Annotated in this window: 59 protein-coding genes and 1 pseudogene; 38 read left to right on the forward strand and 22 right to left on the reverse strand. The window is 67.7% G+C overall.

Translation table 11 applies throughout. The annotated features are described in order from the left end of the window. Positions 1-27 precede the first annotated feature (27 nt). Entirely contained in the window at positions 28-711 is a 684-nt protein-coding gene (gene nucS, locus NS1_RS35755) for an endonuclease NucS (protein ID WP_062991768.1), read from the forward strand. A gap of 12 nt (positions 712-723) precedes the next feature. Next, positions 724-1,014: an Rv1322 family protein gene (locus NS1_RS35760; RefSeq protein WP_056817850.1), complete on the forward strand. Its 291-nt coding sequence runs from the start codon at positions 724-726 to the stop codon at positions 1,012-1,014. Positions 1,015-1,115: 101 nt separating this feature from the next. Here the strand turns inward: NS1_RS35760 and NS1_RS35765 are convergent, their stop codons facing one another. Both NS1_RS35765 and mce read right to left on the reverse strand, forming a co-directional pair. After that, positions 1,116-2,117 carry a coiled-coil domain-containing protein gene (locus NS1_RS35765; protein ID WP_082844347.1) on the reverse strand — a complete coding sequence of 334 codons (1,002 nt, stop codon included), beginning with the start codon at positions 2,115-2,117 and terminating at the stop codon, positions 1,116-1,118. Between the two features lie 86 nt (positions 2,118-2,203). Further along, positions 2,204-2,665 carry a methylmalonyl-CoA epimerase gene (mce, locus tag NS1_RS35770; RefSeq protein WP_056817848.1) on the reverse strand — a complete coding sequence of 154 codons (462 nt, stop codon included), beginning with the start codon at positions 2,663-2,665 and terminating at the stop codon, positions 2,204-2,206. A gap of 131 nt (positions 2,666-2,796) precedes the next feature. On the opposite strand from mce, the gene NS1_RS35775 reads away from it, so the two are divergent. The 4 genes from NS1_RS35775 to NS1_RS35790 all read left to right on the forward strand — a co-directional run bounded on the left by NS1_RS35775 (position 2,797) and on the right by NS1_RS35790 (position 5,874). After that, entirely contained in the window at positions 2,797-3,981 is a 1,185-nt protein-coding gene (locus tag NS1_RS35775; RefSeq protein ID WP_062991849.1) for an acetyl-CoA C-acetyltransferase, read from the forward strand. Positions 3,982-4,077: 96 nt separating this feature from the next. Beyond that, positions 4,078-4,455, forward strand: coding sequence for a DUF3817 domain-containing protein (locus tag NS1_RS35780; protein ID WP_056817846.1), 378 nt, complete (start codon positions 4,078-4,080; stop codon positions 4,453-4,455). A gap of 61 nt (positions 4,456-4,516) precedes the next feature. Continuing rightward, positions 4,517-5,386, forward strand: coding sequence for a tetratricopeptide repeat protein (locus tag NS1_RS35785; protein WP_062991770.1), 870 nt, complete (start codon positions 4,517-4,519; stop codon positions 5,384-5,386). Positions 5,387-5,481: 95 nt separating this feature from the next. Continuing rightward, positions 5,482-5,874 carry a nitroreductase/quinone reductase family protein gene (locus NS1_RS35790; protein ID WP_062991772.1) on the forward strand — a complete coding sequence of 131 codons (393 nt, stop codon included), beginning with the start codon at positions 5,482-5,484 and terminating at the stop codon, positions 5,872-5,874. On the opposite strand, the gene glgB is transcribed toward NS1_RS35790, so the two are convergent. From glgB to NS1_RS35810, 4 genes are all read right to left on the reverse strand, one after another. Further along, positions 5,871-8,027, reverse strand: coding sequence for a 1,4-alpha-glucan branching protein GlgB (glgB, locus tag NS1_RS35795; RefSeq protein ID WP_062991775.1), 2,157 nt, complete (start codon positions 8,025-8,027; stop codon positions 5,871-5,873). The genes NS1_RS35790 and glgB overlap by 4 nt on opposite strands. After that, positions 8,027-10,027, reverse strand: a complete 2,001-nt coding sequence (locus NS1_RS35800) for an alpha-1,4-glucan--maltose-1-phosphate maltosyltransferase (RefSeq protein ID WP_062991776.1) — start codon at positions 10,025-10,027, stop codon at positions 8,027-8,029. Before NS1_RS35800 ends, glgB begins: the two co-directional genes overlap by 1 nt. Before the next feature lie 75 nt (positions 10,028-10,102). Next, positions 10,103-10,747: a LysE family translocator gene (locus tag NS1_RS35805; RefSeq protein ID WP_062991778.1), complete on the reverse strand. Its 645-nt coding sequence runs from the start codon at positions 10,745-10,747 to the stop codon at positions 10,103-10,105. A gap of 51 nt (positions 10,748-10,798) precedes the next feature. Further along, entirely contained in the window at positions 10,799-11,389 is a 591-nt protein-coding gene (locus NS1_RS35810) for a TetR/AcrR family transcriptional regulator (RefSeq protein WP_062991780.1), read from the reverse strand. Positions 11,390-11,469: 80 nt separating this feature from the next. On the opposite strand from NS1_RS35810, the gene NS1_RS35815 reads away from it, so the two are divergent. The 6 genes from NS1_RS35815 to NS1_RS35840 all read left to right on the forward strand — a co-directional run bounded on the left by NS1_RS35815 (position 11,470) and on the right by NS1_RS35840 (position 18,182). Beyond that, positions 11,470-11,889, forward strand: a complete 420-nt coding sequence (locus tag NS1_RS35815) for a VOC family protein (protein WP_062991782.1) — start codon at positions 11,470-11,472, stop codon at positions 11,887-11,889. A 36-nt stretch (positions 11,890-11,925) separates the two neighbouring features. Further along, a complete protein-coding gene (gene glgP / locus NS1_RS35820) occupies positions 11,926-14,496 on the forward strand; it encodes an alpha-glucan family phosphorylase (protein ID WP_062991784.1) in 2,571 nt (856 codons plus the stop codon). 84 nt (positions 14,497-14,580) lie between these two features. Next, the gene (locus tag NS1_RS35825) at positions 14,581-15,942 is read left to right on the forward strand and encodes an NCS2 family permease (RefSeq protein ID WP_062991786.1); all 1,362 of its coding nucleotides are present in this window, start codon (positions 14,581-14,583) and stop codon (positions 15,940-15,942) included. 68 nt (positions 15,943-16,010) lie between these two features. Next, entirely contained in the window at positions 16,011-16,424 is a 414-nt protein-coding gene (locus tag NS1_RS35830; protein WP_063816362.1) for an MTB12 C-terminal domain-containing protein, read from the forward strand. A 183-nt stretch (positions 16,425-16,607) separates the two neighbouring features. Further along, positions 16,608-17,156, forward strand: coding sequence for a DoxX family protein (locus NS1_RS35835; RefSeq protein WP_062991851.1), 549 nt, complete (start codon positions 16,608-16,610; stop codon positions 17,154-17,156). 216 nt (positions 17,157-17,372) lie between these two features. Further along, positions 17,373-18,182: a hypothetical protein gene (locus NS1_RS35840; RefSeq protein ID WP_062991788.1), complete on the forward strand. Its 810-nt coding sequence runs from the start codon at positions 17,373-17,375 to the stop codon at positions 18,180-18,182. Between the two features lies 1 nt (position 18,183). On the opposite strand, the gene NS1_RS35845 is transcribed toward NS1_RS35840, so the two are convergent. The 6 genes from NS1_RS35845 to NS1_RS35870 all read right to left on the reverse strand — a co-directional run bounded on the left by NS1_RS35845 (position 18,184) and on the right by NS1_RS35870 (position 25,080). Beyond that, entirely contained in the window at positions 18,184-19,485 is a 1,302-nt protein-coding gene (locus NS1_RS35845) for a glycosyltransferase 87 family protein (protein WP_255284820.1), read from the reverse strand. Positions 19,486-19,685: 200 nt separating this feature from the next. Next, positions 19,686-20,390, reverse strand: coding sequence for a malonyl-ACP O-methyltransferase BioC (locus NS1_RS35850; RefSeq protein ID WP_063816363.1), 705 nt, complete (start codon positions 20,388-20,390; stop codon positions 19,686-19,688). A 94-nt stretch (positions 20,391-20,484) separates the two neighbouring features. Then, complete coding sequence (locus tag NS1_RS35855) at positions 20,485-22,530, reverse strand: ATP-dependent DNA helicase (protein ID WP_062991790.1); 2,046 nt, start codon at positions 22,528-22,530, stop codon at positions 20,485-20,487. A 55-nt stretch (positions 22,531-22,585) separates the two neighbouring features. Then, on the reverse strand, positions 22,586-23,122 hold the full coding sequence (locus NS1_RS35860) for a DMP19 family protein (protein ID WP_062991792.1): 537 nt from the start codon (positions 23,120-23,122) through the stop codon (positions 22,586-22,588). Positions 23,123-23,133: 11 nt separating this feature from the next. Further along, on the reverse strand, positions 23,134-23,688 hold the full coding sequence (locus NS1_RS35865; protein ID WP_062991856.1) for an isochorismatase family protein: 555 nt from the start codon (positions 23,686-23,688) through the stop codon (positions 23,134-23,136). Positions 23,689-23,766: 78 nt separating this feature from the next. Continuing rightward, entirely contained in the window at positions 23,767-25,080 is a 1,314-nt protein-coding gene (locus NS1_RS35870) for a nicotinate phosphoribosyltransferase (RefSeq protein ID WP_062991794.1), read from the reverse strand. Positions 25,081-25,141: 61 nt separating this feature from the next. Here NS1_RS35870 and clpS point away from each other — a divergent pair, with 61 nt between their 5' ends. From clpS to rdgB, 10 genes are all read left to right on the forward strand, one after another. Continuing rightward, positions 25,142-25,489: an ATP-dependent Clp protease adapter ClpS gene (clpS, locus tag NS1_RS35875; RefSeq protein ID WP_056817816.1), complete on the forward strand. Its 348-nt coding sequence runs from the start codon at positions 25,142-25,144 to the stop codon at positions 25,487-25,489. Positions 25,490-25,511: 22 nt separating this feature from the next. Continuing rightward, positions 25,512-26,081 carry an oxidative stress transcriptional regulator AosR gene (gene aosR, locus NS1_RS35880; RefSeq protein WP_062991795.1) on the forward strand — a complete coding sequence of 190 codons (570 nt, stop codon included), beginning with the start codon at positions 25,512-25,514 and terminating at the stop codon, positions 26,079-26,081. Between the two features lie 45 nt (positions 26,082-26,126). After that, positions 26,127-27,185, forward strand: a complete 1,059-nt coding sequence (locus NS1_RS35885) for a P1 family peptidase (RefSeq protein ID WP_062991797.1) — start codon at positions 26,127-26,129, stop codon at positions 27,183-27,185. A 205-nt stretch (positions 27,186-27,390) separates the two neighbouring features. Next, complete coding sequence (locus tag NS1_RS35890) at positions 27,391-27,804, forward strand: M67 family metallopeptidase (protein WP_056817810.1); 414 nt, start codon at positions 27,391-27,393, stop codon at positions 27,802-27,804. A 37-nt stretch (positions 27,805-27,841) separates the two neighbouring features. Continuing rightward, positions 27,842-28,117: a MoaD/ThiS family protein gene (locus tag NS1_RS35895; RefSeq protein ID WP_062991799.1), complete on the forward strand. Its 276-nt coding sequence runs from the start codon at positions 27,842-27,844 to the stop codon at positions 28,115-28,117. Between the two features lie 4 nt (positions 28,118-28,121). After that, positions 28,122-29,084: a PLP-dependent cysteine synthase family protein gene (locus NS1_RS35900; protein WP_062991801.1), complete on the forward strand. Its 963-nt coding sequence runs from the start codon at positions 28,122-28,124 to the stop codon at positions 29,082-29,084. Between the two features lie 71 nt (positions 29,085-29,155). Next, on the forward strand, positions 29,156-29,842 hold the full coding sequence (locus NS1_RS35905) for a rhomboid family intramembrane serine protease (protein ID WP_082844349.1): 687 nt from the start codon (positions 29,156-29,158) through the stop codon (positions 29,840-29,842). A 69-nt stretch (positions 29,843-29,911) separates the two neighbouring features. Then, a complete protein-coding gene (locus NS1_RS35910) occupies positions 29,912-30,676 on the forward strand; it encodes a cyclic nucleotide-degrading phosphodiesterase (protein WP_062991803.1) in 765 nt (254 codons plus the stop codon). 74 nt (positions 30,677-30,750) lie between these two features. Beyond that, positions 30,751-31,515, forward strand: coding sequence for a ribonuclease PH (rph, locus tag NS1_RS35915; RefSeq protein WP_062991805.1), 765 nt, complete (start codon positions 30,751-30,753; stop codon positions 31,513-31,515). A gap of 2 nt (positions 31,516-31,517) precedes the next feature. Continuing rightward, positions 31,518-32,123, forward strand: a complete 606-nt coding sequence (rdgB, locus tag NS1_RS35920; RefSeq protein WP_062991807.1) for an RdgB/HAM1 family non-canonical purine NTP pyrophosphatase — start codon at positions 31,518-31,520, stop codon at positions 32,121-32,123. A gap of 73 nt (positions 32,124-32,196) precedes the next feature. Here rdgB and NS1_RS35925 read toward each other — a convergent pair whose 3' ends face one another. Genes NS1_RS35925 through NS1_RS35935 form a run of 3 tightly spaced genes read right to left on the reverse strand, consistent with a single transcriptional unit; the run spans position 32,197 to position 34,035 of the window. Next, on the reverse strand, positions 32,197-32,574 hold the full coding sequence (locus NS1_RS35925) for a DUF3817 domain-containing protein (protein WP_157125582.1): 378 nt from the start codon (positions 32,572-32,574) through the stop codon (positions 32,197-32,199). Beyond that, positions 32,571-32,999 carry a hypothetical protein gene (locus NS1_RS35930; RefSeq protein ID WP_056817865.1) on the reverse strand — a complete coding sequence of 143 codons (429 nt, stop codon included), beginning with the start codon at positions 32,997-32,999 and terminating at the stop codon, positions 32,571-32,573. The genes NS1_RS35925 and NS1_RS35930 overlap by 4 nt, the downstream gene beginning before the upstream one ends. 52 nt (positions 33,000-33,051) lie before the next feature. Beyond that, entirely contained in the window at positions 33,052-34,035 is a 984-nt protein-coding gene (locus tag NS1_RS35935) for a GlxA family transcriptional regulator (RefSeq protein WP_218020008.1), read from the reverse strand. 102 nt (positions 34,036-34,137) lie between these two features. On the opposite strand from NS1_RS35935, the gene NS1_RS35940 reads away from it, so the two are divergent. Beyond that, positions 34,138-35,070, forward strand: a complete 933-nt coding sequence (locus NS1_RS35940; protein ID WP_062991809.1) for an NADP-dependent oxidoreductase — start codon at positions 34,138-34,140, stop codon at positions 35,068-35,070. Between the two features lies 1 nt (position 35,071). On the opposite strand, the gene NS1_RS35945 is transcribed toward NS1_RS35940, so the two are convergent. Then, positions 35,072-35,947 carry an oxidoreductase gene (locus NS1_RS35945; RefSeq protein WP_062991811.1) on the reverse strand — a complete coding sequence of 292 codons (876 nt, stop codon included), beginning with the start codon at positions 35,945-35,947 and terminating at the stop codon, positions 35,072-35,074. A gap of 37 nt (positions 35,948-35,984) precedes the next feature. Continuing rightward, positions 35,985-36,902, reverse strand: coding sequence for a sigma-70 family RNA polymerase sigma factor (locus NS1_RS35950; protein ID WP_062991813.1), 918 nt, complete (start codon positions 36,900-36,902; stop codon positions 35,985-35,987). A 126-nt stretch (positions 36,903-37,028) separates the two neighbouring features. Between NS1_RS35950 and NS1_RS35955 the strand changes: the two genes are divergently transcribed. The 4 genes from NS1_RS35955 (at position 37,029) to NS1_RS35970 (ending at position 41,833) form a co-directional block, all read left to right on the forward strand. Then, positions 37,029-37,658 (forward strand): TetR/AcrR family transcriptional regulator, encoded by a 630-nt coding sequence (locus NS1_RS35955; protein WP_062991815.1) that lies wholly within the window; start codon positions 37,029-37,031, stop codon positions 37,656-37,658. A 68-nt stretch (positions 37,659-37,726) separates the two neighbouring features. Beyond that, the gene (locus NS1_RS35960) at positions 37,727-39,757 is read left to right on the forward strand and encodes an MDR family MFS transporter (RefSeq protein WP_255284821.1); all 2,031 of its coding nucleotides are present in this window, start codon (positions 37,727-37,729) and stop codon (positions 39,755-39,757) included. 81 nt (positions 39,758-39,838) lie between these two features. After that, on the forward strand, positions 39,839-40,474 hold the full coding sequence (locus tag NS1_RS35965; RefSeq protein WP_062991817.1) for a PadR family transcriptional regulator: 636 nt from the start codon (positions 39,839-39,841) through the stop codon (positions 40,472-40,474). 147 nt (positions 40,475-40,621) lie between these two features. Beyond that, positions 40,622-41,833, forward strand: a complete 1,212-nt coding sequence (locus NS1_RS35970) for an FAD-dependent monooxygenase (RefSeq protein ID WP_062991819.1) — start codon at positions 40,622-40,624, stop codon at positions 41,831-41,833. A gap of 51 nt (positions 41,834-41,884) precedes the next feature. Here NS1_RS35970 and NS1_RS35975 read toward each other — a convergent pair whose 3' ends face one another. Beyond that, on the reverse strand, positions 41,885-42,688 hold the full coding sequence (locus NS1_RS35975) for a helix-turn-helix domain-containing protein (RefSeq protein ID WP_062991821.1): 804 nt from the start codon (positions 42,686-42,688) through the stop codon (positions 41,885-41,887). 107 nt (positions 42,689-42,795) lie between these two features. On the opposite strand from NS1_RS35975, the gene NS1_RS35980 reads away from it, so the two are divergent. Then, positions 42,796-43,824 (forward strand): zinc-dependent alcohol dehydrogenase family protein, encoded by a 1,029-nt coding sequence (locus NS1_RS35980; protein ID WP_062991824.1) that lies wholly within the window; start codon positions 42,796-42,798, stop codon positions 43,822-43,824. Here NS1_RS35980 and NS1_RS35985 read toward each other — a convergent pair. The 4 genes from NS1_RS35985 to NS1_RS36000 form a co-directional block, all read right to left on the reverse strand. Beyond that, positions 43,773-44,495: a phosphatase PAP2 family protein gene (locus tag NS1_RS35985; RefSeq protein ID WP_169812873.1), complete on the reverse strand. Its 723-nt coding sequence runs from the start codon at positions 44,493-44,495 to the stop codon at positions 43,773-43,775. The genes NS1_RS35980 and NS1_RS35985 overlap by 52 nt on opposite strands. 25 nt (positions 44,496-44,520) lie before the next feature. Next, the gene (locus tag NS1_RS35990; protein WP_084504764.1) at positions 44,521-44,745 is read right to left on the reverse strand and encodes a hypothetical protein; all 225 of its coding nucleotides are present in this window, start codon (positions 44,743-44,745) and stop codon (positions 44,521-44,523) included. A 35-nt stretch (positions 44,746-44,780) separates the two neighbouring features. Beyond that, positions 44,781-45,557: an HNH endonuclease family protein gene (locus NS1_RS35995; RefSeq protein WP_062991828.1), complete on the reverse strand. Its 777-nt coding sequence runs from the start codon at positions 45,555-45,557 to the stop codon at positions 44,781-44,783. A gap of 198 nt (positions 45,558-45,755) precedes the next feature. Beyond that, positions 45,756-46,406 (reverse strand): phosphate signaling complex PhoU family protein, encoded by a 651-nt coding sequence (locus NS1_RS36000; RefSeq protein ID WP_062991830.1) that lies wholly within the window; start codon positions 46,404-46,406, stop codon positions 45,756-45,758. 104 nt (positions 46,407-46,510) lie between these two features. Here NS1_RS36000 and NS1_RS36005 point away from each other — a divergent pair, with 104 nt between their 5' ends. The 10 genes and pseudogenes from NS1_RS36005 to NS1_RS36050 form a co-directional block, all read left to right on the forward strand. Beyond that, positions 46,511-47,602: a calcium:cation antiporter gene (locus NS1_RS36005; protein WP_218020006.1), complete on the forward strand. Its 1,092-nt coding sequence runs from the start codon at positions 46,511-46,513 to the stop codon at positions 47,600-47,602. A 198-nt stretch (positions 47,603-47,800) separates the two neighbouring features. Beyond that, complete coding sequence (locus NS1_RS36010; RefSeq protein WP_062991835.1) at positions 47,801-48,646, forward strand: MlaE family ABC transporter permease; 846 nt, start codon at positions 47,801-47,803, stop codon at positions 48,644-48,646. Then, positions 48,646-49,512, forward strand: a complete 867-nt coding sequence (locus tag NS1_RS36015) for an MlaE family ABC transporter permease (protein ID WP_062991837.1) — start codon at positions 48,646-48,648, stop codon at positions 49,510-49,512. Before NS1_RS36010 ends, NS1_RS36015 begins: the two co-directional genes overlap by 1 nt. 3 nt (positions 49,513-49,515) lie before the next feature. After that, positions 49,516-50,550, forward strand: coding sequence for an MlaD family protein (locus tag NS1_RS36020; RefSeq protein WP_062991839.1), 1,035 nt, complete (start codon positions 49,516-49,518; stop codon positions 50,548-50,550). After that, on the forward strand, positions 50,547-51,551 hold the full coding sequence (locus NS1_RS36025) for an MlaD family protein (protein WP_062991841.1): 1,005 nt from the start codon (positions 50,547-50,549) through the stop codon (positions 51,549-51,551). Before NS1_RS36020 ends, NS1_RS36025 begins: the two co-directional genes overlap by 4 nt. Next, positions 51,539-52,558: an MlaD family protein gene (locus tag NS1_RS36030; protein ID WP_062991843.1), complete on the forward strand. Its 1,020-nt coding sequence runs from the start codon at positions 51,539-51,541 to the stop codon at positions 52,556-52,558. Before NS1_RS36025 ends, NS1_RS36030 begins: the two co-directional genes overlap by 13 nt. Then, positions 52,558-53,655 (forward strand): MlaD family protein, encoded by a 1,098-nt coding sequence (locus NS1_RS36035; protein WP_062991863.1) that lies wholly within the window; start codon positions 52,558-52,560, stop codon positions 53,653-53,655. Before NS1_RS36030 ends, NS1_RS36035 begins: the two co-directional genes overlap by 1 nt. Further along, entirely contained in the window at positions 53,652-54,704 is a 1,053-nt protein-coding gene (locus tag NS1_RS36040; RefSeq protein ID WP_218020007.1) for an MlaD family protein, read from the forward strand. The genes NS1_RS36035 and NS1_RS36040 overlap by 4 nt, the downstream gene beginning before the upstream one ends. After that, positions 54,701-55,654: an MlaD family protein gene (locus tag NS1_RS36045; RefSeq protein WP_062991847.1), complete on the forward strand. Its 954-nt coding sequence runs from the start codon at positions 54,701-54,703 to the stop codon at positions 55,652-55,654. The genes NS1_RS36040 and NS1_RS36045 overlap by 4 nt, the downstream gene beginning before the upstream one ends. Positions 55,655-55,782: 128 nt before the next feature. Then, positions 55,783-56,184: pseudogene (locus NS1_RS36050) on the forward strand (hypothetical protein); the annotation flags it as partial.

The following is a 56,184-nucleotide window of genomic DNA, read 5'->3' on the forward strand; positions in this document are numbered from 1 at the left end:
CCCAGGGCAGTCGCCTACAGTGCTTGGGTGCGCCTCGTCATTGCTCGTTGCCAGGTCGACTACGTCGGTCGACTGACTGCCCACCTCCCGATGGCTCGTCGGCTGTTGCTGATCAAGGCCGACGGGTCGGTGCTCGTGCACTCCGACGGCGGCTCCTACAAGCCGCTGAACTGGATGAGTCCGCCGTGCTGGCTGGTGGAACAAGACGTGCCGGAGTCGGTGACGGCGAAGGCACTGTGGGTGGTGACGAACAAGGCCGGCGAGGAACTGCAGATCACCATCGAGGAGATCGAGCACGATTCCTCGCACGCGCTCGGCGTCGATCCCGGCCTGGTGAAGGACGGCGTCGAAGCGCATTTGCAGGAGCTGCTCGCCGAACACGTGACGAAGCTCGGGGAGGGGTACACCCTGGTTCGGCGCGAGTACATGACCGCGATCGGACCGGTGGACCTGCTGTGCCGTGACGCCGGCGGTGCCTCGGTGGCGGTGGAGATCAAGCGCCGCGGTGACATCGACGGTGTCGAGCAGCTCACCCGCTACCTCGAACTGCTCAATCGTGACCCGCTGCTGGCCCCGGTGGCCGGGGTATTCGCGGCGCAGCAGATCAAGCCGCAGGCGAGGACGCTCGCCGAGGACCGTGGAATCCGCTGCCTCACGCTCGATTACGACGAGCTACGTGGCACGGAGAGCAACGTTTTCCGCCTCTTCTAGGAGGGAAGTGGGATGCCGCGACGTAAACCACGCACCGGGCGTCCTGCGGGCCCCGCACCGCTCGGTGACGTGTACGGCCGGACCGAGGACGGGCCGGGCGATGAAACCTATATCGTGCGAACAGTTCCCGGTGCCCGCGCGGTGAAGACCTATCGGTGCCCCGGCTGCGACCACGAGATCGCCGTCGGCGTCGCCCATGTCGTCGCCTGGGCCGCAGAGGGCGGCGAGGACGACCGCAGACACTGGCACCAGGGTTGCTGGAACGGCCGGCGCACCCGCGGCATCACTCGCCGCTGGTCCTGACCGACACCCGAGCCGTAGACAACGAAAACCGAAGGCCGCCTCGATGTTCGAGGCGGCCTTCGGTTTTCCAGGTGAATGTCGTGACGAGTCCGACAGACTGATCAGTTGACGTCGGCGCTCTCGCGGTCCTCGTCGACGATGTCCTCGTCGGCGACCTCCGGGATGGCCTTGTTCTGGCGCGAGCTCGAGACCGACTTGTTTCCGTTGCTGTTGTTGCTGATCGACTTGCGCTCGGGAGTGCCGTCGAGCAGTTCGCTCTCGCGGTTGACCGCGGCGAGCATGGCGGGCACGGAGTCGAGCTGACCGCGAATTCCGAGCAGCTGGGCGAGCACCCGGCCGCGCAGCACGCGCATCTCCTCGGCCAGTTCCTTCGCGTGCGCGATCTTGCGCTCGGAGGTCTGGGTGGCGGAGCTGATCAGGCGGTTGGACTCATCGGTCGCATCCTTGATCCGCTGAGCGGCCTCGGCGCGACTGGTGGCCTCGAGCTCCTCCATGGCACGGGTCAGCTTGGTGCGCCGATCGTTCATGGTGGCCTCGAAGTCCTGCTGGGTGGCCTTGCGCTTGGCCTCGGCCTCCTTGCCGAGACGTTCCACATCGGCCTGTGCGGCCTCGATGATCTTGGCGGACTCGGTGCGCGCGTTCGCGAGGGTCTGCTCGAACTCGATCTCGAGCGCCTCGCGCTTCTCCTTGGTCTCCGCGAGCAGCGACTCGTACTTGCCACGCATCTCGGTGGCCTGCTGCTCGGCGATCGACACCATCTCGGCGGCTTCGGCCTGCGCAAGCGCGCGAACCTCGGACGCTTCGTCCGAGGCCAGGCGCAGCATGCGCGAGATGCGGTCGGACATGCCTTCGGCGGTGGTCGGCGGCACGGAAAGCCGGTCGACCTCCTTGCGGAGCTCGTCGATCTCGTCACGCGCATCTTCCAGCTGGCTGGCGAGATTGCGGGCCTGCGCTGCGGCAGCATCCCGGTCGGTGGCGGTGACGCGGAGCTCAGCGTCGAAGCGGTCGAAGTAGTTGCGCACCTCGTCTTGCGCATAACCCTTGCGCACAACGGTGAAGGGCAGTGCAACGAAGCGATTGCGATCGGACTCAGGTGACGACATGGCACACAAAATACAGCCTCGAGCGAGCCAATGGAGACTCGACCGTGATTGTGATCTCGCTGAGATTTACCGACAGTACCGGCGTACTAGTGCGTAACGTCCGGGTTCGGCTCCACGAGCTCGACCAGCACACCGCCAGCATCCTTCGGATGGATGAAATTGATGCGGGAATCGGCGGTTCCGTGGCGGGGGGCTTCGTACAGCAAACGCACGCCGCGTCCGCGCAGGAAGTCCGAAACCGCTTCGATATCGGTGACCCGGTAGGCCAGCTGCTGCAGTCCGGGGCCGCTGCGGTCGATGAACTTGGCGATGGTCGACTCGGGGGTGAGCGGGGACAGCAACTGCAGGGCGGTCGCGCGGTCGGCGGCGGCGGGGCACGACAGCATGGCCTCGACGACGCCCTGGGCCTCGTTCACCTCGCGGTGGGTCTCGACCATGCCGAGGTTGTCGGTGTACCAGGCCACGGCGATGTCGAGGTCGGGCACGGCGATGCCCACGTGGTCGACGGCGATGACGTAGTCGGCGGGGATGAAGTTCTCATTGGTCACCCCACGAAGCTAGCGCGGACCTGCGTGCCGGGCGCGGGCCGATACCGGTTACCGTGGAGTCCAACTCCTGTACGCGCGCGGTGCTGCCGTGTGTCTCCGGCGAGGTTCGACTCAATGAATGCGAGGCTTTCGTGACCACTTCTGTCATCGTGTCCGGTGCGCGTACCCCGGTCGGTCGGCTGCTCGGCGGTCTGAAGGGCTTCAAGGCCTCGGATCTGGCCGGTGTCGCCATCAAGGCCGCGCTCGAGAAAGGCGGCGTCGCGCCCGAGCAGGTCGAGTACGTGATCCTGGGCCAGGTGCTGCAGGCCGGCGCGGGGCAGCTGCCCGCGCGGCAGGCCGCCATCGCCGCGGGTATCCCGATGGATGTGCCGTCGCTGCTGATCAACAAGGTCTGTCTGTCCGGCATCAACGCCATCGCACTGGCCGATCAGCTGATCCGCGCGGGTGAGCACGAGATCGTGGTCGCCGGCGGCATGGAGTCGATGAGCCAGACCCCGCATCTGCTGCCCAAGAGCCGTGAGGGCTTCAAGTACGGCGACACCACCCTCGTCGATCACATGGCCTACGACGGCCTGCACGACGTGATCACCGACCAGGCCATGGGCCTGCTCACCGAGGATCGCAACGACCTCGACAAGGTGAGCCGCGAGGAGCAGGACGCGCTGGCCGCGGCCTCGCACCAGCGCGCTGCCGCCGCGTGGAAGAACGGGCTGTTCGAGGACGAGGTCGTGCCGGTCGCCGTGCCGCAGCGCAAGGGCGACCCGGTCTACGTCACCGAGGACGAGGGCATTCGCGCCGACACCACCGTCGAGTCGCTGGGCAAGCTGCGTCCGGCCTTCCGCAAGGACGGCACCGTCACCGCGGGCACCGCCTCGCAGATCTCCGACGGCGCGGCCGCGGTGATCGTGATGAGCAAGGCCAAGGCCGAGGAGCTGGGGCTGGAGTGGATCGCCGAGATCGGCGCCGCGGGCCAGGTCGCCGGGCCGGATTCGACCCTGCAGGACCAGCCGGCCAACGCGATCCTCGCCGCGTGCGCGAAGGAGGGCATCACGCCCGCCGAGCTGGACCTGATCGAGATCAACGAGGCGTTCGCGGCTGTCGGTGTGTCTTCGACCCGCAAGCTCGGCTTCGACCCGGAGAAGGTCAATGTCAACGGTGGCGCCATCGCCATCGGTCACCCGCTCGGCATGTCCGGTGCGCGCATCCTGCTGCACCTGGCGCTGGAGCTGAAGCGTCGCGGTGGTGGCGTCGGTGCCGCCGCGCTGTGCGGTGGTGGCGGTCAGGGCGACGCGCTGATCATCCGCGTACCTGCCTGATCCCGTTCGACCACGAAAGCCCTGGTACTCCGCGTGGGTACCAGGGCTTTTGTTGTGACCGGTCCAACTACGTGGTGTCGTAGATCATGCGGCACAATGGTGGGCATGGGTTTCTTCGATTTGCGGTCCACGGCCAGTCGGTTTCGGTTCTTCGCGGTGCTCGAGGCGCTGTCCTGGATCGGGCTGCTGACCGGTATGGCGTTCAAGTACCTGCCCGCCGAGGGCAACGAGATCGGCGTGAAGATCTTCGGACCGGTGCACGGCGCGATCTTCGTGCTGTTCGTGATCACGGCGCTGTTGACCTCGCGCGAACTGAACTGGAACTGGAAGACCACCGTGCTGGCACTGGCGTCGAGCATTCCGCCGCTGTTCACCGTGATCTTCGAGGTCTGGGCGGTGCGCACCGGTCAGCTCGGTGAGCTGAGCGCGGACGTGAGCAAGGGCTCCGCGGCTGCCGCTCCAACAGCTTCGTGACAAACTGGAAAGCGTGACTCGACCCGCTGCCCGCCGTCCTTCGCCCGCCGCTGCCGCCGCCATGTCCGGTGCGGTGGATCTGTCCGCGCTGAAGCAGCCGCCCGCCGCTCCCGGCGGTGCCGCTGCTGCTCCGGCCTCGGGGAACCACACGGTCACCGAGGCGGATTTCGAAGCCAAGGTGATTCGGCGCTCGACGCAGGTGCCCGTGGTGGTCGCGCTGTTCTCGCAGCGCAGCGCGGGCAGCGTCGAGCTGGTTCGCACCCTGGAACGGTTCAACGCCGAAGACCGTGGCGCCTGGGATCTGGCCGTGATCGAGGCCGAAGCCAATATGAACATCGTGCAGGCGCTGCGCGTGCAGGGCATTCCGACGGTGATCGCGGTGGCGGGCGGGCAGCCGCTGGCCGATTTCGAAGGCGCGCAGCCGGACCAGCAGGTGCGGCAGTGGCTCGACGCTGTGATGGACGCGACAGCGGGCAAGCTCGAGGGCGACCCAGACGCGGCTCCCGTCGAGCCCGAGATCGAGGACCCGCGCTTCGTCGACGCGGAGGACAAGCTGTCCGAAGGTGACTTCGCCGGCGCCGAGGCGGCCTACGAGGCGATCATCGCCGAGGAACCCGGCAACGAGGAAGCCAAGGCGGCCCTGCGCCAGCTGCGCTTCCTGACCAGGGCCCAGCAGCTCGATCCGGCCGTGGTCGCCACCGCCGACGCCGACCCGGCGAATCTGGACGCCGCACTCGACGCCGCCGACATCGAAATGTTCGAGCAGCGACCCGAGGCGGCCTTCGATCGGATCATCGCGATCGTCAAGCGCACCGCGGGCGACGACCGCACCAGGGCCCGCACCCGACTGCTCGAACTGTTCGAGCTGTTCGATCCCGCCGAGCCCTTCGTGATCGCCGCCCGGCGCAAGCTCGCCGCCGCACTGTACTGACACCCACAGCCCAGCAACGATTGCTTTTCGCAGCCGCCCCGGCCGAACATCGCCGGGGCGGCTTCGCTGCGTGTGAGCGGTGCTACGGTCGAAATATGGCGTCCAAGAACGATATCCAGCATCGGATCGTCACCGCGTTCCAGCGGCGACTGAATCCGATCCTGGGCAGACTGCCCGGTCAGCAATTGCTCGAGACGGTCGGGCGGGTGAGCGGGCAGCCGCGGGTCACGCCGATCGGTGGTCGGCGCGTAGGAAACGAGTTCTGGTTGGTCTCCGAGTTCGGGGATCGCTCGCAGTATGTGCGCAACATCAAGGCCGACAACAAGGTCCGCGTGCGCCTGGGTGGACGCTGGTACGCGGGGACCGCCGTACTGCTGCCCGGGGACGATCCACGGGCCAGGCTGCGGCAGTTGCCGCGCTACAACAGCACCGCGGTGCGGGCGTTCGGTACCGATCTGCTGACGATTCGGGTCGACCTGGATCGTTAAGCCGTCGAGGACAGCCAGAGGGCGCTGTGCGGGGCCATCGTGATGGTGGCCGAGGCCGGGTGACCGTGGCTGGAGGTGTCGACGGCGGTGACGATGCCGAGATTGCCGATGCCGGAGCCCGCGTATTCGTGGGCGTCGGTGTTGAGGATCTCGTGCCAGGGGCCGGGGTGGGGCAGACCGATGCGGTAGTTCTCGCGGAGGGAACCGGAGAAGTTGAAGACGGCCGCCACCGCGCTGCCGTCGGTGCCCCAGCGCAGGAAGGCGAAGACGTTGGCGGTGCTGTCGTCGGCTTCGATCCAGGAGTGACCGCCGGGGGTGGCGTCTTGCGTCCACAGGGCGGGGTGGGCGGTGTAGGTGCGGTTGAGGTCGGCCACCATTGTTGAAATGCCCTGGTGGAGTGGGTTTTCCAATTCCTGCCAGTCCAGGCCGCGGTCGTTGTCCCATTCGCGGAACTGGCCGAATTCCTGGCCCATGAACAGCAGTTGTTTGCCGGGGTGGGCCCACATGTAGGCGAGCAGGGCGCGCACGCCGCTCGCCTTGGCGAAGTCGTCGCCGGGCATGCGGGTCCACAGCGTGCCTTTGCCGTGCACGACCTCGTCGTGGCTGATCGGCAGCACATAGTTCTCGCTCCACGCGTACACCAGCGAGAACGTCATCTCGTTGTGGTGCCAGGAGCGATGGATCGGGTCGCGACCCAGGTAGCCGAGAGTGTCGTGCATCCAGCCCATGTTCCACTTCATGGTGAAACCGAGGCCGCCGACGTCGGTGCCGCGGGTGACGCCGGGCCAGGTGGTGGACTCCTCGGCGATGGTGACGACGCCGGGATGGGCGCCGTGCACGGCGTCGTTGAGCTCCTGCAGGAAGTCGACCGCTTCCAGATTCTCCCGGCCGCCGTAGATATTCGGCTCCCAGCCGCCGTCGGGGCGGGAATAGTCCAGGTACAGCATCGAGGCCACGGCGTCGACGCGAAGGCCGTCGATGTGGAACTCCTCGATCCAGAAAGTGGCATTGGCGACCAGGAAGTTGCGGACCTCGTTGCGTCCGAAGTCGAAAACGAAAGTGCCCCAGTCGAGTTGCTCGCCGCGGCGCGGGTCGGGGTGTTCGTAGAGCGGGGTGCCGTCGAAGCGGGCCAGTGCCCATTCGTCGCGCGGGAAGTGCGCGGGGACCCAGTCCAGGAGTACCCCGATGCCCGCGTTGTGCAGGTGGTCGACGAAGTAGCGGAAGTCGTCGGGGCTGCCGAAACGCGAGGTCGGGGCGTAATAGGAGGTGACCTGGTATCCCCACGATCCGCCGAACGGGTGCTCGGCCACCGGCAGCAGTTCGACGTGGGTGAATCCGGTCGCGCGCAGGTACTCGGCCAGCTGATGGGCCAATTCGCGGTAGTCGAGGCCGGGTCGCCAGGAACCGAGGTGGATTTCGTAGGCGCTCATGGGGGAGCGGACCGCGTCGGTCTTCGCACGTCGGTCGAGCCAGGCGCTGTCGGTCCACACGTGGTCGGCGCGGGTGACGACCGAGGCGGTCGCGGGCGGTACTTCGGTCGAAAAGGCAAGGGGGTCAGCGTGATCGACGACACGACCATCCGCGCCGTGGATCCGGTACTTGTAGCGCGTGCCCGGTCCGACGCCCGGCACGAACACCTCCCACACCCCGGAACTGCCCAAGGCGCGCATGGGTGCCGAGGTGCCGCTCCAGTGGTCGAAATCACCGAAGACGGTGACACCGCGAGCATTCGGGGCCCAGACGGCGAACGAGGTGCCGTCGACCTCGCCGTCGAGGGTGGTGTAGTGGCGCGGGTGCGCGCCGAGTACCTCCCAGAGGCGGGTGTGTCGGCCTTCGCCGATGAGGTGCAGGTCGAATTCGCCGACGGTGGGCAGGAAGCGGTAGCCGTCGGCGGAAACCACCGTCTGGCCGCCCGGGTATTCGGCGCGGACCCGGTAGTCGTCGATCTGTGGATACGGCAGGACCGCGTCGAAAATACCGTGGCCCAACGACTTCAGCCGATGCTCGGACTCGCCGACGAGCACCGTCACGGTGTCGGCGTGGGGGCGAAGGACCCGGACCGCGGTGCCGTCGGCATGGGAGTGTGCGCCCAGGACGGTGTGCGGGTCGGGATGGGTGCCCGCGGCGAGCAGCAGCAGATCGCGGCGCTTCATCACAGTGTCTCGCGGTAGGCCAGCGGTACGCGGGCGGCGGCGGGGACCGCTGGCAGCGCCAGGATGTGCGCGACCGCGCGCGCGGGGTCGAGGCGCACGAAATTCCGCTGGCCCCAGTGGTATTCCTCGCCGCTGATCTCGTCGAAGACCACCGGATGGTCGTGCCATTCACGGCCGATGGCGGGGAGATCGAGCGAAATATGGCCCTGCTCGGCGGCATAGGGGTTCAGGTTCACGATGACCAGGACCGCGTCGCCGGAGACCGGATCGATCTTGGAGTAGGCGATCAGCGCGTCGTTGTCGATGTGATGGAAGTGGATGCAGCGCAACTGTTGCAGCGCGGGGTGATTGCGCCGGATCTCGTTGAGGCGGGTGAGCCACGGTTCCAGCGATTCACCGCGCTCGAGAGCCCCGGCGAAATCACGGGGACGAAGTTCGTACTTCTCCGAATCGAGGTATTCCTCGCTGCCCTCGCGGACCGCCTGGTGTTCGAACAGTTCGAAACCGGAGTACACGCCCCAGGTGGGTGACAGGGTGGCCGCGAGCGCGGCGCGGATGGCGAACATTCCCGGGCCGCCGCGTTGCAGGCTTTCGTGCAGGATATCGGGGGTGTTCACGAACAGATTCGGTCTGGCTTCGTCGGCCTTGGCGGCGATCTCGTAGCCGAACTCGGTGAGTTCCCACTTGTGCACGCGCCAGGTGAAATACGTGTACGACTGGCTGAAGCCGCGGCGGGCCAGGCCGTAGAGGCGGGCCGGACGGGTGAACGCCTCGGACAGGAAGATCACGTCGGGGTCGGTGCGGCGCAGCTCCGCGATCAGCCACTCCCAGAAATCGGCGGGCTTGGTGTGCGGGTTGTCCACGCGGAAGATGGTGACGCCCAGCGAGATCCAGTACCGGACCACCCGCAGGATCTCGGCGTAGAGACCGTCGGGGTCGTTGTCGAAGTTGACCGGGTAGATGTCCTGGTACTTCTTCGGGGGGTTCTCGGCGTAGGCGATGGTGCCGTCCGGGAGGGTGGTGAACCACTCCGGGTGGGCGGCGACCCAGGGATGGTCCGGCGCGCATTGCAGGGCCAGGTCGATGGCGACATCGAGGCCGAGAGCTGTTGCCGTGGAGACGAATTCGATGAAGTCGGCTTCGGTGCCGAGGAGTGGGTTCACGGCATCGTGTCCGCCGTCCACCGAGCCGATGGCCCAGGGGGAGCCTACGTCGCCGGGCTCGGTGGTGAGGGTGTTGTTGCGGCCCTTGCGATTCACCACGCCGACCGGGTGGATCGGCGGGAGGTAGACGACGTCGAATCCCATGCCCGCGATACGGGGGAGTTCACGCGCGGCCGTGGCGAAGGTGCCGTGGATCGGGTTGCCTTCGGCGTCGCGGCCGCCGGTGGAGCGGGGGAAGAATTCGTACCAGGAGCCCACCAGGGCGCGGCGGCGTTCGACCAGGACCGAGAACTGGGTGCCGCGGGTGACCATCTCGCGCAGCGGGGTGGCGCGCAGGATCTCGGTGATCTCCTCGGAGAACGCGGGGGCGACCCGGGCCGGGAGCTGTTCGTCGCTGCGCAGGGCGGTGGCGGCAGCGCGCAGGCGTTCGAACTGCTTCTTCGGGACGGCTTGGGCGGCGCGTTCGAAGAGGATGGCGCCGGTCTCGAGGTCGTTGGCCAGGTCGGCGGCGGTCTGGCCGACGGACAATTTCGCTTCGACGGCCGAGCGCCAGGTGGCGACGGGGTCGCTCCAGCCTTCGATGCGGTAGGTCCACAGACCGGGGGCGTTGGGGGTGAAGTGGGCGTTGAAGACGTCGGGTTGGTAGTCGGGGGCCATGCGGATACGGGTGATCCGGGAGGAGCCGGGGGCTCGGACCGCCAGGGTGGCGGCTACCGCGTCGTGACCCTCGCGCCAGACGACGGCGCGGACGGGAAACACCTCGCCGACTGCGGCTTTGGACGGGCGTCCGCCGGGGATGGACGGGGCGATGTCATCGATGGCTATCCGGCCGGTCACTCGGCTAACCTACTGCATTTTTCCGGGTGGGGAGCGCTGGTGGCCGGGGGTGCGGTGTTGTCGTCCGGGGTGGTTTCAGCGTGTGTCGGCGGCCAGGCCGAGGCCGAGGGCTACCAGGACGGCGGCGAGGGAGCGTTCTACCCGCTGACGGATCGTGGCGCGGCGTAGCCAGGCGCCTGCTCGGTCGGCGGCCAGGACCACTCCCACGCACCAGGCGCCGTCGACGACGACCTGGATGGTGGCCAGGATGAACAGGGTGGGCAGGACAGGGCCTTCGTTCGGGAGGAATTGGGGCAGGATCGTCATGCCGAACACCGCCGCCTTCGGGTTGGCGGCGATCGAGATCAGCGAGGCGCGGAAGGCGGCGGCGGGAGTGTTGCCGCCCGGGAGTTTCGCGGTGAGGGCGGCGCCGAAGTCGTCGCTGTGGCCGCGGGCGTGGCGCCAGGACTGGACGCCGAGCCAGATCAGGACGACGGCGCCGACGACATGCATGGTGGTGTAGAGCCAGCGGTTGGCGGCCAGCAGAATCGAGAGCCCGGTGCCGCCCGCGAGCGTCCAGCCGAGAATGCCGATCTCGTTGCCCACGACCGCGGCCAGACCGGCGCTGCGCCCGTCGCGAACCGATCGCTGCAGGAACAGCGCCGTCGCGGGCCCGGGTAGCGCGGCCAGGATGAGGGCGGCGACCAGGAATTCGGGCAGGACATCGACCCAGTGCGGCATCGGTGCATGGTGGCACGGAGTGCCGGGGTATGGCGAGCGGATTTCGTGGCGTCAGGGCCCGCGCAGGCCCGCGAGGAGTCGGTCGAGAGCGGCGATGGTGTCGGTCAGCGCGTCGGGGTCGGTGGTGGTGGCCAACCACAGCGCGGCCTCGTTCATCGCCCCGGAGAGCAGTTGGGTCAGCGGGGCGACCGGTTGTGCGGGAAGGACACCGGCGTCGACGAGGACTTGCAAGGCTTCGTGCAGGTGGCGGGCCGAATTGGCCTCGTCCATGGCACGCCATTCGTGCCAGCCGAGGACGGCGGGGCCGTCGATCAGCAGGATCCGCTGAACGAGGGGGTCGGCGCAGGCTCGCAGGAATGCGGCGCAGCCGGTGGTGAGCTGGGTCCACGGGTCGGACTCGGTGTCGGCGGCGGCGGCCACCTGCGCGCCGACCTCCTCCTGTACCTGCGTGAGGACCGCGCGGAACAGGTCGGCCTTGCTGTCGAAGTGGTGATACAGCGCGCCCTTGGTGACCCCCGCGGACGTCACGATCTCCGACAACCCAACGGCGGCATAGCCTTTCGCGGCGAACAGGGCCCTTGTCTCGTGTAGCAGGACGCGCCGCGTCTGTTCGCGTTGCCGCGTTCGCGCCGTCGATGTCATCGACTGTCCTCCCGTTGACCTACCGATGGTATGTGAACTATCGTACGACACATACCATCGGTATGTGAAAGGCGAATCCCATGAGACTCAGCAGCTACTACCCGGTTCTGGCTACCAGTCGGATCGCGGAATCGCGCGACTTCTACACGGCCTGGTTCGGCTTCGAGATCGTCTTCGAGGCTGACTGGTACGTCAGCCTGCGGCGGCCGGGCGCCGACGACGAGCCGACCTACGAACTGGCCCTGCTCGACCCCACCCATCCCACGATCCCGGCAGGCTTCGGCAAGCCGGTTCAGGGGGTGGTGCTCAACTTCGAGGTCGACGATGTCGACGCCGAGTGGGACCGACTCGTGCGGACCGGCGGCCTTCGCCCCGAACTCGAGCTGCGCACCGAAGACTTCGGGCAACGCCACTTCATCGTCGCCGATCCCGCCGGCGTGCTGATCGACGTGATCACCGAGGTCCCGCCCACCCCCGAATTCGCTGCCCAGTTCACCTAGGACCCCCGTGCGGGCTCGATCGTTTATTCTTCCGGGGTGAAGGCACTTCGTCGGTTCACTGTCCGTGCCCATTTGCCGGAGCGGCTCGCCGCGCTGGGTGAGTTGTCGACGAACCTGCGGTGGTCGTGGCACGGCCCGACGCAGGATCTGTTCGCCGAGCTCGATCCGCAGTTGTGGCGCGCCGTCGGCCATGACCCGGTTCGGATGCTGGGTGAGGTGCCCGCCGAGCGGCTCGATGAGCTCGCCGCCGATCCCGGCTACACCGCGCGGGTGGACGCGGCTGCTGCGGGCTTGCAGGACTACCTGACTCGGCCGCGGTGGTTCCAGGAGCAGACCGGCACCGATGTGGCGGGGATCGCCTACTTCTCGATGGAGTTCGGCGTCACCGAGGTGCTGCCGAACTACTCCGGCGGTCTCGGCATCCTCGCCGGTGATCACCTCAAGGCCGCCTCGGATCTGGGCCTGCCGCTGATCGGCGTCGGGCTGCTGTATCGCTCGGGGTATTTCCGGCAGTCGCTGTCGGCCGACGGCTGGCAGATGGAGCACTACCCGGCGCTCGACCCGCAGGGGCTGCCGCTGCGGCTGCTCACCAGCGACGGCTCGCCGGTGCTCATCCGCGTCGGCATGCCGGAGGGGCGGGTGCTGCGGGCCAGGGTGTGGATCGCGCAGGTGGGCCGGATCCCGCTGCTGCTGCTCGATTCCGATATCGCCGACAACGATCCCGAATTGCGCGCCGTCACCGACCGGCTCTACGGCGGCGATCAAGACCACCGCATCAAGCAGGAGATCCTGGCCGGGATCGGTGGCGTTCGCGCGGTGCGCGCCTACACCCGCGCCAACGGGCTCCCTGATCCCGATGTCTTCCACATGAACGAGGGTCACGCGGGGTTCCTCGGCGTCGAGCGCATGCGTGAATTCATCTCGGGCGGATTGGATTTCGAGACCGCGCTCGCCGCGGTGCGGGCAGGCACCGTGTTCACCACGCACACTCCGGTGCCCGCGGGTATCGACCGATTCCCGATGCCTTTGGTGCGCAGGTACTTCGGTGGCTCGCACGGTGAGTCCGAATCCGCCTTGCTGCCGGGCCTTTCCGTCGACCGGATCCTCGCGTTCGGCCGTGAGGGCGATCCCTCGGTGTTCAACATGGCGCACATGGGTCTGCGCATGGCCCAGCGCGCCAACGGCGTATCGAAGCTGCACGGTGAAGTCAGCCGGGAGATGTTCGCGGCGCTGTGGCCGGACTTCGACGCGGCCGAGGTGCCGATCGGCTCGGTCACCAACGGCGTGCACGCCCCGACCTGGGCCGCGCGCGAATGGATCGACAAGGCGCGCGAACTGGTCGGTCCCGAACTGGTCGAGGAGGCGCGGGGCTGGGAGAAGCTCAGCGATGTCGACCTCGGTCAGCTGTGGTCGACGCGGAACACGTTGCGCGGGGTGCTGATCGATGAGGTACGGCGCAGGCTGCGCGATTCCTGGCGACAGCGCGGCGCCGCCGACGCCGAACTCGGCTGGATCGACGACGTCTTCGATCCGAACGTGCTCACCATCGGTTTCGCCCGTCGCGTTCCCACCTACAAGCGCCTCACCCTCATGCTGCGCGACCCCGAGCGTCTGCGCGCGTTGCTGCTCGACCCCGAACGTCCGGTGCAACTGGTGGTCGCGGGCAAGAGCCACCCCGCCGACGACGGCGGCAAGGCGCTGATCCAGCAGGTCGTGCGGTTCGCCGATGATCCAGAGGTGCGTCACCGCATCGTCTTCCTGCCCGATTACGACATGTCGATGGCCCGCTACCTGTACTGGGGTTGCGATGTGTGGCTGAACAATCCGCTGCGCCCGCTCGAAGCCTGTGGGACCTCGGGAATGAAGTCCGCGCTCAACGGCGGCCTCAACCTGTCCATCCGCGACGGCTGGTGGGACGAGATGTACGACGGTGAGAACGGCTGGGCCATCCCCACCGCCGACGGCATCCGCGACGAGACCCGCCGCGACGACCTCGAGGCCTCGGCGCTCTACGAACTCGTCGAGCGCACCGTCGCGCCGCGTTTCTACGACCGTGACGCGAGCGATGTGCCGATCCGCTGGACCGAGATGGTGCGCCACACCCTGCAGACCACCAGCCCGAAGGTTCTGGCATCGCGGATGGTGCGCGACTACGCCGAGCAGTACTACGGACCCGCGGCCGCCGCGTTCGGTCGCGCCGCAGCCGATGAATTCGCCGGTGCCGCCGAGATCGCCGAATACCGCAAGCGCGTCGATGCCGCGTGGCCCTCGGTACGGATCGCACAGGTCGACAGCTCGGGCCTGCCCGATACCCCGGTGATCGGTGCGGAACTGTCGCTGCACGCGCGCATCGATCTCGGCGGGCTCGCGCCGTCGGATGTGGTGGTGCAGGCGGTACTCGGCCGGGTCTCGCCGACCGACGACCTCTCCGACACGACCACGATCGAGATGGGCCACACCGGCGCCGACGAAGGCAGCGAACTGTATTCGATCCAGGCCCCGGTCCCGCTGTCGGGCGCGGTCGGGTACACGGTCCGTGTTCTTCCCCACAACGCGTTGCTCGCCTCCGACGCCGAACTGGGCTTGGTGGCCGTCGCGGGCGCGTGACCGTACAAGGGTGACACGAGTGCCGGGTTATTCGATTCAGTGAACTTTCCGCTACCGTTCCGGGGTCGATTACTGAGGAGAATCATGGCCAGCGATGCCCTGACCCGTGCCAGAGGGCGCATCGACGGATATTTCGGTATCTCGTCGAGTGGGTCCACCTTCAAGCGCGAGGCGATGGCGGGCACGGTCACGTTCCTGGCGATGTCGTATGTGCTGGCGGTGAACCCGTCGATCCTCGGTGACGAGGGCGCTCTCGGCGACAAGGGCATCCCGATGCAGGCGGTCTTCACGGCCACCGCCGTCGCCGCGGTCTTCGGCACCCTCGTGATGGGCATCTGGGCGAAGTACCCGATCGCGCTCGCGCCGGGTATGGGTCTCAACGCGTTCTTCGCCTACACGGTGGTGCTCAGCATGGGCATCCCGTGGCAGGTGGCGCTGTCGGGCACCTTGCTGTCGGGCATCATCTTCTTCGTTCTGGCGATCACGAAGGTCCGGGAACGGATCCTCAACGCGATCCCGTTGCAGATGAAGTTCGCCGTCGGCGCGGGTATCGGTTTGTTCGTGGCGTTTCTCGGGTTGAAGAACGCGGGCATCGTGGTCAACAGTGACTCGACGCTGGTGACTCTCGGCGACCTCACCGATGGCACCACCCTGCTGGCTCTGTTCGGTCTGATCGTGACCGTGGTCTTCCTGGTGATCGGCTGGCACGGCGCGGTGCTCTACGGCATCGTCTCGACCACGATCCTTGGCATGGTGACCGGTCTGGTCGGCATACCGGACGGCATCGCCGAGATGCCGAAGGGGCTGGATCAGACCTTCGGCCAGGCGATCATCCACCTGCCGGACGCTTTCACCGGGCAGATGATCGTGGTGGTCCTCACCATGCTGTTCGTCGATTTCTTCGATGCCTCCGGCACTCTGATCGGCGTCGCCAACCAGGCCGGTCTGCTGAACAAGGACGGCACCCTGCCCCGCGCGGCGAGCGCGATGGCCGCCGACTCGGTCGGCACCACCGCGGGCGCGATCATCGGTACCTCCACCACCACCGCCTATGTCGAATCGACGGCGGGTGTGTCGGCGGGTGGTCGAACGGGCCTCACGGCGGTGACCACCGCGGGCTGGTTCCTGATCGCGATGTTCTGCTATCCGATCTTCTCGGTGGTCGCCGGATCGGCCGAGATCACCTCTGCCGCGCTGATCGTGGTCGGCATCCTGATGGCACGTTCGCTGGGCGACATCGACTGGCAGAACCTCGAGTACTCGGTGCCCGCGTTCATCACCGTCATCATGATGCCGCTGACGTATTCCATCGCCAACGGGCTGGCGATGGGGATGATCTTCTACCCGATCGTGATGGTGGCCAAGGGCCGTATCAGGGAAGTGCACCCGGCCATGTGGGCACTGATGGTGCTGTTCCTCGCGTACTTCATCTTCCTCGTGGAGTAGGTGTTCCGGCCATAGGTGTGTCTATACTCAGGCTAGCCTAGGCTTGCCTAACTAGAGGAGATCCATCCATGAAGCGTTCGCTCGTTGCCGCGTCGATGGCGTTTGCCACCATCTTCGCGCCGGTCACCGCCGCTGTCGTCGCCACCGCCCCCGCCGCGATCGCCGCCCCCGCGACGCCTTCGGTCGGTGAGCTGTACGGCAAGCTGCAGGCGGCCATGAATGGTTCGGCGTCCGAGCTCGAGTCGGGCGATGCCAGCGGCCTCGCGGTCGTGCGCGACACCGTCAACCGGATTCCCGGCTACAGCTGGGATGTCTCCGGCCCGGTCACCGTGGACGGTGACACCCTGTCGGCCACGCTGAACAGCCGCCTGGGCGACTACGCCTTCCCGATCCCGGTGACCTGGAAGAACATCGGCGGCACCTGGAAGCTGTCGCAGGAGTCCGAGCAGACTCTGGTCGGCTACGCCACCATGGCGTGGTGAACTGACGTTCTTCGGCAAGGGTCGTCCCGCTTGGGGCGACCCTTGTCGTTGTCCTGTGCGCGGGGTCACAGAAATGCCTGGAAGGGCGTGAAATAGTGGCAGCGGACCCAGGGTTGTGACCGAGGAAGGCAATCGGACCACGGTCCGGTTGCGGGCATGTTTCGAATCGCAGACGAGGAAACGATGACCGACACCGCTACCCGCATCACCCCTACCGCCACCACCGACGAGACCACTGCCGCAGGTATCGGCCTGCTGGTGCTGCGCGTCGGCTTCGGTGGTCTGATGGCCGCCTACGGAACCCAGAAGCTGTTCGGTTGGTTCAACGGCCCCGGCTGGCGCGCCAATGCCGACGGCTTCACCGCCATGGGCTACAACCCCGGCGAAATCTTCGGCACACTGGCCGGGCTCACCGAACTGGTCGGCGGCCTGCTGCTGGTGTTCGGGCTGTTCACGCCGCTGGCCGCCGCCGTAGTGCTCGGGACGATGATCAACGCCATCAACGTGCTGTGGAGCGGCGGGCTCTTCCCGTCGGATCCGTCGGTGCCGGGGTTCACGACGCCGCTGCTGTTCGCGCTGGTCGCCGCGGCTTTGGCGTTCACCGGACCGGGGCGCTTCTCGCTCGATGCGGGCCGACCATGGCAGCGTCAGGGCGTGGTGTGGGGTGGTGGGGCCGTCGCGGTGGCCGTGGTGGCCGCGGTGGTGACGTTGATCTTGAAGGCTGTGCTCTGATCTGACACAGCTGTGTGTATCGCGAGGGCGGCGTGGTGACCGGGATCCGGTTGCCTCGCCGCCTCTTTCGTGGTGTGGCGAGCCGATTCGTCATCGGGCGTACGTCCGTGGTTCCACGGAGCACGCGCGGGGAGTCGGTGGCAACCATTAACCTCGTGGCGGCGCCTGTTCTCAGCGGCGCCACGCATTGTCCGCGGATGGAAGAGGAGAGCTGCGATGAAGGCTTACGACCTGGGTTTCGGGGACTCGGCGGACAAATTGGCCGAGACGCCCGACGGTGAGCCGCTGACGCTGGACGCGCCGGTGCGCTCCGGCTGGATCGGCAGCGAAGGACCGGCCATCGATCCGGCCACCTGGCCGCGCGGACCCGTCACCGGCCTGCCGATGATGCACGCGCTCACCCTGCGGCTGCCCACCGATTTCCAGCGCCGCGGCCCCGGGTTCCCCGCCATCGCGCTCTTCCAGGGCGAGGGCCAGTTCGCCGGTACCGACGCGGTCGAGGCGGACGCGGCATCGGATGACCCCCTCGCGCGCGACCTGGTCGCCACCCGCCCGCACCCGAAGTCGCAGATCATGCACGACGAGATCGGCGGCGCTTTCGCGTTGATCTGGCTCACCGAGAAGGAATTCGCCGGCGGCCCCGTGGCCCCGCCCGCCGACGTTCGCCTGCCCGGATCTCCGAGCGCGAGCGATGAGGGCTGTAATGCCTGGGACGATGTGCATCCCACCGTCGGTGTCTGGCTCGCCGAGCGCACCGCCGACCCCAACGTCGGCATCCCCCCGGTCGAATACGAGCCGAACACGAAGTACCAGGACCCGCTCACCGAGGACTCCGGCTGGACCGCGTGGGCCGAGCCGCTTTTCGGCCGCTCGCACCTCGGCGGCACCGCCTTCCCCGTCCAGGCTCTGCCCGAGGGGTTGACCCCGTACTACCTGGAAATCGAGGAGATCTCCGGCATGAACCTCGGCGGCGGCAACGCCCAACTCGACCTGGAGTCGGGCGTTTTCGATTGGTCCTGCGGATAGCTCAGTTCATCATCGCCGGACGGTCGTCGTCGGGGTGTGGGGCGGCGACGGTCCGGGTTTCGGGTGAAATTCGTTCGGGGGCAGAGATATCGATGATCGGCTCGATGGGAGCGGGCGGTAGTGTGCGCGAACGAATGTGCACGGCGATGCCCGCCAGGGTGATCAGATAGATGATCACGTAGACGTTCATCAGCACCTGGGACAGCGGCCACCACGGCGGTAGCAGGAAGGTGCCGACGCTGACCCAGGTGGGGGTATAGGTGTAGTTCCAGGCGGCGATGGCCAGGTAGAGGCCGCCCGCGGCGAGCCACCACGGTGTGCGGGTTTGGGCGCGATGGATCAGGTAGACCAGCAGCGGGACGAACCAGACCCAGTGGTGGCCCCAGGAATACGGGGAGATCGCGCAGGCGGTGAGGCCGCCGAGGGTGACCGCGAGCAGGGGTTCGTCGCGCCGGACCAGCACGGCCGAGAGCCACAGGGCCGCCAGCGCGATCGGTATCGCGATCATCAGCCACAACCACACCGGTGCGGGGCCGTGCGTGAGGTGGGCGATGGCGCCGCGCAGGGATTGGTTGGCCGGGTGGACGTCGGGGGCGATGCGGCCGGAATGGAAGAACGTCGAGGTCCAGTACTGATAGGAGTCCCTCGGCAGTACCAGCGCGGTCAGGCCGATCGACGCGACGAAGGTGAGGGCGCCGGTCGCGGCTGCGCGCCACCGCCGTTGGGCGAGGTACTGCGCGATGAAGTACAGCGGAGTCAGCTTGATGCCCGCGGCGATGCCGACGCCGATGCCGCGCAGCTTGCTGTTCTCGGCGCGGGAGAAGTCCCACAGCACCAGCAGCATCAGCACCAGATTGATCTGCCCGTAGTAGAGCGTGGTGCGCACCGGTTCGGCGAACGTGCAGGCCAGGGTGAGCAGTGCGCTGACAGCGGCCAGCCCGGGGGTGACGCGGTAGCCGAGCATCCGGAAGCTCTGCAGCGCAACCGCGAACAGCACCAGCAGGTTGAGCACCATCCAGGTGGTGGTGACGTGTGCCCACGGAACCAGCAACAGCGGCAGGAACACCAGAGCCGAGAACGGTGTGTAGGTGTAGAGCAGGCCGTAGTGCGTCGGGTCGATGTAGAGCGCCCGGTCGTGCATCACGCGCCAGCCGCCGTCGCGGTAGATGTGCACGTCGAGACCACCGACGAGAATGCCGCCGCTGTCCATCCACGGATCCATGGTCGTGAACAGCAGTGTCACGCCGAAGGCAGCGGTACCGAGTAGCAGAAGAAGCGTCAGGGTCGTGCGCGGCAGTGCCACGCCTCGAGATCTCTCCGCCACGGCCGTGCTACCGGCCGGCCCACATCGTATGCACGACTAAGAACCTACCGCGCCGGGTGAACGATGTTCGGCGGCGGACCGACTTCGGTAGGAAAACGACATGAAAGCGGGTACAGCTGGCGGCGAACCGTTCTCGGCTATCCGAGAACGACTGCGCGACGTTGCGTGTGCGCGCCCCATCAGGCGGCTGGACGCAATGTCAGCATGGTGTCGGCGCCGTGATGGAACTCATACTCGGTCTTCTGCAGGGCGGTGGTGACGCCTTTGTCGTGGAGTTCGGCGCGTAGGTGATCGATCAGGTCGTCGAGCGGGGCGCCGGTGTAGTCGAGCAGCGGGTAGACCCGGGCTTCGGTGGTGGCGACGCGGGCCAATTCGAGCAGGGCGGCCAGGTGGAAATCGGCGTCGAGTCGGTCGGCGTAGCTGAACAGCAGGTGCGAGCTCAGGGCCAGGTCGAAAGCGTCGTCGGGGCAGGGGAGCGAGGGTAAGGAACCGGCCAGGTAGCGGTGGGGTGCGGCGCGCACGTCGTCGGCGAAGCGGGCGGCGGCGCCGCGGCGAATCGCGGCGTGCTCGGCGGTGGAGCCGTACCAGTCCCAGCGATAGCGGTCGGCGTGGGAGTGCGCCCAGGCCACCGCGCGTTCGGTTTCGGGGGTCGCGCGGGCGGCCAGTTCGAGCGGTGGTGTGGCGTAGATGGGATCGATCGCGGTGACTTCGGCGCCCAGTGCGCTCGCCTCGGCGGCGAAACTGGCTGCGCCACCGGGACAATCGAGGACGCGGCGACCGGAGAGATCATCGTCGGAGAGATGGAACATCGCGCGGTACTCGGCCAAAGATCGTGCGCTGACCAGAAATTCGCCGAGTACCTCGCCATCGGCGTGGTGCATCATCACCACACGTTCTCACGAGTTGCGTTCGCACGCTCGCTGATTCACGAGTGTGGTCACGGCGCTTGCAAGACTCGACTTGCGAGTGTCGGGCAGGTCAGGCCGTATCGGTGAGCCGACGCAGTGCTTTCGCGACCACCTCGGGGTCGCTGGTCTCCCAGTACGGCGGCAGTGAAGCGCGCAGGTAACTGCCGTAGCGCGCGGTGGCCAGACGGGAATCGAGGATCGCGACCACGCCGCGGTCGTCGACGCTGCGCAGCAACCTGCCGGTGCCCTGGGCCAGCAGCAGCGCGGCGTGATTGGCGGCCACGGTCATGAAACCGTTGCCGCCGCGCGACTCCACCGCCCGCTGACGTGCGGTGAGCAGCGGATCGTCGGGTCGGGGGAACGGAATGCGGTCCAGGATAACGAGACTCAGCGACGGACCCGGCACGTCGACGCCCTGCCACAGGGTGAGGGTGCCGAACAGTGAGGTGGCCGGGTCGTCGGCGAATTTGCGCACAAGCGCGCCCATCGAATCGTCGCCCTGGCACAGCACGGGGGTGTCGAGCCGTTCGCGCAGCGCCTCGGTGGCGGCCTTGGCGGCGCGCATCGAGGAGAACAGGCCGAGCGTGCGACCACCGGCGGCGGTGATGAGCTGTTCGATCTCGTCGAGATAGGCGGGCGAGAGGCCGTCGCGGCCCGGCGCGGGCAGATGCTTGGCGACGTAGAGGATGCCGGACTTGGCGTGGTCGAACGGGGACCCGACATCGAGGGCGTTCCAGCGCACCGATTCCAGGTCGGCGGGTGCGGTGGCGCCGTTGGCCATCGCCGGATCGACCTTGCCGCCCGATTGCGACGGCAGACCCCAGGTGATCGCGAGCCCGTCGAACGAACCGCCGATCTGCAGGGTGGCCGAGGTGAGCACGACCGTCGCGGTGCCGAACAGTCTGCTGCGCAGGAGTCCGCCGACCGAGAGCGGCGCCATCCGCAAGGTACGGCGGGCGACGCCGCGCATCTCGTCGGCCGACAACCAGATCACATCGCGGCGGGCGGCGGGATCGGCCTCCTCGAAGGCAGTGAGGGCGCGGACCGCGGCGTCGTGCACGTCGTCGATGGCGGCCACGGCCATGGTGCGGGCGGCGGCGTTGTCGGGGTCGTCCTGGGTTTTGACGGTGCCCTGCGGTGCGATGGCGGTGCGCGCGTTCCAGGCGGAATCGCGGACCAGGGCCAGGACCGGGGCGATGCCGTCGGGCATCTGGTCCCAGCGGCCGGGCGGGAGATCCTCGAGGGCCTGGTGGAAGGCCTCCGCGGCCCCCTCCAAGCGATCTACCTCGCGTTCGTCGATCAGTTTGGTGCAGCGGCGGGCGGCGGCGCTGATCGCGGTGGCCGCCAGTTCGGCGGTGGCCACGCCGGTGACGCGGTCGACCAGTTCGTGCGCCTCGTCGATCACCACCACGTCGTGTTCGGGCAGGATCTGGATGCCGCTGATGGCGTCGATAGCCAGCAGCGCGTGGTTGGTCACCACCACGTCGGCCTGGGCCGATTCCGTGCGGGCCTTCTCGGCGAAGCAGTCCTGGCCGAACTGGCAGCGGGATTTGCCGAGGCATTCGCGCGAGCCGACGCTCACCTGCCGCCAGGCGCGGTCGGTGACGCCGGGGGCGAGTTCGTCGCGGTCGCCGGTTTCGGTGTCGGAGGCCCATTCGTTGAGGCGCTGGACCTCGCGGCCGAGGCGGGAGATGGCGAAGGCGTCGAACAGCTCGGCCTCGCCGCCGGTGTCCTCCGGGATCACGCTGTTGATCTTGTTCAGGCAGAGATAGTTGTTGCGGCCCTTGAGGATCGCGAACTTGGGTGCTCGGCCCAATGGTTTGGTCAGCGCCTCGGCCAGGCGCGGCAGGTCGCGGTCGACGAGCTGGCGTTGCAGCGCGATCGTCGCAGTGGAGACCACCACGGTGCGGCCGGTGCGGACCGCGTGGCGCAGGCTCGGGATGAGGTAGGCCAGCGATTTACCGGTGCCGGTGCCCGCCTGGACCGCCAGGTGTTCCTTGGTGTCGATCGCATGATCGACGGCGGTGGCCATGGTGGTCTGCCCGGAGCGTTCCTTGCCGCCGAGGGCGTGCACGGCGGTGACGAGCAGGTCGGCGACGGCAGGAAGTTCGGGCACGCTGGCAGCTTATCCGTCGGGTCGGACAGGTTTGCCCGAGCTGCGGCGAGCCCGCTCAGGACTCGCGGACGAAGTCGTCGATGTGGTCGCGGACGTAGTCCATGACGCGCTGTTCGAAGTCCTGGGGTTCGTTGATGTCGTAGATCTCGTCGGGGTCCTCGGCGCGGTCCCCGGTGGGGCGGCGGATCTGGTCGGGGGTGGCGAGGGTCTGGTGTTCGTCTTCCCAGAAGCGGTCGAGGTCGTCGTTCGGGGAGCTGAGGGAGGCGTCGCGGGCGGCGATGATGGCCGCGGCGGCCAGTTGGGGCATGCCCGCTGCTCGCAAACCCCTTGTTGCCCAAGGGAGTTCACTGCGGCGGGTTTTCAGGTAGCCCGAGAATCCGGCGTCGAGGACGCTGGTGTGCAGGCTCGACAGGGCCAGTAGATGTGAGAAGGCCGGGGGGAGCTTGCCGAACGCGCCGATGCCGAGGAGTTGGAGATCGTCGGTGGCCGGGTTCGACCAGAAGACGGTGTCGGCGGCGTCGTGGATGCTGTCGGTCTCGGCGAGTGCCTTCGTCAGGGCGGATCGGGTGTGCGCCGGGAATCGATAGTCCATGCGGCAAGTATTCAGGGGCGCAGGCGCACGCCCGCATCGCGGAGGGTGGCCAGGGCGGATTCGGTCGTGTCGGGGGCGACGCCCGCGGTGAGGTCGAGCAGCACGGTGGTGTCGAATCCGGCGTCGGCGGCGTCCACCGCGGTGGCTCGGACGCAGTGGTCGGTGGCTATGCCGACCACGTCGACGGCGTCGATATTGTGGGCGCGCAGCCAATCCGTGAGGGAGGTGCCGTCCGCTGCCGCGCCTTCGAATCCGGAGTAGGCGGCGGTGTATTCGCCCTTGGAGAAGGTTTCCTGGATGGGCGACGTGTCGAGCGCCGGGTGGAAATCGGCGCCGGGGGTGCCCACTCGGCAGTGGGGTGGCCACGAGTCGACGTAGTCGGGCTCGGTGGAGAAATGGGGGCCGGGATCGATGTGCCAGTCGCGGGTGGCTACGACCGCGTCGTACTGCTCACTTGCGACGAAGTCGGTGATCGCGGCGGCTACCGCCGCACCACCCGCTACCGCGAGCGAGCCGCCCTCGCAGAAGTCGTTCTGTACATCCACGATTATCAGGCCGCGTGCCATGTCATCCTCCACCTTGTCGACGCGCACCATTCTCCGCCGCGGATGGCGCGGCGGCCACCCTGTCCGAAGGCCGCGCGCTCAGCCCAGGAAAGTCGTCGGCACGGCGGGCTCGCCCGCGGAGAGTTTCAGTCCTTCCCATGGCAGGCTCACCAATCCGCGCGCGACAAGATCGCGACTTTGCGCCAGGGTGGCGACGCCGTCGACGACCTCGCCGTCGCGAACCAGCGGAATCTGCAACTCCCGCACCTGGAAACCGTTGGTAGCCGGTGCTTCTCCACCTTCGGGATAGACGATCTCCTCGACGATCGTGCCGGTGGCACGGGCCAATCGCACGGCCTTCTTGGTCCCGCCGCGCGACTGCTTGTGACTCGACCGTTTGGCGACCGGGATGCCGTCGACTTCGACCAGCTTGTAGACCATGCCCGCGGTCGGCGCGCCCGAACCGGTGACCACCGAGGTGCCGACGCCGTACACGTCGACCGGCTCGGCCCGCAGCGCCGCGATCGCGTACTCGTCGAGATCACCGGACACCACGATGCGCGTGCCGGTGGCGCCGAGTTCGTCGAGCTGGTCACGGACCTGTCTGGCCAACACGCCGAGGTCGCCGGAGTCGATGCGCACACCGCCCAGCTCGGGACCGGCCACCTCGATGGCCGTGGCGACGCCCCTGGTGATGTCGAAGGTGTCGACCAGCAGGGTGGTGCCGATGCCGAGCGTGTCGATCTGGCTGCGGAACGCCGCTGCCTCGTGTTCGCCGTCGGCGCCGCTGTGGAGCAGGGTGAACGCGTGGGCGCTGGTGCCCGCACCGGGCACGCCGAAGCTGCGCACGGCCTCGAGGTTGGAGGTGGCGTCGAATCCGGCCAGGTAGGCGGCGCGCGAACTCGACGGCGCGGCGAGTTCGTGGGTGCGCCGCGATCCCATCTCGATCATCCGCCGACCGGCCGCGGCGCTCACCATGCGGGCGGCCGACGAGGCGATCGCGCTGTCGTGATTGAAGATCGACAGTGCGAGGGTCTCGAGCAGTACGCACTCGGCGAAACTGCCGCGCACGGTCAGGATCGGCGAACCGGGGAAATACAGCTCACCCTCGGCATAGCCGTCGATATCGCCGGTGAAGCGATATTCCCGCAACCAGTCGACGGTGGCGGGGTCGAGGAACTTCGCGACCACGGCGAGCTCGTCGGCGCCGAAATGGAAATGGGTCAGCGCGTCGAGCAGGCGGCCGGTACCGGCGACGACGCCGTAGCGGCGCCCGTGCGGCAACCGCCGGGCGAACACCTCGAAGGTGCACTGTCTACGGGCCGAACCGTCGGCCAGCGCCGCGGCCAGCATGGTCAGCTCGTACTGGTCGGTCAGCAGCGCGGTGCTGGCGAACTCGTCACGGATCTGCACACCAGAAACTCTAGTCACCGCGGGTGTTGTTTCCTGTGGGCCTCGTCGTACCCTGGTTTTCATGGCCGTGTGCAATACCGTTCGGGCCGGCGCCGTCACCGACGCTGTGAACGCCGCACTGCCGGCACCGCAGGCGACGCCGGAGACTACGGAATACACCGAGATCCTGGAGGCCGAGGACAGGCCCTGGGTCACCGTCGTCTGGGACGATCCGGTGAACCTCATGCACTACGTCACCTACATCTTCCAGAAGCTGTTCGGCTACAGCAAAGCCAAGGCGACCGAGTTGATGATGCAGGTGCACAACGAGGGCAAGGCGGTGGTGTCCTCGGGTTCGCGCGACAAGATGGAGCAGGACGTGCGTCGATTGCACGCCGCGGGGCTCTGGGCAACCATGCAGCGCGACTGACGACCTGAGTAACCTGGGCCCTGTGCGTAAGTGGAGCAGGAAGAACTCACTGAGTGGCCTCAAGCTTCGATCCGAAATGGACGAGCACGAGGCCACCGTCCTCCGCTCCCTGATCGGCGCGGTGTCCGGACTGCTCAGCGACCGCGCCGCCGACGCCCCCGAGGACGAACTCGCCGCGCTCACCGGCCTGCGTACCGGCAACTCCACCCCGCCCGACGATCCGCAGCTGCTGCGCCTGCTGCCCGATTTCCACCGCGCCGAACCCGGTTCCCCCGATGCCAAGCGCGCCGATCTCAACAGTGCGCTGCGCAGCCTGCACGAGCCGGAGATCATCGACGCGAAACTCGCCGCGGGCCGGACTGTGCTCGACAGTTGCCCGGAAATGGGCGGCAAGATCGTGCTCACCCCCGAGCAGGCCGACGCGTGGCTGGCCGCGCTCACCGATGTCCGGCTCGCGCTGGGCACCCTGCTCGACATCGACGACGACACGCCCGACCATTTCGATCCGGAAGACCCGCGCGCGCCGCATCTGGACGTCTACCACTGGCTGACGTGGATGCAGGATTCACTGCTCCAGGCGCTGGCTCCCTGACCCTGTCGCGGTGCAGGGATTCGCTGATCAGACAAGGACGAGACAATGCGCAGCAGCCCCGGGGCACGCAACTCGATCACTGATGTCGCCGGGGTGCTGGTCGGGCATCACCAAGCCCTCGACGCCGAGGTCACCCTCGGCACCGGCGCCGCGACGGGCTGCACCGTGGTGCGGGCCCCCGGCGGTGCGACAGCTTCGGTCGACGTCCGCGGCGGCGGTCCGGGTACCAGGGAAACCGACCTGCTCGACCCCGCCAACACCGTCCGCCAACTCCACGCCGTGCTCCTCACCGGCGGAAGCGCGTACGGCCTCGCCGCCGCCGACGGGGTGATGCGCTGGTCGGAGGAACACGGCGAGGGCATTCCGATGGACCCGACCGACGCGAGTCGGGTGGTGCCGATCGTGCCCGGCGCGGTGATCTTCGATCTGCCGGTCGGTGACTGGGGCATCCGGCCCGACGCCGATTTCGGATATCGCGCGGCCGCGGCGGCGTCGACCGAGTTCGCCAGGGGCACCGCGGGCGCCGGCGTCGGTGCGCGGGCGGGCGCGATCAAGGGCGGAATCGGTTCGGCGAGCGTGGTTCTCGCGGACGGCCCAGGGGCCGGGGTGACCGTCGGCGCGGTGATCGTGGCCAATCCCGTCGGGTCGGTCGTCGATCCGCGCACCGGGTTGCCGTGGGGCGTCGGCACCGACGGACCCGACTTCTTCGGGTTGCGGCAGGGGACACCGGACGAGATCGCCGCACTGGCCGCGCTACCCGCGAAGAGCATGGTTCTCAACACGACGATCGGCGTGATCGCCACCGACGCCGCCCTCGACCCGGCCGGCTGTCGAAGGATGGCCGCCACCGGGCACGACGGACTCGCCCGGGCGATCCGACCCGTGCATTCCCCGCTCGACGGCGACACCCTGTTCGCGCTGTCCACCGGCGCGATCGAGGTCCCCCCGCTCCCGCTGCCGCCCGCGTTTCCCACTGATCTGCTGCTGCTCGACCAGTTGTGTACAGCCGCGGCGGTGGTCGTCGAGCGCGCCGTCGTCGACGCGGTGCTCGCCGCGACCTCGATCGCCGGAATTCCCGCCTACTACGACCTGTTTCCGCGCTGATCGGGCAGTCGTCGCCGCCCTCGGTCGGTGAGGCTGCGATGCAGCCCGAACCACCTGCGGACCAGCCCTTCAGCGACTTTCCGCGCCTGCGGTGACGACCCGTCCGGGACCGGAGTGCATGCCCCGCGGAATACCCGAATAGGGTGAGTCGTTGTCGAGGAAGGTGCTCGACAGCACGCAGGCAGGATGTGGAAAGGGTCGACAAGTGCTGGTGATCAGGGCCGATCTCGTTGACGCGATGGTGGCGCACGCCCGCGCCGACCACCCCGACGAGGCCTGCGGCATCATCGCCGGTCCCGAGGGCAGTGACCGGCCCGAACGCTTCGTCGAGATGGTCAACGCCGAACGCTCGCCCACCTTCTACCGGTTCGATTCCGGGGAACAACTGCGCGTGTGGCGCGCGATGGACGACGCCGACGAGGTGCCGGTCGTCATCTACCACTCACACACCGCCACCGAGGCCTACCCGAGCCGCACCGACATCTCCTACGCCGCCGAACCGGACGCGCACTATGTGCTCGTCTCCACGCGCGATCCGCAGTCCCACGAACTGCGCAGCTACCGCATCGTCGACGGCGAGGTCACCGAAGAACCGGTGCGCATCGTCGAGTCCTACTGAACCCGTCCGAGAAAAGTCACCACCCCGAGGAGTCCCCATGCCGGTAACCGTGTCCATTCCGACCATCATGCGCGGTATCACCGGAGGTGAGAAGCGCGTGCAGGGCGAGGGCTCGACGCTGTCGGCGCTCATCTCCGACCTCGACGCCAATCACCCCGGACTGGCCGAGAAGCTGCTGTCGGACGGCAAGCTGAACCGCTACGTCAACATCTACGTCGACGACGAGGACGTGCGCTTCTCGGGTGGTCTGGAAGCCGAGGTGCCCGCGGGCGCGTCGGTGACCATCCTGCCCGCCGTGGCCGGCGGCGCCTGACACCGTGGCCCGCTACGAATCCCTGATCGCGACGCTCGGCAACACCCCGCTCGTCGGATTGCAGAAACTATCGCCCCAATGGGACGGCGACGATCACGTGCGGCTGTGGGCCAAGCTGGAGGACCGCAATCCCACGGGGTCGATCAAGGATCGGCCCGCGCTGCGGATGATCGAACAGGCCGAGGCCGACGGGCTGCTCACCCCCGGGTGCACGATTCTGGAGCCGACCAGCGGCAACACCGGGATCTCGCTGGCCATGGCGGCCAAGCTCAAGGGTTACCGGATCGTCTGTGTGATGCCGGAGAACACCTCGGTGGAGCGGCGGCAATTGCTGACGATGTTCGGCGCCGAGATCATCGACTCGCCCGCGGCGGGTGGGTCCAATCAAGCGGTGGCGATGGCCAAGCAGATCGCGGCGCAGAATCCGGACTGGGTGATGCTGTACCAGTACGGCAACCCGGCCAACGCGCTCGCGCACTACGAGAACACCGGGCCGGAATTGCTGGCCGATCTGCCGGAGATCACGCACTTCGTCGCGGGGCTCGGCACCACCGGAACCCTGATGGGCACCGGTCGGTATCTGCGTGAACAGGTGCCCGATATCGAGATCGTGGCCGCGGAACCCCGGTACGGCGAGCTGGTCTACGGCCTGCGCAATATCGACGAGGGATTCATTCCGGAGCTCTACGACGAGAAAGTGCTGACCACCCGTTTCTCGGTGGGGCCCTACGACGCGGTGAAGCGGACTCGTGAACTGGTCGGCGAGGAGGGAATCTTCGCCGGGATCTCCACCGGCGCGATCCTGCACGCCGCGCTCGGCATCGCCAAGAAGGCACAGAAGGCTGGCAAACGGGCCGATATCGCGTTCGTGGTCGCCGATGGCGGGTGGAAGTATTTGTCTACCGGGGCATACGACGGCACGCTGGACGAAGCCGAGGAGAAGCTGGACGGGCAACTCTGGGCCTGACCGGATGCCGCCCGGCTTCGGTACGCTCTGGTCAACGGGCTGTTCGACAGTCCCTTGCCAGAGTGGAGGCGATGTCGGTGAGCGGTGGGGTGGGTGCCTCGTTCGATAACGCGAGTCCGAGCGTCGGTGCGTCGCGAGGCGGGTCGTGGATTCGCGCCGCGGTGGTGATTCTGGGCTTCGTGGGGTCGCTGTATGTGATCGAGGGCGTCGACATGGTGCTCTCCTACGATTCACCGCCCGGCGCGCCCGGCGAGCTGGACTCGGCGGGGATCGAACCGCGTGAGGTGGCCGGGCTCGACGGCATTCTCTGGGCGCCGCTGCTGCACGGCGGCTGGGACCATCTGTTCGCCAACACGCTGCCGTTGCTGGTGCTCGGGTTCCTCGTGTTGCTCTCCGGGATCGGGCGGGGGATCGCCGCGACGGCGATCATCTGGGTGATCGCGGGCGTCGGCACCTGGCTCACCGGGTCGACGGGGAGTGTGCATGTCGGAGCGTCGTCGATCGTGTTCGGTTGGCTGACGTATCTGATCTGCCGCGGGTGGTTCGCGCGCAACGTGGGCCAGATCGTGGTGGGGCTGGTGATCCTGGTGTTCTACGGCTCGATGCTGTGGGGCGTGCTGCCGAGCGACCCTCGAATTTCTTGGCAGGGACATCTTTTCGGGGCGGTGGGTGGAGTGCTCGCGGGCTGGGTACTCTCGTCAGATGAACGTCGACGCCGCCGTGGAGCATCGGTCGGCCGCGCAGCACCAACGCGGTAGCCGGGGATCCGGTCTGGAAATTGGGGGGATCCTGCATTGAGTACCAGCACGTCGTGGCAGCATGGGGGCATGCGCCTTACCGTCCTCGGGTGCTCGGGCAGCGTGTCCGGCCCGGACTCTCCAGCGTCGGGCTACCTGCTGACGGGCCCTGATATGCGGCCGACAGTCATCGACTTCGGCCCCGGGATCTTCGGCGCGCTGCAGAAGCACATGAACCCCGCCGATGTCGACATCTTCCTCACCCACCTGCACGCGGATCACTGCTTGGATCTGCCCGCACTGCTGGTGTGGCGTCGCTACCATCCGAATCCGCCGACCGGTAAGGCCCTGGTACGTGGACCGTCCGATGCGCCGTTGCGGATCGGAAACGCGTCCGCCGAGATCGGGGGCGAGACCGACGACTGGTCCGACGTGATCGACTCGCAGGCCTGGGTCGAGAACATGCCGATCCCGTTCGGTCCCGGTCACACGGTGGAAGCTCGGCGGATGTTCCACCCGCCGGAGTCCTACGGGCTGCGGATCACCGCTGCCGACGGTCGGGTCTTCGTCTACACCGGCGACACCGCGATGTGCGATGCCGTCGTCGAGCTGGCGCAGGGCGCCGACGTGCTGTTGGCCGAGGCGTCGTGGACCCATGATCCGGCGAATCGTCCTGCGGGAATTCATCTTTCGGGAACCGAGGCGGGCGAGATCGCGACCCGCGCCGGGGCGAAGGAGCTGTTGCTGACCCACATTCCGCCGTGGACTTCGCGCGAAGATGTGATCGCGGAGGCCAAGGCGGCGTTCTCGGGGCCGGTGCACGCGGTATCTCCAGGGGAGACGTTCGACCTGTAGGCGCGCGGGGATCCGCCGGCCGGGAACGCGGACCTGGGGTGGTCGGTGGCGCGGTACGGGTTAGTCTGTCCAGCGTGTCTAGACGAGCTGATGGTAGGGCGGATGACGAACTCCGCGACGTGAAGATCACTCGGGGTTTCACCACGCACCCGGCGGGTTCGGTGCTGGTGGAATTCGGGCAGACGCGGGTGATGTGTACCGCGAGCGTCACCGAGGGGGTGCCGCCGTGGCGCCGGGATTCGGGGTTGGGCTGGCTGACCGCGGAATACGCGATGCTGCCCGCTGCCACGCACACCCGCAGTGGTCGGGAGTCGGTGAAGGGCAAGGTCGGCGGGCGGACGCAGGAGATCAGCAGGCTGATCGGGCGTTCGCTGCGGGCCTGCATCGACCTGGCCGCGCTCGGCGAGAACACGATCGCGCTCGACTGCGATGTGCTGCAGGCCGACGGTGGCACCCGCACCGCCGCGATCACCGGCGCCTATGTGGCGCTCTGCGATGCGGTGACCTACCTGGCCGCCGCGGGCAAACTGGCTGACCCGCAGCCGATCTCGTGCATGATCGCCGCGGTCAGCGTGGGTGTGGTCGATGGGCGCGTTCGCCTCGACCTGCCCTACGAGGAAGACTCGCGCGCCGAGGTCGACATGAACGTGGTGGCCACCGACACCGGAACTCTGGTCGAGATCCAGGGCACCGGCGAGGGCGCGACGTTCCCGCGCTCGACCCTGGACAAGATGCTCGACTCGGCTTTCCACGGCGCCGAGCAGCTGTTCGCGATCCAGAAGGCGGCGCTGGCGCTGCCGTACCCGGGCGCCCTGCCCGAGCTGTCCGCGAAGAAGTAGCCGTGGCCGCGCGTGTGCTGGTCGCCAGCCGAAATGCCAAGAAGCTGAAAGAGCTTCGCCGAATTCTCGATGAAGCAGGCGTGGCCGGAGTCGAATTGGTGAGCCTGAACGAGGTGCCACCTTACGAGGAGGCGCCCGAAACCGGGGCCACCTTCGAGGAGAACGCGATCGCGAAGGCGCGTGACGGTGCCGTCGCGACCGGATTGCCTTGCGTGGCCGATGATTCCGGCATCGAAGTGGACGCGCTGAACGGAATGCCCGGCGTGCTGTCGGCCCGGTGGGCGGGTGGCCACGGGGACGATGCCGCGAACAACGCCCTGCTGCTGGCCCAACTCGGCGACGTCCCCGACGACCGCCGGGGTGGCCGCTTCGTCTCCACCTGCGCGCTGGTCCTGCCCGACGGCACGACCACGGTGGTGCGCGGCGAATGGCCGGGCGCCATCGCCCGCGAACCCCACGGCGACGGCGGTTTCGGCTACGACCCGCTGTTTCTCCCCGAGGGCGGCACCGGCAGCGCCGCCGAACTCACCCCCGCGGAAAAGGACGCGGTCTCCCACCGGGGCCGCGCCCTGACCCAGCTCATCCCCGCCCTGGCCGCCCTGGCCTGAGCTCGGGGAGCCGACCGTACAACGACAGCGCCGCCGCTCCGGATCACCGGGGCGGCGGCGCTTTTCGTCGAGGTCAGAGGCTGTACTGCTGCTTGATTTCCTTGGCGTTGCGGTGTTCGACGAAGAAGGACAGCAGGGGAATGGTGCCCGCGATGAGGGTGCCGACGGTGCGCCCGATGGGCCAGCGGACCTTCACGGCGAGGTCGGCGGTGACCAACAGGTAGGCGAAGTACACCCAGCCGTGCACGACCGCGATCCAGCTGGGGGTGTCGGCGCCGAAGCCGTATTTGGCGATCACCTCGACGGTGAGCAGCAGCAGCCACAGACCGGTGACCCAGGCCAGGACGCGGTAGCGCAGCAGGGCCGAGGCGATCTTGGCGGTGGGGGCGCTGCCCGTGGGGGCGGCGGAGTCGGTGTCCAGCGACGGTGCGGTGGTGTTGTTGTCGGTCACCCGGCATTCCTCTCGGGGGAGTGCAAGCCGGCGGTGCGGACCTGCGCATCGATGTCGCTGGCGTGCAGTTGCGCCAGGTACTGGTTGTAGGCGGCCGTTTCCGGGTCGTCGGACGAGGCGGCGGCGGGGCGTTCCGGCAGGATGCCCGCGGGGATCTCGCGCGGCGCCTCCGCTTTGCCCGGACGCGGCGGCGTCGGCTCGTCGGCCTCGCGTTCCAGCCGCACGAACCGCACATAGGCGAACACCGCGAAACCGGCGAACAGTGGCCACTGCAGCGCGTAGCCGAGATTCTGGCCGGTCCCCGACGACGATTCGTACCGCTCCCACTGCCACCAGGCCAGCGCCAGACAGCCCAGCGCGGCGACACAGACCAGCGCGATCAGAGCCGGACGATTGTGCGCCGGGCGAGGAGGTGGAACGGACACGCGCTCCACGGTACCCGCCTACTACAGGCTGCGTAGGAGCAGGTCGCGGTGCTCACCGCGCGGTCCTGGCGTGGAAGGTCTGGCGATAGGCGGTCGGGGAGACGCCGATGGTGGTGGCCAGGTGTTGACGCAGGGAGGCCGCGGTGCCGAGGCCCGCGTCGGCGGCGACGCGGTCGATGGGAAGGTCGGTGGCTTCGAGGAGGTGGCGGGCGTGGCCGACGCGTTGCTGAGTGAGCCATTGGCCCGGTGGCAGGCCGGTCTCCTCGCGGAAGCGGCGGCAGAAGGTGCGCACGCTCATCCGGGCGTGGGCGGCCAGTTCGGTGAGCGGGAGCGGGCGGTCGAGGTGGGTCATGGCCCAGGCACGGGTGGCCGCCGTCGTCGCGGTGGTCGGCTCGGGGATCGGGCGGTCGATGAACTGGGCCTGGCCGCCGTCGCGCCACGGCGGCACGATGCACAGGCGGGCGACGCGATTGGCGACCGCGCTGCCGTGATCACGCCGCAGCAGGTGCAGGCAGGCGTCGATGCCCGCGGCACTGCCCGCCGCGGTGAGGATGCGGCCTTCGTCGACGAACAACACAGCGGCATCCATCTCGACCTGCGGGAACAGGGTGCGGAACCGGTCTGCCTGCTTCCAGTGCGTGGTCGCGGGGCGGCCGTCGAGCAGGCCGAGAGCAGCCAGGACGAAGGCCGCGGTGCAGATCGAAACGATGCGAGTCTCCGGCCGCAGGCGTCCCAGCGCATCGGCCAGTCCGGCGGGCATCCACTCCTCCTTCGGTGCGTCGCACGTGGAGAACGGCGGAATCACCACGGTGTCGGCCTCGTCGAGCGCGCTGCTGTCGAACTCGACGGCGATCGTGAAATCGGCATTCGTCGACACCGGCGACCCGTCGAGGCTGCAGGTGCGCACGTCGTAGAGCGCGGCGCCGTCGGGATCTTCCGCGGTGCCGAAGATCTTGGCCGGGATCCCCAATTCGAACGGATAGACCCCGTTCAGTGCCAGAACCACCACGCGATGCATGGCAAGATTCTTGCACATATTGGTTTTCTTGCCACTCGTCGCCGTCTTGCCGACCCGGCATCGTGGTTCGCACACAGCCGGATCCTTTCGAAACGGCATGCGAGACAAGGGAGACGAGCGATGCGGGCAATCGGGCAGGACACCTTCGGCGGACCCGAGGTACTGCGGGTGATCGAGGTCGACAAGCCGACGCCGGGCCCGGGGGAAGTGCTGATCCGCGTCCACGCCGCCGGGGTGAACCCGACCGATTCATGGCACCGCGGCAGCGGTGGGCTGTTCGGCGCGATCATCCGGCTGGGCTGGGACGTGTCCGGCGTGGTCGAGGAGGTCGGCCTCGGCGTGACGATGTTCGCCCCCGGTGACGAGGTGTTCGGCATGCCGCGCCTGCCGCACGCCGCGGGCACCTACGCCGAGTACGTCACCGCGCCGGCCCGCCATCTCGCGCGCAAGCCGGCGAACCTCACCCACACCGAAGCCGGCGCGCTGGCACTCGTCGCGCTCACCGCCTGGCAGGCGCTCGTCGACACCGCCGACGTACGGCCCGGTCAGCGGGTGTTGATCCACGCCGGGGCGGGAGGCGTCGGCCACGTCGCGGTGCAGATCGCCAAGGCGCGCGGCGCGTATGTGATCGCCACGGCGCGCGCCGACAATCACGCATTCGTCCGTGATCTCGGTGCCGACGAGGTAATCGACTACACGACAACAGATTTCGTCGACGCGGCCCGCGACGTCGACGTGGTGGTCGACACCGTCGGCGGCGAATACGGCCCGCGATCCCTGCGGGTGCTTCGCCCGGGCGGGATCGTCGTATCGCTGGCTTCCCCGGCGGAAGCGGCCTTGGTCGAGCAGGCCCGCCCGCTCGGAGTGCGTGCCGGATTCATGATCGTCGAACCCGACGGAGCGAGCCTGCGCGCCATCGCGGACCTGGTCGAAGCGGGTGCGCTGCGACCCCACGTGGAGACCGTGCTGCCGTTGGACCTGGTGAGCAAGGCCCACGAGATCAGCGACAATCAGCGCACCCGCGGCAAGATCGTGCTCGCGGTGGTGGCGTGAATCAGAACTTGTAGCTGATCCCGGTCATCCGCTCGGATTCCTCCCACAGCCTGCGCAGCAGTTCGGGGTCACGCGAGATCTTGCTCGACGGGCAGGCCTCGACCGGCCCCTGGGACTGCATCAAACGGTTGGGCCCCCAGTAGGTGGTGGGATCGGCGTCGGGTTCGGTCGCCCCGAACAGTGTGGAATGCGCGGCCTTGGCGGGCGCATGGCCGATGAGCCTGATGAACGGCTTGCTGATCCGATCCAGCGGGGTCTCGGTGCGGGCGAACAGATCCGTTGCCGAGACCCCGGGGTGCACGACGTAGGACTTCTTCACCGATCCGGCCTCGGTGAGCCTGCGCTGCAGTTCACGGCCGAACATCAGGTTGGCGAGCTTGGCCTGGGCGTAGGCGAGATTGCGCTGGTAGCGGCGGTTCTCGTAGTTGAGGTCGTCGATCCACAGCTTCGGCGTCTGCTTGTGGGCGATGCTGGCGATCGACACCACCCGGTCGCGGACGCGATCGAGCAGCAGCCCGGTGAGCGCGTAGTGGCCGAGGTGGTTGACGCCGAACTGGGTTTCGAAGCCGTCGGCGGTGCGCGAGAAGGGGATGTTCATCAGGCCCGCGTTGTTGATCAGCACATCGAATTCGCCCTGCTGCTCGGCGAATGCGCGCACGGAAGCCAGATCGGCGAGGTCGAGCGCGGCCACCCGCACGTCGCCGGGGATGGCGTCGGCGATGGGCTGGGCCTTACTCGCGTTGCGGCAGGCCATGATCACGGTGGCGCCCTTACCTGCCAGCGCCTTGGTGGTTTCGGCACCGAGGCCGCCGTTGGCCCCGGTGATCACGAACGTGCGCCCGGACTGGTCCGCGATGTCAGTTGGTTTCCATGCCATGCTCCTATCTTACTCCGGAGTAAGATAGGAGGGAAGTTCACCCCAGCAATCCGGCAAGCGTACGGGCGCAGGCGGGTCTGCGCAGCTTGATCATGGCTTTCGCCTCGATCTGGCGTGCCCGTTCGCGGGAGAAGCCGAGCGCCGAACCCACCTCCTCCAGTGTGCGGCCTTCCCCGCGATCGAGGCCGAACCGCAGCCGGATCACGGCCGATTCTCGTTCGGTGAGCACCGTCAAGGCCGTCTCGACGTAGCCGCCGAGCATTCGATCCGCGACCACATCCGCCGGCGGGGGCGTGGTGTCGGGGAGCAGCGAGCCCAGATCGGTGTCATCGCCGACGGGCGCGTGCAGCGAGACCGGCTCGGCTTCGTGTCGCAGCATCGCTTCGACCTGCGCGACAGTGAGTTCGGCGCCGACGGCGAGTTCTTCCGTCGTGGCCGCCCGCCCCAGCTGGTGGGTCAGCTCGCGCCGCACCCGGATCACCCGGTGCAGCACGTCGGCCACATTCGAGGGCAGCCGGATCGCGCGCCCCTTGTCGGTGAGCGCGCGACCGATCGACTGCCGGATCCAGAACGTCGCGTAGGTGGAGAGTTTGAGTCCACGCTCGTGGTCGAACTTCTCCACCGCCCGCATCAGTCCGAGCGTGCCCTCTTGAATCAGATCGAGCAGCGACATTCCGGCATTGGTCGGGAACCGGCGGGCGATGGAGACGACCAGGCGCAGGTTCGCCCGCACCATGTGATCTTTCGCGCGCAGACCGTCGAGTTCGTTGCGGTGCAACAGCTCTCGTCGTGCGGCGGTGAGTTCGTCACCGGCTGAGTCGATCTCGGCGCGCGCGGCGGCCCCCGCGGCGATGCGCGCGCCGAGGGCGTATTCCTGCTCGGCGGTCAGTAGGGGAGTGCGGCCGATCGCGGTCAGGTAGTCGCGAATGGGATCGGCGGTGACGGCGGTGGTCAAGAAGGCTCCCGTTCGATCTGCGGCGAGAAGTGGGACTGATGGGCTCAGTGCAACGAACACAAACTTAGAATGAACCTAAAAATATGTCAAGAGTAAATTTATGACGGCTTCAGATATGCTGGTGGCATGACGCAACCGGGGCTACGGGCCAGGAAGAAGCAGCAGACCAGGGAGCAGATCTCCGACCGCGCTACCGCGCTGTTCCTGGAACGCGGCTTCGACCGGGTGACCATCGCGGAAGTGGCGGCGGCCGCCGACGTCGCCAAGATGACCGTCACCAACTACTTCCCCCGCAAGGAAGACCTCGCCCTCGATCTCGGCGAGGTCTACATCGGGCAACTCGCCGCGATCGTGCGCGACCGCGAACCGGGGCAGTCCGCCCTGGCGGCGCTGCGTCACGCGTATCTGACGGCCGTCGCGGCCCACGACCAACTCATCGGCTTCAGCGGCGAACCGTTTGCCCGGATGATCGCCGACAGTCCGGCGCTCACTGCCCGCGTGCGCGACTTCAACGACGACCGTGAGGTGGCACTGGCCGTCGCGCTGGCCACCGAGACCGGGGCCGCGTCCGACGACATCACCCCACGCGTGGCCGCGGCCCAACTCGCCGGTGTGCTGCGGGTGTTGTTCGACGAGATCACCCGCCGCACGCTCGCCGGTGAAGCTGACACCGAGATCGCCGCCGCGTTGACCCGCGATGCCGAGATCGCCTTCGACGCGCTCGAACCGGGCCTGGGAAACTACGCCGTGCGCTGAGCGATCGGTGGCGATTGCCGCCGTGTCACTGGGGTCCGGCATCGGACCTGAAAGCCCATACTGAGGCAATGTCGGATGGTGTTGCTGTAGACGAGCCCGTCGAGCCGATGAGCAAGGCGAAGATCAACATCATCTTCGCGACCGTGGTGCTCGGCATGCTCATGGCCGCACTCGACCAGACCATCGTCTCGGCGGCGCTGCCCTCGATCGTCGCCGATCTCGGCAGCGCGGGGCACATGGCCTGGGTGGTGACCGCGTATCTGCTCGCCGAGGCCGTCGCGACCGTGCTCGCGGGCAAACTCGGTGACCTGTTCGGCCGCAAACTGCTGTTCCAGATCAGCGGCATCATCTTCATCGCGGGCTCGGCGCTGGCCGGCTTGTCCAATGGCATGGCCGTCCTGATCGTGGCCCGCGCGATCCAGGGCGTCGGCGCGGGCGGGTTGATGGTCACCTCGATGGCCCTGATCGCCGACACCATCCCGCTGCGCGAACGCGGCAAATATCAGGGCGCGCTCGGCGCGGTGTTCGGCGTGACCACCGTCGTCGGGCCCACCCTCGGCGGGCTGTTCACCGACCACGCGAGTTGGCGCTGGTGCTTCTATGTGAATGTGCCGATCGCGATCGTCATGGTGGTGATGGCGGCGCGCACGCTGCCGCACCTGCGCGCGGTCACCCGGCCGGTGATCGACTACCTCGGCATCGGCCTGGTCGCGCTCGGTGTCTCGTCGCTGATCCTCGGACTCGAGTTCGGTGGCAACGAATATCCGTGGGGCTCTTGGCAGATCATCGGTTTGTTCGTGCTCGCGGTGGTGCTGCTCACTGGGTTCGTGCTGGTGGAGAACCGGGCGAAGGCGCCGATGCTGCCGATGCGGTTGTTCAGCAGCCGGGTGTTCACGGTGTCGTCGGTGCTCAGTTTCATCGTCGGCTTCGCGATGCTCGGCTCGATGACCTACCTGCCCGCCTACCTGCAATATGTCGACGGCGCGACAGCGACGATCTCCGGTGTGCGAACGCTGCCACTGGTCGTCGGCCTGTTCATCACCTCGGTCTTCTCCGGGCAGGTGGTCGGGAAAACCGGGCAGTACCGGTACTTCCCGATCGTCGGCATGGCGGTGATGGCGGTGGGCCTGGGCCTGATGTCCACGATGGGGCACGACACGAGCGTGTGGCTGGAATCGCTGTACATGCTGATTCTCGGCTCCGGGCTCGGCCTGTCGATGCAGGTGCTCACCATCGTCGTGCAGAACACCGTGCCCTACGCCGACCTCGGTACCGCCACCTCGGGCGTCACCTTCTTCCGCACCCTCGGCAGCGCGTTCGGCACCGCCGTCTTCGGCACGCTCTACACCAACCAGAGCAAGACCGCGCTGGAGAACGCGTTGACGCAGACGCCGGGCGTCCCGCCCGAGGTGGTCGCGAATCCGAAACTGCTGCGAGAACTGCCGTACGAGCAGGCCGCGCCTATCATCGACGCCTACGCGCTGTCGATCGATCACGTGTTCCGCTGGGTCGTGCCGGTGGCGCTGGTCGGTTTCGTGGTGGCCTGGTTCCTGCCACAGGTGCGGCTACGTGACAGCGCCCGCCACGGCGCCGGTGACGTCGGCGAGGGATTCTCGGTACCCGATTCGCACGACCGGGTGGTGCAGCTGGAACGCGCGGTCGCCACGACGGTGCGCAAGGCCAGGGCCGAGAAACCGATCATCCCCGAGCTCATCGCGGCCTCCGGCAGCACGCTGAACCCGGACACGGCATGGGCGCTGGGGCAGGCCTACCTCTATGCCAAGGAAGGTATGCCCGCCACCGTGCACGCCATCTCCTACCGGCACCGGCTGCCGGTGGAGGTGCTCTCGCCCGTCTTCCGCCAGGCCGCCGACGCGGGTCTGCTACACGACGACGGGGGCGTCCTCTCGCTGACCGACGAGGGCGACGCCGAGGTCGACAAGCTGCGGGCGGGTTGGCGGCGCTGGCTCGGTGACCGCCTCGACGACTGGAACTCCGACGATCCGGTCGACCGCGCCCTGCTCGACGAGGCGCTGTCGAAGATCGCGGCCAAGCTGCTCGACCAGGGCGCTGATAGCAGCGAGGTATCGAAAGTCTGAATTCCGCCGTCCACTCCACTGGACAAGCCTTGCCGCCGAATACTCGTAGACGTATATTCGTAGACGAGTAAGGAGGCAGTCATGGTTACGAAGCGCAAAGTGAACAACCTGCTGGCGCTCGCCGTGCTCTCGGTGATCGTGCAGCGCCCGATGCACCGCTACGAGATCGCCGCCACCCTGCGCGCGCACGGCAAAGACCGTGACATGGACATCAAGTGGGGCTCGCTCTACACCGTCGTGCAGAACATGGAGAAGGCCGGATTCCTCGAGGTCATCGGTAGCGAACGCGACGGCGCGCGCCCCGAGCGGGTGATCTACCGGATCACCGACGCGGGCCGCGCCGAGATGGCGGACTGGACCCGCGAGCTGCTCGCCGCGCCCGAGCCCGAACATCGCCGGTTCACCGCGGGCCTGTCGATTCTGGCGGTGCTGCCGCCGGACGAGGTGATCGCCCTGCTCCGCACCCGCGTCGCGGCGCTGGAGCGAACCATCGAGACCACCAAGGCCGAGCTAGCCGAGCTGACAGTGCCCCGGCTGTTCCTCGTCGAGTCCGAATTCGGGCTGGCGATGCTGGAAGCCGAGGCGAACTGGGCCCGCTCCCTGTGTGCGGAACTCGCCGCGGGCACCTTCGAGGGCCTCGAACTCTGGCGGCAGTGGCATGTCGACGGCATGCCCACCGAACAGATCCCCGACCTCGGCGAGAGGGGGAACGACTAGCTCCCGCCCCAAGACCCGGACCCGGTGGCGTGCGGCAACACCCCACCGAGCCCGAGAAACCGTCTCGAAACCAGGCGCACCCGGCCACGAGGTGAGGCAACCACAGGATAGCTGGGTGGCGCCGACACACAGATCTGGAGATCACCCATGTCCACCACTCGTTCCGCATTGATCATCGGCGGCGGCATCGCCGGACCCGTCGCCGCCACGGCCTTGCGCAAAGCAGGCATCGACGCCCATGTCTACGAGGCCTATTCCGGCCCCTCCGAGGGCATCGGCTCCGGGCTCGCGCTGGCCCCCAACGGCCTCGCGGCGCTCGACATCATCGGCGCCGGTGACGCGGTGCGCGAGATCGCCCTGCCGGTCGCGCAGATGCGACTGCGCGTCAGCGGTCGTGAACACATCATGCCGGTGCTGGCCGACCAGCCCCCGCTACAGGCTGTCGACCGCGGTGCATTGCACCGCACCCTGCACGATCACGCGGTCGCCGCGGGCGTGCCGTTCAGCTACGACAAGCGGCTGACGAGGGTCGACGAACACCCCGACGGTGTCACCGCGCACTTCACCGACGGATCGACCGCCACCGCCGATATCCTCGTCGGCGCGGACGGAATCCGTTCCACCGTGCGAAGTCTGATCGACCCGGCCGCGCCAGGTCCCGACTACACCGGCATGCTCGGCTTCGGCGCTCTGGTCGAATGTGATCTCGACCTGCCGGACGACACCATGGTGTTCGCCTTCGGCGCCAAGGCGTACTACCTGTACTGGAAACAGGCCGACGGCCGCGTGGCATGGGGCGCGAACCTGCCGAGCAAGCAATACCTTTCGCTCACCGATGCCCGTGCCGTCCCCGCGGAGCATTGGCTGGAAGTACTGCGCGAGACGTACGCGCCCGATTCTCCCGGCGCCGAATTCACCCGCCGCACCACGGCGCAGAACCTCGAGATCGCCGGCGCACTGCACATCATGCCGCCGGTGCCGCACTGGTATCGCGACCGCATGGTGCTGGTGGGCGACGCGGTGCACGCACCGTCGAACAGCTCGGGACAGGGTGCGTCACTGGCGATCGAGAGCGCCGTGCAGCTGGCGCGATGCCTGCGCGATATCGCCTCGCCCCCTGAGGCTTTCGCGGTCTACGAGCAGTTGCGGCGGGCCCGCGTGGAAGGCATCGCGGCGCGCGCGGCGAAGATCAACCACAGCAAGACACCGGGACCCCTCGCCCGCAAGGTGATGAACGCGATGATGCCGCTCATGGTCAAGACGGTGATGAACCCGGAGAAGACGATGGGCGTCGAACGCCGGTACCGCATCGATTGGGATGCGCCGGTCCGGGCGGAATCCGCCACTGCCGCACAGTGATCCGGGCAGCCCTCGGTCCGTGGTGATCGAGGGCTGTCACACAGTGCACGATCACTGCTTCGTTCGGTGCCGGTCCGCGCGCAGTCGCAGGATGCGCGCGGTTTCCGCGTCGGCGGGCAGGAACGCCTCGAGGTGGAGTTCGGCGATGGTGACGTCGGTGGCGGTCGCGAAGGAGGTGAGGGTGGTGATCAGGCGGAGGTCACCGTCGGCGGTGTGCAGGTGGAGGGGAACGGCGAAGCCGACATGGTCGGGGCCGGGGGAGGGGGCGGGCAGGTAGCTCGACAGCTCGGCGATGAGCTGGTCGAGGGCCGGATCGGGGGTGTGCGCGGCGCGGCCACGGAGCGAATCCATGATGTGCCTGCCCCAGTCGGGGAGGTTGCGCACGCGCGGGGCGACGCCGTCGGGGTGCATGGCCAGCCGAAGGACATTGATCGGCGAACGCAGCAGTCGCGGATCGACGCCCTCGGTGAACAGATCGAACGCGGCATTGGCGGTGACGAGTTCGCCGCGCGGGCGGGCGACGAGCGCCGGGTAGGGCATGTGCCCGTCGAGGACCGCGCTGATCGCCTCGCGCACCGGTGCCAATTCCGGCGCGGCCAGGTCGCTTTCGGGGAATACCGGCGCGAATCCGGCGGACAGCAGCAAGGTGTTGCGGTCGCGCAGCGACAGCTCGAGCGATTCGGCCAGTCGCACCACCATCGTGCGACCCGGCTGGGACTTGCCCTGCTCGAGGAAGCTCAAGTATCGCTGGCTGGTCTCGGCCCGAATCGCCAGATCGAGCTGGCTGACCCGGCGCAGCGTGCGCCAGTGACGCAGTTGGGGGCCGAAACCGGTCGTCGGCAGCACGGTCGTCATGACCGGAGTCAACCGCGTCGACGGCCGCCGCCATTCCCCGCCGCAGACCAACGCCCATACCCTCCAGGGAATCGCGCGGTCCCACCATCGCCGACACAGTTGTTCCCATGCCGCACACCGAACTGCACCCCGACCACGCTTTCGCCTACCGCCTCGACGGTGGTCTCACGCGGACCGAACAGCAGCGACCCGAACCGGGCCCGCATCAGGTCCTGATCCGGGTCCGCGCCGCCTCGGTGAACCGCCGCGATCTGATGCTGATGGACGGCACGTACCCGTTGCCCGCCACCGCCGGCGTCATCCCGCTCTCCGACGGCGTCGGCGAGGTGATCGCGCTCGGCACCGGAGTGACCCGCGCGGAAATCGGCGACCGGATCACCGCGAGCTACTTCGTCCACTGGATCGACGGTCCGCAGACTCTCGCCACGGCGGCCGAGCAGTACGGCGCGAACTACGACGGATTCCTCGCCACCTACGCACTCGTCGAAGAGGATTCGATCGTGCATGTGCCCGCTCACCTCACCGATGCGGAGGCGGCGACCCTGACGTGCGCGGGCTTGGTCGCCTGGTCGGCGCTCACCACACCCGTGCCGCCTGCTCCCGGTGCGCGCGTGCTCACCGTCGGAAGCGGCGCGGTGGCGCTGTTCGCGATCCAGTTCGCGAAGATCCTCGGCGCCGAGGTCATCTCGATCACCTCCAGCCAGGCGAAGGCCGACCGGTTGCGCGCGCTGGGCGCCGACACGGTGATCGACCGCACCGTGACCAGGAACTGGGGTGACGCGGTGATGGACCTGACCGGGACCGGCGCCGAGCACATCGTCGACGCGGTCGGCCTGCCCACGCTCGAACAATCGGTGCGAGCGGGCGCGTACAACTCGACGGTGACGATGGTCGGCGCGATGGCGCCCGCACCGGGAACAGCACTGCCGGACAACCCGTTCGGCTCCTCCTACCTGGCCATCCGGCGCATCGCGGTCGGCAGCCGCGCCGGTTTCGAGGCGATGAACCGAGTGATCACCGAGCACCGCCTTCGCCCGGTGATCGACCGCGAATTCGATGTCGACAAGGCCGCCGACGCCTACGACTACCTGCGTTCGGGTGCCTCGTTCGGCAAGGTGGTGATCGCGGTGGGCTGAGGGTTCAGCACGCGGGTGAACACGGTGACGCACAGGACCAGCCACAGCAGGCCGATGATCCAACCGGCCAGCACATCGGTGGTCCAGTGCACACCGAGATAGATGCGCGACAACCCGACGGCGACGGGAAAGGCGACCGCGAGCACGGCGGCGGTCAGACGGAGCCAGTGCTGGGTGATCCGCGGAACCAGGACTATCGCCACGATGCCGACGACCACCGTGGAACCGAGCGTGTGCCCCGACGGGTACGACAGGCTGGGTTCGAACACCAGCCGCGACGCCTCGGGCGGTCGCTGGCGGCCGACGAGACGTTTGATCACCCACACCAGCACTCCCGCACCCAGCGACGTGACGGCGACCAGGGCGGCGACCGGCAGGTTGCGCCGCAGCGCGAAGACGCCGACGGTGAGCGACGCCAGAATCGTCATCGACAGTGTGCTGCCGAGGTCGGTGATCACCGTGGCGATACTGGTGAGCGGTTCGCCGCGGTGCGCGATCATCCAGTCGAGCACCGCGGTGTCCATCCGGCTGATGCCGCTGGTGACCTCCCAGGTGAGGGCGATGATCAGCACCGCGGCGGTCGCCATGAGGGCGAGCACGCGCGGTGTCCGACGGCACAGCGTCGACCAGGCGATGTCGGGTGGCGGCGATTGTCGAGAGGCAGTCGGCATAACTACCAGATTGCCAGGTGAATCCTCATGCTTCGAAGACCACGATGTTTCCGGCGACATCTCGGGTGCCCGCGTCCTTCTTGATCGCCTTCACCAGGTCGGCGACGCAGTCCCAGGTACGGGCGGGCTCGCAGTCGATGTTGCCGATCGTGAACCAGGTATCGGTGCCGCGATAGCGGACGAGGCCCTTGCCGGCGTCGTCGAGCATGACATCGAGCTCGCCGGACACCGTCCCTTCCTCTTCGGTCATGACGGCGCTCTCGGCGGTGATCTCGATGGGCTCGCTTATTTGAACTCTCCTCGGCGGAGGCAGTCATCGACTGCGGTGCGCAATGCGGTGTGCTCTGCGGTATCAACGGTCAGTGCGTATTTTACCTTCACTTTGACGTAGTGCTCCACATAGGCACACCGGAAGTTACCGGGCGGCAGATAGTTCGCGGGATCCTGATCACCCTTGGAGCGGTTGGCCGACGGGTCGGCGGCGACCAGGTTCATCGAGTCGTTGGCGATGCGGCGTCGGGTGTCCTCGTCGCGGTCGGCGGCACCGGATCGCCACGCTTCGGCAAGGGCGACAATGTGTTCGGCGTCGACCTTGGACGGATCGGTGATGAACTTGTAGGGCCCGAGTTGGCCGGTCTTCTTGTCGATGAAGCCGTAGTGGTCCTGCCAGCCGCCACCGGCCGCCACCGTCAAGTCGCAGGTCTTGGCGTCGAGGGTGACCTTGCCGTTGGCGTCACGCAGCATCATCACCTCGCGGCTGGTGCATTTGGTGTACTTGGCCAGGTCGCCGGTGAAGCCGTGCTCGGGCTTGTTGGTGTCCCAGTGCGGGAACTTCTCGCGCGTGTAGCCCGTCATCGGGCCTTCCTTCGCGACGACGAGGGTGGCGACCAGATCGCCGACCTCCTTGCCCGACACCGTCGCCGCGCCCGCGGCGCCAGGCCCCGGATTCACCTCGTCCAGCAGCGAGTTCGAACAGGCGGCCACCACGGCCAGACATACCGCCGTGGCGAAGGCGAGCAGGACTCGTCCCAGAATCGTGCCGTTGATCGAAGACCACTTCATGCCCGTACCGCCCAGACGCTCCGTCGAAAAATGAACCGGCACAACCTAACGGCCGCACCGGGTGTCGTCAGTGATTGTCCGCTATGAGGTTCCGCACAGCACAGCGGGAACCGATTGTGGCTCAATAGCGTTCATCTATCGACGGAAGTGACCGTTGCCGCCCGAGTGCAAACTCTAGGTGACCGATATCACAATCTATCAGTCGGGCAGTGATCCCGACTCCGGCGGAATCCCGGTGTCCAGGAAGCGGATCAGCCGTGCGATACGGGCGGCATGGTCGACACATCGCTGGAACTGACTGCCCAGCAACGCCATATCGATCGCGGCCTCGGTGCTCACCTCGGCCTCGCTGAGGGCGGTGCGCAACTGCTTGCACAGCGTTTCCATCGCGTCGATGTCGCTGCCGTCCTCGGCGGCGAATCGACCGCTGGCCACCGACGCGCTCACCCGCGCGACACAGGCGGCCGCGAGCGTGCCCATCGAGACCAGTTCGGTGATCACCGATGCTGGAGCGACCGCGCTCGGATGTGCCCGATACACGTACTGCCCAGCGGTTTCGGTGCGCCGACCGATCCGCGACAGCTCGCCGGCGACCTGAATCGCGGTCACCACATGGCGCAGGTCGCGCGCGACCGGCGCCTGCAACGCGAGCAGGGCCATGGTGCGGGATTCGCAGGCGGCGAACATCAGTTGTAGCTGCTCGTCGAGCGCGAATACCTCGTAGGTGGCAGCGAGGTCGGCACCGGCCAGCGCCTGGGTGACCCGCTCGGTCGCGTCATGGGCGACGCGCGACATCAGGGTGAGATCGTTGGCCAAAGCGACGAGCTCGAGGGTGAACTGGGTCCGCACGCGCTGAATTGTTCCCCATGCGGGGGGCGCGAGTGAATCCATCGCCGAGATCCATGCCGCGACGGATCCGGGTGTGCCCGGTCGTAGCTGGAAGGATGGAGGTCATGATTGCCGCGTTGACGACTAAATGGACCATGTACGTGCCCATCCTCGCCGCGCTGGTGCTCGTACTCAGCTGGGGCCGTTCGGTGCCGGGATTGATCGTCGCGCTGGTGAGTATCGCCCTGGTCGGTGCGGTGTTGGCGGCGGTCTATCACGCCGAGATCGTGGCCCACCGGGTCGGCGAGCCCTACGGTTCGCTGGTGCTCGCGGTGGCGGTGACCGTGATCGAGGTGGCGTTGATCGTCACGATGATGATCTCCGGCGGCGACAAGGCGGCCTCGCTGGCTCGCGACACCGTGTTCGCCGCGGTGATGATCACCTGCAACGGCATCTTCGGATTGGTGCTGCTCGTCGGCGCGCTGCGCAGGCGGGTGGCGGTGTTCAACGCGGAGGGGACCGGCGCCGCCCTGGCCACCGTCGCGACCCTGGCCACGCTGAGTCTGGTGTTGCCGACCTTCACCACCAGTGCGCACGGCCCTGAGTTCTCGCCGGCGCAGCTGGCCTTCGCCGCCGTCGCCTCGCTGGCGCTCTACGGGCTGTTCGTGATGGTGCAGACGGTGCGTCACCCCGACGATTTCCTCCCGGTGGAGGACGGCGGCGCGGTCGACGACAGCGACGCCCACAGTCACGCGCCGTCCAATCGGGCCGCGCTGATCAGTCTCGGCATGCTGGTGCTCGCCCTGGTCTGCGTGGTCGGCCTGGCCAAGGTGGTCTCGCCCGCGCTCGAGTCGGCGATCGCCTCGGCCGGATTGCCGCCGTCGGCGGTGGGTGTGGTGATCGCGATGCTGGTACTGCTGCCCGAGACCATCGCCGCGGTGAACTCCGCGCGCCGCAACCAGGTGCAGATCGGTCTGAACCTGGCGCTCGGTTCGGCGATGGCCAGCATCGGTCTGACCATTCCGGTGATCGCGATCGCGACCATCTGGCTCAGCGGTCCGCTGGTGCTCGGTCTCGGTGCCACGCAGATGGTTCTGCTCGCACTCACGGTCGTGGTCGGCACGCTGACGATCGTTCCCGGCCGCGCGACCTTGCTACACAGTGGCGTTCACCTGGCGTTGTTCGCGGGTTTTGTGTTCCTGGCCGCAAGCCCGTAGCTGAAGTGTTGCGGATCACACGGCATGTAGATCTGTCATGGAAATCGTGGAAAAGCGACCAGGGTCACCCACTGAAAATTTTGTTGTGACGCAGAGTACCGGTTAGCTTGCTGGAGTTGGCACCGACGCCGAAGCCAGAGAGTGCGGTATGAAAATCACCAAGCCCCGTGCTTCACGAGCGGCCCGGAGGCATTCCTGATGCCTACCGATCTGCACTCCGCGAAGCCGGATTCCGCTACCCAGATCGTCCGCGAGAATTTCACCGACACCGTCGTGTCGTCGCTGCGGACCTTCGGGCGTGCGGTCGATCTCGCACAGCAATCGGTCGGCGGCTCGTTCTCCGACATCGCCCGCAGGCAGTTCCAGTGGCGGGAGACCCTCGTGCAGGCCTGGCGCCTGATCACGGTCACCGCCATTCCCGCGATCCTGATGGCGATCCCGTTCGGCGTGATCGTCTCGGTCCAGGTCGGCAACCTGATCCACAGCCTCGGCGCCGACTCCATGCTCGGCGCGACCGGCGGCCTCGGCGTGATCAAACAGGGCGCGCCCATCGCCACCGGCTTCCTGCTCGGTGGCGCGGGCGCGGCGGCCATCGCGGCCGACCTCGGTGCGCGCACCATCCGCGAGGAGATCGACGCGCTCAACACCATGGGTATCAACCCGGTGCACCGGCTCGTCATCCCGCGTCTGGCCGCCATGCTGCTGGTCGCTCCGATGCTCAATGTGCTGATCATCTTCGTCGGCGTACTGGCCGGCTACGCGGTCGCCGTCGGCGGTCAGGGCGTGACCCCGGGTAGCTACTGGTCGACATTCGGTTCGTTCGCGACCGCCGGTGACGTGTGGGTCTCGCTGCTCAAGGCGCTGATCTTCGGCTTCCTGGTCGTGATCATCTCCTGCCAGCGCGGCCTCGAGGCCAAGGGCGGTCCGCGCGGTGTCGCCGACGCGGTGAACGCGGCGGTGGTGCTCTCGGTGGTCTCGATCGCGATCGTGAACCTGTTGGCCAGCCAGATCAGCGCGATGTTCCTGCCGACGAAGTTGGCGTGATGGCTGCCTCGTCGTATATCCCCACCTCGCTGCACTGGCTGCGCAAGCCCGCCCGCATCGGCAAGCGGATCGTCACCGCCGGTGAATCGCTCGGCTTCGTCGCGGTGTTCGTCTGGCAGGTTCTGTCCTCGGTGCCGCTGACGCTGCGCCGCTACCGGGACGAAACGCTGCGCGCGGTCACCGATATGACCTGGGGTCGCGGGTCGATCATCGTCGGTGGCGGCACCGTTCCGATGATGATCGTGCTCGGCCTGGTGATGGGCGCCTCGGTGGGCGTCGAATCGTTCGCCTCCCTCGACATGCTCGGCATGGGCCCGGTCACCGGTGTGATCTCGGCCTATGCGACCACCCGTGAGCTGGCCCCGATCGCGGCGGCCATCGGCTTCGCCGCCCAGGCGGGCTGCCGGATCACCGCCGAGATCGGTGCGATGCGCATCTCCGAGGAGATCGACGCGATCGAGGCGCTCGGCCTGCGTTCGGTGCCCTACGTCGTCACCACCAGGGTGATCGCCGGCGCCATCGCCATCGTGCCGACCTTCCTGATCGCGCTGATCCTGGCCTACGGCGCCTGCCGCGGGCTGCTCACGATGGTCTACGGCCAGTCGGCCGGTGTGTACGACCACTACTTCTTCCAGTTCATCTCCGGCTTCGACATGATCGCCGCGGTGATCAAGGTGGCGGTGTTCGGCACGGTGGTGATCCTGGTGCACGCCTACTTCGGGTTCTTCGCCACCGGTGGTCCCGAGGGGGTCGGCATCGCCTCCGGTCGCGCGGTGCGCGCCAGCTCGGTGGCCATCATCGCCATCGACATGGTCCTCACGATCACGCTCTGGGGCTTCAACTCGGCGATCAGTTTTACGGGGTGAGCTATGCCTAATTACGGAATGCCGGGCGTCGCCGCCGATCGGCGCAGCGCGCGCACGACCGGCGCGATCATCCTCGGACTGATCACGGCGGTCCTGCTCGGAACTGTCGCCTACAACAACCTGCGCACCGAAGACGGCCTGCGCATCGCCCTGCACACCGAACATCTCGGTGACGGCATCAGCGCGGGCAGCCAGGTCCGCGTCGACGGCGTGACGGTCGGCGAGGTCGCCGAGGTGACCCCCGGCGCACGCGGCACCCAGCAGATCTCGCTGCTGCTCGACTCGCAGCGTCTGGTCGGCATCGACGACAGCCTCGCGATCGACTACGCCCCGACCAACCTGTTCGGCATCGCCGAGATCGAATTGCGCCGCGGCGCGGGCGGTTCGCCGCTGCGCGAGGGCGCGGTCCTCGACCTCACCGGCACCAACGGCGACCGGGTCTACGACGCCACGATGAGCGCGATCCTGCGCAGCCTCTCGCAGGTCGGCATGACCGTCACCAGCCCGCAGATGGCGACTGTCATCTCCCAGCTGGCCGCCGACTTCAAGGCCTTCACCCCGCTGGTGCAGGCCCTGATCACCGTCGCGAAGACCCTCGCCGACAACCAGGACGTGATGCCCTCGGAGCTGTTCGGCAAGCTCGGCCCCGCCTTCGACGGCGGCGGTGAGTTCGCGGGCGCCACCATGAAAGTGATCGACCAGCTCAGCGAGATCAGGGTCACCCAGGTCGACAAGGAGCGCTACGACATCGGCGTCGGGGTGATCGGCGGCAGCATCCTGCCCGCGCTGACCACCACGCTGAATACGGCGGGCGGCCACTTCGCCGAGACCACCGACATGCTCGCCCCGATGCTGCTCGCGCTGGCCCAGATGTCGCCGAATCCGCGCCGGACCGGCGCCGATCTCACCGCCCTGCTGCAGAACCTGCGCGGCGCCATGCCCGACAGCCCGAACGGTCCTGTCCTCAACCTCGACGTCGAGCTCAGCGGTGTCCCCGGCATCGCGGTGCCGCTGTTCGGAAAGGCCGGTGGGCGATGAAGATTCGCGGAACCGCGCTGCGCCTGGGCGCCTTCACCCTGGTGATGATCACCGTCCTCGGGCTCGTGTTCACCCTGATCAAGCGTCCCGTCGACGGCGACACCTTCGCCCACGACGCGCTGTTCACCGACGCCAACGGCCTCAAGGTCGGCAACGACGTGCGGATGTTCGGCGTGCAGGTGGGCAAGATCGAGAAGATCAGCCTCGAAGGCGACAAGGCCAAGGTCGCGATCACGGTCAAGACCGACACCCCGATCTACGACAACTCCAAGCTGGCCATCCGCTACCAGAACCTCACCGGCCAGCGCTATATCGACCTGCAGCAGGCGCCCAACCCCGGTAAGACCATCGCGGCGAACGCCAGGATCGGCGCGAACATGACCGTGCCGTCCTTCGATGTGACGAGCCTGTTCAGCGGCCTCAAGCCGGTGCTCGCCACCTTGTCGCCGGAAGCGATCAACCAGTTCACCGCGAGCATGCTCGCCGTCATCGAGGGCGACGGCACGGGCCTGGGTCCCGCGTTGACCGCGATCGACCAGCTCGCGAGCTACGCCGACGACCGTCAGCAGGTGATCGGCATCCTGATCCGCAATCTGTCCGACATGGGCGACCGGCACGGCGGTCGAGTCGGCTACCTGCTGCCGCTGCTGGCCCGGCTCACCGACATCTTCGAGGCGATGCAGCGCAATATCGGCGGCGTCGCGCAGTTCGCGATGACCGCGCCCTCGGTGCTGGCCCCGGTGGACCGGTTGCTCGCCTCGCTCGGCCTGGTCGAAGGCGGCGGCGCCGATGTCGACGCGATGATCCGCGGGCTTTTCCCGAATCCCCAGGAAGCTGTCGAGGTATTCGGCAAGCTCCCCGGTCTGCTGGCCACGGTCGACGCCTCGCTTTCGCGTGGTTTCGCCGACTTCACGCCGCACTGCAGCAATGGCGCCGCCGAGGTGCCCGCGCCGCTGCAGGTGCTGATCGCCGGACAGAAGGTCACCGTATGCAACCGCTGAAGAAGCTCACCGGGATGTTCGCCGGTGATCGCCCGATCCCCGACGAAGCGGGCAAACGCGCACGGGAACTGCGGATGGGGATCATCGGCCTGAGCCTGGTCGTGCTGTTCATCATCGCCGCGGGCGTGGTCTACGTGGTACCGCTGGGCAAGCACACCTACACCGCCGAGCTCAGCGAAGCGCAGTCGGTGCGCGAGGGCGACGACGTGCGTCTGGCAGGCATCTCGGTCGGCAGCGTCACCTCCCTGGAGCTGAAGCCCGACAAGGTGCTGATGCAGTTCACCGTCGACAATGGGGTGTTCGTCGGCGACAAGACCTCCCTCGATGTCCGCATGCTCACCGTGGTCGGCGGCCACTACGTCGCGCTGTACCCGGCAGGCACCGCCCCGCTGGGGGACAAGGCGATTCCCTCCGATCGAATCCGCTTGCCCTACAGCCTGATCGAGACCTTCCAGGACGCCACCGCCCCGCTGGCCGCCGTCGACGGCGACACCGTGCGCAACAACCTGGCCGCCGCGAACTCCGCGATCGCGACCTCGCCGGAGGCGCTGCGCACCACGCTGGACACCGTCGGCAAGTACGTCGACATGCTCGATCGTCAGCGCAGCCAGGTATCGAAGTCGATCGCGGTCGTCGACGAGTACATCTCCATGTACGACGGCGCCAAGTCCGATCTGGGCAGGCTGATGGACAACGTCAACCTTCTCGAAGACCTGCTGCTGAGCAAGAAGGCCGAACTGGCCGAAGCGGTTCGGTTGCTCACCTCGGTGGTGAATCGTCTGGCCGGCCTCGCGCCGAGCTGGGAATCGACTCTGAAACCGCAGGCGCAGGCCCTGGCCGACGCGTTGCCGCGACTGCAGGAACTCGGCGGCCAACTCGAGCCCGTCATCGGGACCGTCGGCGCTCTGCAGACGAAGTTGTCGCAGCTGGCGACCCCCGAAGCCGGCGTGGTGGTCGACCAGTCGAGCGCCCGCGTGTGCGTACCGCTGCCCGGGAAGGCGTGCTGATGCTGAAACGACTGCTCGGATCCCAGGCGTTCATGTCGATCGCCGGTGTCGCGGTGCTCGTGGCGCTGGTGACCGGCGGCTACTTCGTCGCCTTCGATCCACTGAAGAAGACCGAATCCTATTGCGCGCTCATGCCCGACGCGATCGGCCTCTACCCCGGCAACCACGTCACCATGCGCGGCATGGATGTGGGCGAGGTGACCGCGGTGCGCAACGAGGGCGCCAAGGTGCGCGTCGAATTCGAGGTCGACGCCGAATTCGGTGTCTACTCCGATGCTTCCGCCACCACGGTCGCGTACTCGGTCGCGGCGGACCGCAATCTGGCGGTGCTCACCAGCGGCAAGACCGCGCCTCCGCTGGCGGGTGGCTGCATCACCAAAACCCTGACCCCCAAGAGCATCACCGAAACACTCACGGCGCTGGCGAACCTGTCCGATCAGCTCTCCGGCGGTGCCGCGGGTGAACCGAGTGCCCTGTCCGACGGCCTGTCCTCGCTCAACCGCGCGACCGAGGGCACCGGCCCGACGGTCAACGAACTCATCCACAAACTCGGTTCGGCGATGAACAAGCCCGACGCCGACATCGGCCATCTCGCAAGCCTTTTCGACGCGTTCGCCTCGGTGTCGAACCGGGTCGCCGCCAACTGGGGTGACCTGCAGACGATGCTGGTCCGCCTGGCGCCGCTGCTCAATATGGCCTCCGACGACCTGCTCGGCCCGGCCACGTCCCTGTTCGACGGTCTCGGCGAGGTGTTGCCGATGCTCAACGACATCGCCGTCATCCTCGGTGACCCGCTGATCGGCGCGCTCGACAAGGCGATCCCGCTGGTGAAGTTGTTGCGCGCCAACGTCGGATCGCTGAGCGAGATCGTGGCGAAGATGCCCGCGCTCGCCTCCGCCTTCCGTAGCGCCACCGATCCCGCCGGCGGCACCGCGATCACCTACGCGCCGCCGAAGGTCGCCCTCCCCGTCGGTGAGGCCGACCAGGTGTGCGGCGCGGTGAACGAGCTGATCCCGGGGCAGTGCCCCGATCCGGCGCAGGGACTGGCCGATGTGAATCTCGTGCAGGTCGTGCTGGGAATGGCAGGTGCTCGATGAACACTCGAAAGATGTTGCGGCGCAGTGTGGTCGCGCTGGTGATCGCGGGCGGACTCGCGGTCGGCGGCTGTGGTTTCGACCCCGCCGAGGTGCCGGTGCCCGGCTCGACTGTCAGCGGTTCGACCTACCGGGTGCAGATCGAGTTCAGCAGCGCGCTGAATCTGCCCGCGAAGTCGAAGGTGATCGCCAACGGCGCCGAGATCGGCATCGTCGACGGAGTGCGCGTGGTCCAGCCCGCCGACGCCCCCGCCGGTCGCGGCGGTTACGTCATCGTCGAGGCCGACATCCTCGACACCGTGCAGTTGCCGACGAAGTCCATCGCCGAACTGCGCCAGGACACCATCCTCGGCGATATCCACCTCTCGCTCACCACTCCGAAGGACGGCTTCGGCGAGCTGCTGCGCGACGGCGGCACGATCCCGATCGAACGCACGAAACCGCCTGTGCAACTGGAGGACACGATGGCCACCATGGCCCTGTTCGTCCAGGGTGGGGCGATCGGTCAGCTGCAGGAGATGCTCGGCCGGATCAACTCGGTGATGCCACAGGACCCCAGGGAAACCGCGCGCATCTCCGCGGTGATGGGCGCCGACGCCTCCGACCTGGCCGCGAATCTGGACCGGGTCGACCTGCTGGTCGACGGCCTGTCCCGCAACGCGACGATCCTGCACGACGACACCGAACAAGCGCTCACCGACATCCTCACCCCCGAGGCCGTGGCCTCGCTCACGGGCACGCAGGACTCGATCGCCGAGACCATGAAGATCTTCGACGCACTCGGCCCGGTCGGTACCTCGCTCACCTGGCTGGCTCCGATCGCGAGCTCCGGTGACGCCGCCGCGACCGCGTTCCTCCCGCTGGCCACCGGCGGCTCGGCCGACCTGCGCTCCTCGACCAATATGGCGCTGCTGACAGCACTGTTGCGCGACAAGATCATTCCCTTCGCCGAGCGCGGACCAAAGGTGAACGTCACCGGTGTCGAGGTGTCCGAACAAGACCAGCTGGCGCAGATCGTCACCGCGCTGCGGATGATCGGAATGGTGCGATGAAGATCGGTGCACTGGCCTCACTCGGCGGCATCGCCGCCATCACCGTGCTCGGTGCGAGCTACCTGACCTTCGGGGTGGTGCGCGTCGACCCGTTCGCCGACTACACCGCGGCCTCGATCGAGATCGCGAATTCCGGTGGCCTCAGCATCGGTTCGCCTATCCTGCTCACCGGCATCGAGATCGGCGAGGTCACCGGCGTCGACACCTCGGCGAGTGGTCGCGTCCAGGTCGGCTTTCGGTTCGGCGCCGCTCACAAGGTGCCGATGAGCAGTGTCGTCACCATCGAGCACCTGTCCTCGCTCGGTGAGCCGTACGTGCAGTTCGTGCCGCGCGACGCCAACGGTCCCTATCTCACCGACGGACAGCGCCTTTCCGGCGAGAACGTGCGCACCCCGATGTCGATCCCCGAGGTCGCGCGGCTGGTCACCAAGACCGTCGAGCAACTCGACCCCGCGGTCGTCGGCTCCCTGGTCGACACGCTCGGCACGGCGATGGTCGGTACCGAGAACGTGGTCCCCGAACTGGCAAGGGCAGGCGACCTGCTCGCCGCGGCGCTGATGAGTCGCGCCCCGGCGATCGGCGAGCTGCAGAACAACTTCGAGTACGTCTCCGGCGACATCGGCTGGGCAGGCCCGGCCACCTCCGCCGCCGCGCCCGCCTTCATCCGGTTGAGTCAGGTGATCGATCAGTTCGTCGAATCGGTCGGCCGGGCCACCGAGGGTGATCCGCGAATGTACCTGCGCGACGGCGGTCTGGTGCCGTTGCTGGAGCAGCTCACCGCCAAGCTGAACGAGCTCGGCCCCGAGCTCTCCGCGCTGCTGCCCGGGCTGCACCCGCTCACCGAATCGGTCACCGCGACCGCTCCGCAGCTCGATCTGAGCGCATTGGTCACCCAGGCGCTGCACAACACCGACGCCGACGCGGTGAAGGTGCGGGTCGCGATCAAGTAAATATCTGGCAACCATCGCATATAGGTATTTGCCCTGGCCAGTGGTTGTTCGGTCGAGTCTAGCGGCCTGCGAGCAACCGTGCGGTAGCCTGCTGGACGGGGGACCTGGTCCGCGGTAAAGGCGGTGCGATGGCAGAGAGCAGCGAGGGTCCGGAAACTCGGACCGGCAGCAGTACTCGAATGATCGCGATCGCGGCGGTACTCGCCGCGATACTCGCACTGGTGGGCGCGCTCGGTCTGTTGCTGCGCGCCGACCAGAGTGACGACAACCCGTCGGTGAACCCGATGGGATCCGGCGCCAACGGTCTCCCGCTCGCCGGGTCCGACCGAGAAGCCGCCGATCAGGACCAGAAATTTGCGCCACCGTGGCCGGCAAGGCGAGTCGGCGGGAACTGCTCGGCCGGTGGCATCGTCGCGCACTGGCGCGTCCACGACGACGGCCAATGGCAATGCACGGTGACCACCCCCGACGCCCTGCCCCCGACAGCGGCCCCCGTGCCGCCGCCCGGAACCGAACCCGCCCCCGGGCCC

The sequence above is a fragment of the Nocardia salmonicida NBRC 13393 genome (assembly GCF_001613085.1).
Taxonomy (GTDB): Bacteria; Actinomycetota; Actinomycetes; order Mycobacteriales; family Mycobacteriaceae; genus Nocardia; species Nocardia salmonicida.

Bases quoted from the DNA above. Each gene is read 5' to 3' on its own strand.
- NS1_RS35760 (WP_056817850.1), top strand. From the start codon at position 724: ATGCCGCGACGTAAACCACGCACCGGGCGTCCTGCGGGCCCCGCACCG.
- NS1_RS35765 (WP_082844347.1), bottom strand. From the start codon at position 2,117: ATGTCGTCACCTGAGTCCGATCGCAATCGCTTCGTTGCACTGCCCTTC.
- NS1_RS35780 (WP_056817846.1), top strand. From the start codon at position 4,078: ATGGTGGGCATGGGTTTCTTCGATTTGCGGTCCACGGCCAGTCGGTTT.
- NS1_RS35785 (WP_062991770.1), top strand. From the start codon at position 4,517: ATGTCCGGTGCGGTGGATCTGTCCGCGCTGAAGCAGCCGCCCGCCGCT.
- NS1_RS35790 (WP_062991772.1), top strand. From the start codon at position 5,482: ATGGCGTCCAAGAACGATATCCAGCATCGGATCGTCACCGCGTTCCAG.
- glgB (WP_062991775.1), bottom strand. From the start codon at position 8,027: ATGAAGCGCCGCGATCTGCTGCTGCTCGCCGCGGGCACCCATCCCGAC.
- NS1_RS35805 (WP_062991778.1), bottom strand. From the start codon at position 10,747: ATGCCGCACTGGGTCGATGTCCTGCCCGAATTCCTGGTCGCCGCCCTC.
- NS1_RS35810 (WP_062991780.1), bottom strand. From the start codon at position 11,389: ATGACATCGACGGCGCGAACGCGGCAACGCGAACAGACGCGGCGCGTC.
- NS1_RS35815 (WP_062991782.1), top strand. From the start codon at position 11,470: ATGAGACTCAGCAGCTACTACCCGGTTCTGGCTACCAGTCGGATCGCG.
- NS1_RS35825 (WP_062991786.1), top strand. From the start codon at position 14,581: ATGGCCAGCGATGCCCTGACCCGTGCCAGAGGGCGCATCGACGGATAT.
- NS1_RS35830 (WP_063816362.1), top strand. From the start codon at position 16,011: ATGAAGCGTTCGCTCGTTGCCGCGTCGATGGCGTTTGCCACCATCTTC.
- NS1_RS35835 (WP_062991851.1), top strand. From the start codon at position 16,608: ATGACCGACACCGCTACCCGCATCACCCCTACCGCCACCACCGACGAG.
- NS1_RS35840 (WP_062991788.1), top strand. From the start codon at position 17,373: ATGAAGGCTTACGACCTGGGTTTCGGGGACTCGGCGGACAAATTGGCC.
- NS1_RS35850 (WP_063816363.1), bottom strand. From the start codon at position 20,390: ATGATGCACCACGCCGATGGCGAGGTACTCGGCGAATTTCTGGTCAGC.
- NS1_RS35860 (WP_062991792.1), bottom strand. From the start codon at position 23,122: ATGGACTATCGATTCCCGGCGCACACCCGATCCGCCCTGACGAAGGCA.
- NS1_RS35865 (WP_062991856.1), bottom strand. From the start codon at position 23,688: ATGGCACGCGGCCTGATAATCGTGGATGTACAGAACGACTTCTGCGAG.
- clpS (WP_056817816.1), top strand. From the start codon at position 25,142: ATGGCCGTGTGCAATACCGTTCGGGCCGGCGCCGTCACCGACGCTGTG.
- NS1_RS35885 (WP_062991797.1), top strand. From the start codon at position 26,127: ATGCGCAGCAGCCCCGGGGCACGCAACTCGATCACTGATGTCGCCGGG.
- NS1_RS35895 (WP_062991799.1), top strand. From the start codon at position 27,842: ATGCCGGTAACCGTGTCCATTCCGACCATCATGCGCGGTATCACCGGA.
- NS1_RS35905 (WP_082844349.1), top strand. From the start codon at position 29,156: ATGTCGGTGAGCGGTGGGGTGGGTGCCTCGTTCGATAACGCGAGTCCG.
- NS1_RS35910 (WP_062991803.1), top strand. From the start codon at position 29,912: ATGCGCCTTACCGTCCTCGGGTGCTCGGGCAGCGTGTCCGGCCCGGAC.
- NS1_RS35935 (WP_218020008.1), bottom strand. From the start codon at position 34,035: ATGTGCAAGAATCTTGCCATGCATCGCGTGGTGGTTCTGGCACTGAAC.
- NS1_RS35940 (WP_062991809.1), top strand. From the start codon at position 34,138: ATGCGGGCAATCGGGCAGGACACCTTCGGCGGACCCGAGGTACTGCGG.
- NS1_RS35945 (WP_062991811.1), bottom strand. From the start codon at position 35,947: ATGGCATGGAAACCAACTGACATCGCGGACCAGTCCGGGCGCACGTTC.
- NS1_RS35955 (WP_062991815.1), top strand. From the start codon at position 37,029: ATGACGCAACCGGGGCTACGGGCCAGGAAGAAGCAGCAGACCAGGGAG.
- NS1_RS35960 (WP_255284821.1), top strand. From the start codon at position 37,727: ATGTCGGATGGTGTTGCTGTAGACGAGCCCGTCGAGCCGATGAGCAAG.
- NS1_RS35965 (WP_062991817.1), top strand. From the start codon at position 39,839: ATGGTTACGAAGCGCAAAGTGAACAACCTGCTGGCGCTCGCCGTGCTC.
- NS1_RS35970 (WP_062991819.1), top strand. From the start codon at position 40,622: ATGTCCACCACTCGTTCCGCATTGATCATCGGCGGCGGCATCGCCGGA.
- NS1_RS35975 (WP_062991821.1), bottom strand. From the start codon at position 42,688: ATGACGACCGTGCTGCCGACGACCGGTTTCGGCCCCCAACTGCGTCAC.
- NS1_RS35980 (WP_062991824.1), top strand. From the start codon at position 42,796: ATGCCGCACACCGAACTGCACCCCGACCACGCTTTCGCCTACCGCCTC.
- NS1_RS35985 (WP_169812873.1), bottom strand. From the start codon at position 44,495: ATGCCGACTGCCTCTCGACAATCGCCGCCACCCGACATCGCCTGGTCG.
- NS1_RS35990 (WP_084504764.1), bottom strand. From the start codon at position 44,745: ATGACCGAAGAGGAAGGGACGGTGTCCGGCGAGCTCGATGTCATGCTC.
- NS1_RS35995 (WP_062991828.1), bottom strand. From the start codon at position 45,557: ATGAAGTGGTCTTCGATCAACGGCACGATTCTGGGACGAGTCCTGCTC.
- NS1_RS36005 (WP_218020006.1), top strand. From the start codon at position 46,511: ATGATTGCCGCGTTGACGACTAAATGGACCATGTACGTGCCCATCCTC.
- NS1_RS36010 (WP_062991835.1), top strand. From the start codon at position 47,801: ATGCCTACCGATCTGCACTCCGCGAAGCCGGATTCCGCTACCCAGATC.
- NS1_RS36015 (WP_062991837.1), top strand. From the start codon at position 48,646: ATGGCTGCCTCGTCGTATATCCCCACCTCGCTGCACTGGCTGCGCAAG.
- NS1_RS36020 (WP_062991839.1), top strand. From the start codon at position 49,516: ATGCCTAATTACGGAATGCCGGGCGTCGCCGCCGATCGGCGCAGCGCG.
- NS1_RS36025 (WP_062991841.1), top strand. From the start codon at position 50,547: ATGAAGATTCGCGGAACCGCGCTGCGCCTGGGCGCCTTCACCCTGGTG.
- NS1_RS36030 (WP_062991843.1), top strand. From the start codon at position 51,539: ATGCAACCGCTGAAGAAGCTCACCGGGATGTTCGCCGGTGATCGCCCG.
- NS1_RS36035 (WP_062991863.1), top strand. From the start codon at position 52,558: ATGCTGAAACGACTGCTCGGATCCCAGGCGTTCATGTCGATCGCCGGT.
- NS1_RS36040 (WP_218020007.1), top strand. From the start codon at position 53,652: ATGAACACTCGAAAGATGTTGCGGCGCAGTGTGGTCGCGCTGGTGATC.
- NS1_RS36045 (WP_062991847.1), top strand. From the start codon at position 54,701: ATGAAGATCGGTGCACTGGCCTCACTCGGCGGCATCGCCGCCATCACC.